This is a genomic window from Micromonospora parastrephiae, from assembly GCF_016802865.1.
Lineage (GTDB): Bacteria > Actinomycetota > Actinomycetes > Mycobacteriales > Micromonosporaceae > Micromonospora > Micromonospora parastrephiae.
On record NZ_JAEVHM010000032.1, the window covers coordinates 1 to 42,531 of the forward strand.

Below are 42,531 nucleotides of genomic sequence, written 5' to 3' on the forward strand. Positions count from 1 at the left end.
CCGGCGGATCGGCCGGGCCGGCCGCCCCGACCAGCACCGGCTCGGGTGCGGCGGCGGTCGGCTCGGCGGCCACCACGCGGCGGCGCAGCACCAGCCGGGTGACCAGCATCGGCACTTCCATCACGAGGAGCAGCACGAGCAGGTAGAACATCAGCGCGAGCCACAGGTAGCCCGGCCAGGCCAGCCAGTAGAGCCCGGCCTGCGTCCCGGCGAGGGTGACCGGCACGAGAAGCGCCAACACCAGCGCCGCGATCCCGCCGACGCGCCGCCAGCGGCCCGGCGTGGTGGTGTCCCGGACGAGCCGCTTCCACAGGTAGAGGTGGATGAGGCCGGTGACCAGCGCCAGAACGGCCACGAACCCCAGAACCGCCAACATCTGTGCGCCTCCCTCAGCCGCCCGCGAAGGGTGGCAGGACGTCGATCGTGGCCCCGCCCGGCAGGGGTGCCTCACGATCATGACAGGTGACGCCGTTCACGAGGAAACTCGCGACCCGCAGCACGGCGGCGAGACGGTCGCCGTGCCGCCGGGCCAGATCGGCGGTGAGGTCGTTGAGCGACCGCCCGGCGGGGGTGCGCTCCTCGGCGCGGCCGGCGGCGGCGCGTGCCCCGGCGAAGTAGCGGACGGTCAGCGGCGTCGGGTCCACGTCTCAGCCCCCGATCGCGGACATCGGACGGGCCGGCTGGAGGAAGGTGGGGTCGTCGATGCCGTGCCCGGCGCGTTTGCCCCACATGGCGGTGCGCCAGCGTCGGGCCAGTTCCTCGTCGTCCGCACCGCCGCGCAGCGCGGCGCGCAGGTCGGACTCCTCGGTGGCGAAGAGGCACGCCCGGACCTGGCCGTCGGCGGTCAGACGGGTGCGGTCGCAGTCACCGCAGAAGGGGCGGGTGACGCTGGCGATCACGCCGACCCGGGCCGGGCCGCCGTCGACCAGCCAGGTCTCCGCCGGGGCGGCGCCGCGTTCGGTCGGGTCGGGGCTGAGGTCGAATTGGGTACGCAGGGCCGCCAGGATCTCCTCGGCGGTGACCATCGTGCTGCGGTCCCAGCCGTGCTGGGCGTCCAGGGGCATCTGCTCGATGATCCGGAGCTGGTAGCCGTGGTCGACGGCGAAGCGCAGCAGGGCCGGCGCCTCGTCCTCGTTGACGCCGCGCATCAGCACCGAGTTGATCTTCACGGGGTTGAGGCCCGCGGCGGCGGCCCCGGCGAGCCCGGCGAGCACCGCGTCCAGCCGGGGGCGCCGGGTGAGCTGGGTGAACCGGGCCGGATCGAGCGTGTCCAGTGAGACGTTCACCCGGTCCAGACCGGCGGTACGCAGCGCCGGGGCGAGCCGGTCCAGGCCGATGCCGTTGGTGGTGAGGGAGATCCGTGGACGGGGCTCGACGGCGGCGACCGACGCCACGATGTCGACCAGGCCGGCCCGGATCAGCGGCTCGCCGCCGGTGAACCGCACCTCGGTCACCCCGAGCCGCTCGACGGCCAGCCGGACCAGCCGGACGATCTCCGCGTCGGTGAGCAGCTCGGGGCCGGCCAGCCAGGGCAGACCCTCGGCCGGCATGCAGTAGGTGCAGCGCAGGTTGCACTTGTCGGTCAGGGACACGCGCAGGTCCCGGGCGACGCGGCCGTACCGGTCGACGAGGACGCCGTCGGTACGCGGGGCGACGCTCACCTGTCGACCGTAGCGCGCTCGGCCCCGCCCAGGGCGGCGCGGGCGTTCTGGACGACCGCATCGCGGTAACCGCCGCCGAACAGCGCGGTGTGCACGAGCAGCAGGTGCAGTTGGTGCAGCGGCACCCGTTCGCGCCAGCCGGCCGACAGCGGCCAGCTCTCCCGGTAGGCCGCCAGCACCGTGTCCAGGTGCGGGACGCCGCCGAAGAGCGCCAGCTGGGCGAGGTCCGTCTCGCGGTGCCCACCGTGCGCGGCCGGATCGACCAGCCAGACCCGGTCGTCGGCGCCCCACAGCACGTTGCCGGGCCACAGGTCGCCGTGGACGCGCGCCGGCGGCTCGTCGCCGCCGAACTCGCCCAGCCGGCCCATCACCTGCTCGACCAGCGCGGCGTCCTCGCTGGTCAGCGCGCCGCGGTCGACCGAGCGCCGCAGGTAGGGGGCGAGCCTCCGGTCGGCGAACCACGTCGACCAGGGACCGTCTTGGGCGGTGTTGTCCTGCGGGAGCGCCCCGATGAAACCGGGCCAGGGCGCACCGAAGGCGGGCGCGCCGGCCCGGTGCAGATCGGCCAGCTCGCGGCCGAAACGCTCGGCCGCCTCCATCGTCGGCTCGCCGGGCTCCACCCAGTCGAGCGCCAGCAGGTCGGGCAGCGCCACGATCACCTCGGGTACGCCGATCGCGTCCGCCTCCCGCAGCCAGCGCAACCCGGCCGCCTCGGCCTCGAAGAAGCCCTCCGGCACCGGCCGGTCGGACCGCTCGGGCCAGGACTTGGCGAAGACGGAGTGGCCGTCGTCGAGGGTGAGCCGGGCGGCGGCGCAGATGTCCCCACCGGCGACCGGTGTCTCCCGGATCCGTTGGTGGGTCCGGAACGTCGGCAGGTGTGCCGGGTGCGCGCGCAGGTACGCCAGGTCCATCAGCGCACGGTAACCGCTCCCCATGACACGTCGGTGCCGTGTGGGCACATCGGAACCCGTCTACCTGGAGGAACACGCTGCGTAACTGTGGATAAGCCGCGTGTCGTCCACAGGGGCAGCGGGGGTGGACGCGCCGGTCGCAGGCTCCCGACATGACCTCGACCGAACGTCCTCAGCTCGCCGTCCGCTCACCCGCCGACCTGATCGCCGCCGTGCCGTACCTGCTCGGCTTCCATCCCGCCGACAGCGTGGTCGCGGTGGCGCTGCGCGGCCGGCAGATCATCTTCGCCGCCCGCGCCGACCTGCCCGACCCGTCCGCCGACCCGGTCGAGCGGGCCCGACACCTGGCCGGGGTGATCAGGCGGCAGGGCGCGGAGGCCGCCACCGTGGTCGGCTACGGGCCGCCCGAGCGGGTGACGCCGAGCGTGGATGCCGTACGCGTCGCCCTGGCCGGCGCCGGACTGGAGGTGCTCGACGCGCTGCGGGTGACCGACGGCCGGTGGTGGTCCTACCTCTGCACCGAGGCGGACTGCTGCCCTCCCGAGGGTCGGCGCTACGACCCCGCGGCCAGTCAGGTGACGGCCTCGGCGGTGTTCGCCGGCCAGGTCGCACTCCCCGACCGGGCGGCGCTCGTGGCGCAGGTGGCGCCGTTGGACGGCGACGTCCGGGACGCGATGCGCGCCGCCACCGCACGCGCCGAGCTGAGACTGACCGAGCTGGTCGAACAGGCACCCGCGAGTGACCTGCTCGGCGGTCGGGCACTGCGCTCCGCCGGGATGACGGCGTCCGTGAGGCGCAGCGCGCGCAGCGGCGGGGCGTACGACTCGACGACGACGGGGTGGCGTGGCTGAGCGTGCTGCTGACCCACCTGCCGGTCCGGGACCACGCCTGGGAACGCACCGACGGTCGGGACGGGGACATCGCCCTCTGGACCGAGGTGCTGCGCCGGGCCGAGCCGGAGCTGACCGCCGCGCCCGGTGCGCTGCTGGCGTTCGCGGCCTGGCGGGCGGGGCAGGGGGCGTTGGCGGCGGTCGCGTTGGAGCGCGTGCTGGCCCTGCACCCTGACTACTCGCTCGCCCTGCTCCTGGACGACCTGCTCCGGCGCGGCGTTCCCCCATCCGACTTGGACGGTTGGCCGTCGGTCGGGATGCCCGGCGTGGTCCGCCCGCGCAGGCGGAGCCGACGTGGCCGCCGCTGACCGGCGCCGCCGAATGCTCGGTAGTACCGCCGGTGCTACCGAAGTTGGTAGGCTGACGGCCATGACCGTGAAGCGCTCCGTGAGCCTCCCCGACGACGTGGCGGAGTGGCTCGACCAGCAGCCCAACGTCTCGGCAGCGATCACCTCGGCGGTGCGGGCCCAGATGGCCGGTGTGCACCTGCACGAGGTGCTGCGGCGAGCCGGCATCGAGGTGACCGAGGCGGGCCGGGCGCGGTGGCGTGAGCGGTTGGCGGCCCCCATTCCGGCGGACGCCCTGGCTGAAGGGCGCCGGATGTTGGGACGTGCCGGATGAGCGATCGGATCGCGGCGGTGTTCGACGCGTCGGCGTTGACGGCCTACATCGAGGGCAACATCTCGGTGGGGGAGTTGATGCTGGAGGTCGCCGATGAGGGCCAGCAGGTGGCCGTCCCGGCCGCCTGTCTGGCGGCCGCCATCGCGGGTGCGGGCGACGAGGTTGGCGCCGCGCTGCTGGCGCTGATGGTGAGTGCACCGGTGATCCGTGTGCTGCCGCTCGATGCCGACGGCGTGCACGACACGGGCACGTTGGCCCGCAGGGTGAATGATGACATCTCGCTCGGCCATGCCGCCCAGGCCGCACTCACCCACGAGGCGCACTATGCGACCACGCAGCCCAGGATGGCGGCGAAGGTCCTACCCACCAACTGGAGCGTCCTCGACCTGACCTGACCTGCGACAGGGAGGTGCCATCGGAGCCTAGCTGACCGGGCCGATGTCCCTCGCCAGCCCGACGAAGCTCGCCCAGGCCGCCGGCTCGAAGGTCAGGGTGCCGCCGTCGCGGTCCTTCGTGTCGCGGACGAGCACGACCCCCGGCAGGTTGTCGGCCACCTCGACGCACGCCCCACCGTTCGAGCTGCTGCGGGTGCTCTTGCGCCAACGGGCGCCGGTCAGGTCATCCATGCTCGCGCTCTCATCAGGTCGATGGTCAGGTCTCGCGGTAGCGCTAACGACCTAACGCTATCCCAGACCGCCCACAGCGGAGCAACGTCATTACTGATGCGCCCGGCGGCCTGGTCGTCGAGGTAGCCGACCTCGCCGCCGTCCGGGGTGCTGGCGATGACGAACGGTCCGGCCTGGCCGGGGTGGAAACCGGCCGTGAGGGGGAGCACGTGGACCATGACGGACGGTCGCTCGGCGAGTGCCATCAGGTGGTCGAGCTGGTCGGTCATGATGTCGGGTCGTCCCCGGCGCAGCGCGGCCTCGTCGATCACGAAGACGGTCAGCGGCGGGCGAGGCCGATCGAACACGGCGGCCTGCCGGCGAAGGCGGGTCTCCACATGTGCCTCCAGATCGTCGTCGGCCCAGAGCCCGCTGCTCAGCACCGCTCGCGCGTACGCCTCGGTCTGTAGGAGGCCGGGCAACACGGCGGACTCGTACCAGCGCAATCCGACCGCCTCGCGCTCGATGTCCGTCCAGGGCCGGAACCACGCCGGCTCTCGCCGCTTGAACAGGTCGGGCCACAGGTCGCCCTCGTCGCGGCCGAGGACCGCCGCCACCTTCGACCGGTGGCGAGTCTGCGGAATCCGTCCCGGGTTCGCCCACTTGGCCGCCGTCTTGGGGTCCACGCCGATCTGAGCCGCCAGACCGTCGGCCGTCAAGCCGGATGCCGACATCGCCTCGACAACTGCCCGGTTCATCCAAGACCCCTCCCGTACGTCCGGAACGTCCACAGGAGATATTGCTACGCAGTGTATTCGACTCGCAACCCTTGGAAGTCTGCCAACCATGCTGGACAAGCCGAAGCAGACGATGAAGGCCGGCGACCTCGTCCGCCTGACTCGCGCCGCGAGCCCGCAGTTCGTCCAACCCATCACGGTCCGGATCATCCGCGAACTCACCGACCGCCACACCTACCACGGCTGGACCTGGATCGAGGCGTACGAGCTGGGACCGGACGGCAACGCACGAGCCAAGCGGGAGTTGTTCGTACTCCGCGAAGGGGTCCACCTTCTGCCGACCGGGCAGGTCCGGCGCGTTTCCGTGCGGGTGGGCTAGATGACCGGCCGCACCGAGCACCCCGTCCTGAAGCCCGCGTGGCGCTGCCGGACCTGCGGAATCGCATGGCCCTGTTCGGCAGCGAAACTGCGCCTGCTCGGCGAGTACCGCGGTCGCCGCGACGAGCTGGTCGAGCACCTGAAGGCACTTCAGGCCGAGGCGACCGTGCAACTCACCGAGCTGAACGGCGGCGCGCCTCCGGGCTGCCTGACCGAGCGTTTCACCGGCTGGGCACAGGCGCGATAGCCGTCCGCCGACTTCGCCGGCGTCCGTCGAACGATGTACGCGTCTCTCCTGTTCACGGCCGAGGCGGCGGGGTCGCCGCTGTCGAACAATGGTTGCGTGACCGATCTACGCACGGGTACGACATGACCGCCGGGTTGCTGCTGTCGCTGGCTGGGTTGGCGCTGATCGACAGCACCAGCATCGGCACCCTCTTCATCCCGGTCTGGCTGCTGCTCGCGCCCGGGCCGGTCAGCGTCCGGCGGATCCTGAGCTACCTGGCGACGATCGCCGCGTTCTACCTCGCGGTGGGGCTGCTGCTCGTCTGGGGTGGCAGCCGCCTGGCCGACGCGCTGGGCGGTGCCCTGGACAACCGTGTGGTGCTCTGGGCGCAACTCGCCCTGGGGGTCGCGATGTTCGCGCTCAGCTTCCGCTACGACGGAAAACGACGCCCGCGCAGCGGTGGGGTGTTGCGCTGGCGGGACCGGGCCACCTCCGGCGACTCGTCGGTCCGGTGGCTGGTCGGTCTCGCGCTGCTCGCCGCGTTGGCCGAGGTGGCGACCATGTTGCCGTACCTCGGCGCGGTAGGTCTGCTGGCCACCTCGGGTGTCGGTCCGGTGGCCGTGGTGGGGCTGCTGGCCGGGTACTGCCTCGTCATGGTGGTGCCGGCGGTGCTGCTGCTGGGCGCCCGGGTGGCGCGACCGGCGTTGGTCGAGCCGGTGCTGGCCCGGCTGAACACCTGGATCAGCACGAAGGCGGGCAGCGCGTTGGGCTGGATCCTCGGCATCGCCGGTTTCCTGGTCGCCCGGGACGCCGCTGTCCGGCTGGACCTGTTCAGCCTGCTCGATCGCTGAACGTCAGGCCGTCTGCGCCACGCTGATCCGTTGCGGGCCGGCGTAGACGTTCATGGTCCGGCCACGCAGGAAGCCGACCAGCGTCATCCCCGCCTCGTCGGCCAGCTCCACGGCCAGGGTGCTCGGCGCGGACACCGCGGCGAGCAGCGGCAGGCCGGCCATCCACGCCTTCTGGGTCAGCTCGAAGCTGGCCCGGCCGGAGACCAGCAGCAGGTACCCGGCCAGCGGCAGCCGCCGTTCCCGCACCGCCCAGCCGATCACCTTGTCCACCGCGTTGTGCCGGCCCACGTCCTCCCGGAGCACCACCAACTCGCCGGCGGGAGTGAAGAGCCCCGCCGCGTGCAGCCCGCCGGTGCGGTCGAAGCCGCGCTGGGCGGCCCGCAGCCGATCGGGCAGCTCGGCGAGGAGGGTGGCCGGCACGGTGAGCGGGTCCGCCGCGACCGGAAACAGCGACCGGGTGCGGACCGCGTCGATGCTGGCCTTGCCGCAGACACCGCAGGAACTGGTCGTGTAGAAGTTCCGGGACGGGTCGGTGGTCGGCTCCGGTACGCCCGGGGCGAGCACCACGTCCACCACGTTGTACGTGTTCGGCGTCTCCGCGCCGGCGCAGAGCTGCGCCGTGTGCACGTCGTCGGTGGACCGGATCAGCCCCTCGGTGAGCAGGAACCCGATGGCCAGGTCCAGGTCGTCGCCGGGGGTGCGCATGGTGACGGCGAGCGGACGGCGGCGGCCGGGGCCGGCAGCTCCGACCCGGATCTCCAGCGGCTCCTCCACGGCGAGCGTGTCCGGCCGGCGGACGGATCCACGCCCGTCGGCCGTCGCGTCCAGGTCGATCCGGAGTACGCCCCGTCGGTCAGTCGCCCGTCCCATCCCGCCATCCTGCACCCCCCGGCGGTACGCCCGCACGGCCACCGGCCATCGCGCACCCGCCTCCGGCCACCGATGTGGTGACCGCGCGGCTACCGTGGCCGGGTGGGGTCGTACGCCGCCGTGGTGCTCGCGGGTGGGGCCGCCCGACGGATGGGTGGGGTGGACAAGCCCGCGCTTCCGGTCGGCGGCCGGTCGATGCGTGACCGGGTGCTGGCGGCCGTTGCCGATGCCGCGCCCCGGGTGCTGGTCGGCCCGGCCGAGGCCGTCCCGCCAGGTGTGCGGATCACCAGGGAGGATCCGCCCGGTGGGGGGCCGGTCGCCGCGACGGCCGCCGGGCTGGCCCTGCTCGATCCCGACACGACCCGGGTCGCGTTGCTCGCCGCCGACCTGCCGCTGCTCACCCGCGCCGCGATCGGCGAGCTGCTGGCCCACCTCGACCCGGACGGCCGTCGAGCGGCGTCGGAGGGCGCCGCGGAGCCGGGACGTGGCGCCGGCCCCGCCGGGCCACAGCGGCCGTTCGACGGGGTGTGCTTCGTCGACGCCGACGGTCGGCGGCAGTCGCTCTGCGGAGTGTGGCGGGTCGCCGCACTACGCGCCGGGCTGGACCGGCTGACCGCGGAGCGCGACGGCGACCTGGCCGGGGCATCGGTGCGGGCGCTGCTGGGCGGTCTCCTCGTCGGGGAGGTGCCCTGGGGCGGTGCCGGCCCGCCGCCCTGGTTCGACTGCGACACTGACGAGGACGTACGCCGGGCGGAGGAGTGGGTGCGATGACCGTGCTGGACGACTGGGTCACGGCGGCCTGCGCCGAGCTGGACCTGGACGCGACCCGGGTGCCCGTGTCGGCGGTGCTGGACGTGGCCCGCGACGTCGCCCACCAGGTGCTGCGACCGGGCGCGCCGGTCAGCGCGTACCTGCTCGGGTTGGCGGTGGGCCGCGGTGCCGACCCGGCGGACGCCGCGGCGCGGCTCAGCGCCCTCGCGGCCAGCTGGCCGATCGAGCTGGGCGCCGACCGCCCCGACCCCGGGCCGGTGTCCGATCCCGGTCCGGGCTGACTCGACCTCCGGACGGCGTGGGTAGGGTGACCGTGACGGACGGAGGCGATCATGACGGCTGACCACCCCTCGGCCCCGGACGGTGAGCTGCCTGGCGGCGCGGCGGAATCGATCCTGCTCGACGAGCCCAGCACCACCGACCTGCGGGCCAAGGTGACCGAGGCGTGGCAGGAGTTCGCCCGCGCGCTCGCCGTACGCCTGCGGGAGTTGCCCGCGGGCGCGCACCTTGAGCTGACCCTGGATCCGACCGCCTCCGGGACCGGGGACGCCGTCTACTCGATCAGCGTCGACGTGGACGGCGCCGGCGGGCTCTCCGCGCGGGCGGTCGGCAACGCCGCCCTGCCAACGGGCTACCGGTTGGATCGCGCCGCGGTGGCGGACATGATCGCGCTCGGCTGGTCTCCGCCCGGGGTGGTCACCGGCTCGGGCAACTCCTTCGGCCTGGACGGTACGACGGCGGAGGCGACCCGGGTCGCCGCGCTGCTCTCCCGGACGCTGCGCGACGTCTACGGCGCCCCGCACCCGGCCTTCCTCGTCTACCTGGTGCAGGACGCCGAGGGCGAGCCGCTGGCCGTTGAGCCGCTGGGTACCGCGCGCAGCGAGTTCGGCCCGGACGCCGACGTCGAGGCCGACCTGGAGGAGGCGCTGGCCGAGGCTGCCGCCGCGCAGGTGGAGCGGGACGACGTGCTCGACCTCGCCGACCGGGTGCGCACGGTGGTCTCCACCATGCTCAAGTCCGACACCGACCGGTTGCAGGTCGACTCGGACGGCGACATCACCATCCGCGCCGGTTCGGCGATGGTCTTCGTCCGGGTGCGCGACAACCCGCCCCTGGTGGACGTCTTCTCCCCGGTGCTCACCGAGGTGGAGCCGACCGAGCGGCTGTACGTCAAGCTCTCCGAGCTGACCAACCGGATGCCGATCGGCCGGCTCTACTGCGCCGACGACACGGTCTGGGCGTCCATCCCGGTGTTCGGCCGCAACTTCCAGGCCACGCACCTGATGCTGGCCGTGCAGGTGATGACCGGCCTCGCGGACGAACTGGACGACCGGCTGCACGGCGAGTTCGGTGGCAAGCGGTTCTTCGGCGAGGGTGACAAGCCGGTCCGCCGCGACGAGGCGAACCACCACACCGGCATGTACCTCTAGGAGACGTCCAACAGCGTCTTGCCGACCGTCGCGCGCGCCTCGATGGCGGTGTGCGCGTCGGCGGCGGTTGAACCAGGCTTGAGGTCAAGCCCCGGTGGACGGGCCGACGCCCGGGGATTCCACCAGCCGGGACAGGACGATGGTGCTGCGGGTGGAGGTCACGAAGGACTCGGCGCGCAGCCGCTCCAGGGCCGCCTCCAGGTGGGAGATGTCGGCGGCGCGCAGGTGCACCAGCGCGTCGGCCTCGCCGGAGACGGTGTACGCGCCGACCACCTCCGGGTGTCGGCGGGCGGCCACCCCGATCTGCGCGGGGGTGGTCCGACCGGCGCAGAACAGCTCGACGAACGCCTCGGTGGTCCAGCCGACGGCGGCCGGATCGACCACGGCCGTGAATCCCCTGATCACGCCGGTGGCCCGGAGCCGGTCGACCCGACGCTTGACCGCTGGGGCGGAGAGTGACACCCGGGTGCCGATGTCGGCGTACGACGCACGGGCGTCGGCGACGAGCAACGCAATGATCCGCTGGTCTACCGCGTCTATCTGCAACGTTCCGCCTCTGGGAAGCAACGGTTGTGGCTGTTACCAAAGTTCTACGGTACCTACTCTTGGTGACCGTGAACCAGCAGCGAGTCCCGCGAAAGCGGACATATCTCATGTGCTCGCCCGAGCACTTCGCGGTCGAGTACGCGATCAACCCGTGGATGGACATGACCACCCCGGTGGATCGGGAACTGGCCGTCAAGCAGTGGGACCGGTTGCGCGAGACGCTGGTCGGCCTCGACCACGAGGTGCACCTGCTCACCCCCGAGCCGGGCCTGCCCGACATGGTCTACGCCGCCAACGGCGCGTTCGTGGTGGACGGCAGCGTCTACGGCGCCCGCTTCAAGCACGAGCAGCGGGCCGCCGAGGCCGCCACGCACCACGCCTTCTACGAGTCGCAGGGCTGGCGGTTCATCGCGCCGAGTGAGACCAACGAGGGCGAGGGTGACTTCGCGTACGTGCCGGAGGCGCACGGCGGTCTGATCCTGGCCGGGCACGGCTTCCGTACCGAGATTCCGGCGCACGCCGAGGCGCAGGAGGCGCTGGGTCGACCGGTGGTGTCGCTGCGCCTGATCGACCCGCGGTTCTACCACCTCGATGTGGCGCTCGCCGCCATCGACGACTCGAACGTCGTCTACTTCCCCGGGGCGTTCTCGGCGGCCAGCCAGCGGGTGCTGACCCAACTCTTCCCGGATGCGGTGCTCGCGGACGACGAGGACGCCATGGCCTTCGGGCTCAACCTGGTCAGCGACGGCGCGAACGTGGTGCTCAACAGCGAGGCCACTCGTCTGGCCGGCAAGCTCAAGGCCGCCGGCTACAACCCGGTCCCGGTCGAGTTGGGCGAGCTGAAGAGGGGCGGCGGCAGCGTGAAGTGCTGCATCGCCGAACTGCGGCACTGACCCGAGCACTGCCGCGTACGTCAGGGGCCGATCTCCCGTGGGGAGGTCGGCCCCTGATTCCGCTGCGGCGGGCGGTCAGCCCAGCGTGGCCAGCTCGTTGATCAGCACGTTCGACATGACCTGACCGTCGCGCTGCACCTCCCGCAGGTACCACTTCTGCTGCGGGGTACGCGGCTGGTTGAACTGCCAGATCCCGCGCGGGCTGTCGATCTGGCCGATCTTGCCCAGCGCCAGGTTGACCTGCTGCGGCGTCGGCTTCCCACCGGTCAGCTGGATGGCCTGGTCGAGCACCTGCGCCGCGTCGTACGACGCCATGGCGTACGTGGTGGGCGTGACCTGGTACTTCTTGCGGTACGCCGAGGCGAAGACCCGGTTGGAGGTGTTGTTCAGGTCGGCCGAGTAGTTCAGCGCGGTCTGGATGCCCAGCGCGTGGTCCTTCAGGCTCTCCAGCACGGTGCCCTCGGTGAGGAAGCCGGGTGCGTAGACGGGGCCGGAGAACTTCTCGCGCAGCTGCTTGATGAACTCCACCGCGGCGGCGCCGGCGTAGAAGCAGAAGACCGCCGTCGGCTTCTTGGCCAGTGCCCTGTTGATGTCCACGGTGAACGCGGTCTTCCCCGGGTTGGGGTTGGCGCTGGTGTAGGTCACCGGGTCGGCGATCCGCGGGTCGGTGGCGCCGAACTCCTGCCGGAAGCCCCGCACCACGTCCGGGCTGCCGACGTTCTCCGGCATGATGATCGCGATACGGCCGTTGGCCGGGAGTTGATCGCGCAGGTAGCGGCCCAGCGCCCGGCCGGCCTCGTCCAGCACGTAGGACGTCCGCCAGATGTAGAAGACGCTCTGTAGGCTGCTCGGCGAGGCGTTGGAGCCGATCAGGGGGACCCGGGCCTGCTCCACGGTGTCCCGGATGCCGACCATCACCGCCGAGTTGACGACCCCGGTGAGCGCCAGCACACCCTGCTTGAGCAGTTCGTCGACGGCGGCCTTGCCGGTCTTGGCGCTGTCACCCTCGTCGGCGGTCAACAGGTTGACCGGGTGCCCGCCCAACCGCTGATCGTGCAGGTCGAGGAAGAGCTGGAAGCCGTTGGTGATGTCGTCACCGATGCTCTTCAGTCCGCCGGCCTGGGGCGTGATCAACCCGATCTTGATCGGGCCCCGGTCGGCCGCGGGCTGGGCGTCGGTGTCGGAGCCGCATCCGGCGGCGAATCCGGTGGTACCGAGCGCGGCCAACAGTTGGAGCGCCCGCCTGCGATTCATCTGCGACACCGAGTTCCTTTCCAGGAGCGTTGCAGGGCAGAACTCACCGCCCCTCCGGCGTTCTACCTGCTCCGCGACGCTGCGTCAATGGCTAGTGATCATCGTGCAGGGACCGCAACACATCGAGGACCCGGGGCCAGGCCGAGGACTGCGGGTCGATGAGCCCGAAATGCTCGTGTCCGGGCAGTTCAAGAAGGGAAATATCGGATCCTGCGGCACGAGCTGCCACGACGAAATCGCGGCTCATCGCCACCGGCACCTGCCGATCCTCCGAACCGTGTACGACTACCGTGCGTGTTCGTACGGGCACCAACATCCGTGGATCTGCCGCCGCGTACCGATCCGGGACCTCGTCCGGGCCGCCACCGAGCAGCGCCGCCACCGCGCCGGAGTCCAGATCCCGCCGGTACGCCTCGCCCAGGTCGGCCACCGGGGCCAGGGCCAGCACCCCGCCCACCGTGGTCGGCGCGGTGGCCGCCACGTACAGCGCCAGGTGGCCGCCGGCGGAGTGCCCGACCAGAAGCGGCGCACCCCGGGTGACCCGGCCGGGCAGCGCCTCGGCGGCCAACCCGGGCAGCGCGGCGACGCCGTCAGAGCGTCGGTCAGCGTGCCCGGCCAGCCACCGCCGGGCTGCCCGGTGCGCCGGTACTCCACCTGCGCCACCGGGTACCCCAGCGCGGCGAGCGCGGCGGCCAGCGGCCCGGTGTGCCGCCGGTCGTACTCGGCCCGCCAGAAGCCACCGTGCACCACGACGACCAGAGGCCGGGCCGGTCCGGTGCCCGCCGGGAAACGCAGGTCGGCAACCTGGTCCGGGTGATCGCCGTACGCCACGGTGCGGTCGGGCTCCGGGGCGGGCCGGGTCAGCACGGCACGCGGGTCGGCAGGCATGGCGCGACGGTAGCGCGCCCCGCCCGGGTGGTTCGGCCCCGGTAGTCGGTCCCGCCCGGCATGGGTTGCGTCCCCTGGGTAAAGATGGACCCCATGACCGAAGCGCGCTCCGCTGGACAGAACGACGAGCCCGGCCCCGACGAGTCCGGCCACTCCGGCACCGTTGTGGTGGTCGGCCCGGACGGCCGGCCGATCGGCACGATGCAGACCGACGAGGGCCAGGGCGAGGACCCGACCCGCCTGGTCGAACAGCCGGCCAAGGTGATGCGGATCGGCAGCATGATCAAGCAACTGCTGGAGGAGGTGAAGGCCGCACCTCTGGACGACGCCAGCCGTAACCGGATGCGGGAGATCCACGAGCGCTCGATCGTCGAGCTCAAGGAGGGCCTCGCCCCCGAGCTGCGCGACGAGCTGGAACGCATCTCGCTGCCCTTCACCGAGGACAAGGCCCCCAGCGAGGGCGAGCTGCGGATCGCCCACGCCCAGCTCGTCGGCTGGCTGGAGGGCCTGTTCCACGGCATCCAGGCGGCCCTGGTGGCCCAACAGATGGCCGCCCGGGTCCAGTTGGAGCAGATGCGCGGCGGCCGGCAGGCCCTGCCCAGCGGCCCCGGCGGGATGGTCCCCGGGATCCCGGGCATCGCCCAGCCCGGCGGTGGCGAAGGTCACAACACCGGCCAGTACCTCTGAGCGACCCGCTCAGTCCACCCCGAAGAGCTTCTCCAGATACGCCGCCACGCCGTCCTCGGTGTTCGCCGTCGTCACCTCGTCGGCGACCGCCAGGACGGCGCGGTGCGCGTTGGCCACCGCCACACCGCGCCCGGCCCAGGTGAGCATCGGCAGGTCGTTGGGCATGTCGCCGAAGGCCAGCACGTCCGCCGCGGCCACGCCGAGGCGGTCGCAGTACCAGTCGAGCCCGGCCGCCTTCGTCACCCCCGCCGCGGAGATCTCCACCAGGCCGGAGTTCGACGAGTGCGTCGCCTCGGCCAGCCCGGTCACCGCCGCGGCCACCAGCGCGGCGAAGGCGTCCGGGTCCTGCTCGCCGGCCCGGGCGAGCAGCTTCACCGCCGGGACGGACAGCAGCTCCTCCGGCGTGGCCACCGGCCGGATCGCCTCGTGGTCGGCGTCCCAGCGCAGCGGGTACTGCGTCTCGTGCCGCATTTCCCGGCTGTCCAGGATCTCCACCGCGAAGCTGATCCCGGGCACCTCCGCACGCAGCCGCTCGGCCACCTCGGCCAGGTGCTGCGGGGCGAGCGGGTCGGCGCGCAGCACCTCGTCGCGGACCGGGTCGTAGACCACGGCGCCGTTGGCGCAGACCGCCGGTAGCGGCTCGGCGAGCTGGTCGTACACCATCTTGAGCCAGCGGACCGGGCGGCCGGTGACCAGCACGACCGGCGTGCCCCGCGCGGAGATCCGCGCGAGCACGTCGGCGGTGCGCGGGCTCACGGTGTGGTCGTCGCGGATCAGTGTGCCGTCGATGTCGGTGGCGATCAGGCGGGGCGTCTCTCGCATCACCGGGACAGTAGCCGGTCCAGGTACACGGCCACTCCGTCGTCGTCGTTGCGCAGGGTCACCTCGTCGGCGGCGGCACGCACGGCGGGGTGCGCGTTGGCGACCGCCACCCGGGACCAGCCGGCCCACTCGAACATTGGCAGGTCGTTGGGCATGTCACCGAAGACCAGGACGTCGGCCGGGTCCACCCCGAGGCTCTGCGCCACCACCGTCAGCCCGGTCGCCTTGTCCACACCCGGCGGGCAGATCTCGATGAAGCCGAGCCCGGCCTGGGTGAGTGTGGCGACCTGTGGCGAGATGATCCGGCGGGCCACCGCCAGCAACTCGTCCACGTGCTGGTCGGCGGTCCGGGCGAACGCCTTGATCACATCGCAGGAGAGGCATTCGTCACGGGTACGTGCCTCGAACCGGTCCTGGTAGGGCCAGCTCTCGTGGTAGTCCCCCCAGAGCGGGGCGTCGTGCTCGTCGGACGCTTCGACCATCACCGTCAGCGGGCCGACCTCGGCCTCCAGGTCGGTGAGCAGCCGAGCCAGCACCTCGGCGGGCAGCCGCTCGTCGCGGAGCACCACCGGGCCGCTCGGGTCGCTCTGGTCGACCACCCGGCCGCCGCCCGCCATCACCAGGAAATCGGCGGCGCGGATGTCGTTGCGGGTCAGCTCGGTCAACCGCGGGCCGCGTCCGGTCGCGCCGACCACCGGAATTCCGGCGGCCCGCACCCGGTCGAGCACCCCATGGGTGTACGCGGAGACGGTGTCGTCGCTGCGCACCAGCGTCCCGTCGAGGTCGGTCGCGATCAGCTTGGGTAGTCCCGGGCGGGTCATCGTTCCTCCTTCGCCCGCCGCCGTCGCAGCCTGCCGTACCGTTCTGATGTCGAGACCCAGCGTGACGGCGGGCAGCAACCGTACCTCGGGGGCCGGGTCGCAACTATGGCTTCCAGGCGAATCGGGCACCAACGACCGGCGCCCGTCGGGTGGACCCGACCTCCGCGCGGGTCGCCGCTCAGGCGGGGTGTTCCGGGCGGGCGAACGGTGTGGCCGAGGTGACCGTCAGGTCGGCCGGCGCCGGCAGGCCATCCTCCGCCTCGACCGGGTCGCGCTGCCGGCGGCGCCAGCCCCACCCCGCCGACGCGTCCCCGGCCTCCTCGTCGTCCACCGGCGCGGACGGCGCCAACCGCAGGGCGGCCGCGAACAGGACGCAGGCGACGAACGCCATCACCAGACCGCGGCCGTACTCGGCCCGGAAACCGTCCTGCGGCGAGTAGAAGAAGTTCCGCTGGCCGGGGTCGTTGAGCGTCGCCGTGGCCGCGACCAGCAACGCCAGCAGCGCACCGGCCAGGGTGAGCCCGACCAGCCGGGCGTTCTGCCGGACCGCCGCCGTGCCCCGCAGCGCCAGTGCCACGGCGCAGACCAGGACGAGCAGCCCGACCAGGTAGCCCACGCCGAAACCGCCGATCTCGGACACGCCGGCCGGTACCTCGATCGAGCTGGTCCCCTCGGGGCCACCGTTGGGCAGGGTCATGACCAGCCACTCGCCGACCATCGACGCGACACCGGCGACCGCGCCGAGCCCGGCGGCCAGCAGCGGCAGCCGAGGATCCCGGGTGAGACCGGTCAGGGACCGGCGCAACCGCCGGGCCGGGGCCGGGGCCGGGGCCGGATCGTCGGCACCCCACTCGATCACGGCCGGGCCGTCGGATCGGTCGCCCTGCCGGGGAATCGGCAGTTCCTCGGACATCGGCCATCCCTCCGCCGGTCACGGGCCTGCGTCGAATCATGGCACAGTCGGCTGCCCGTGACGGGGATCGCAGGGCGGGCGTCGGTGCCGGTCGGTCGCCCGGCCGTCCCGTTTCCGCTAGCGTTCTGCTCATGCCAATCCGTACCGCTTCAGCACAATGGCAGGGCAACCTCACCGAGGGCTCCGGCACCGTCCGCACCGGTAAGGGCGGCCTGTCGGGCAACTACTCCTTCAAGTCGCGCTTCGAGGAGGGCGAGGGCACCAACCCCGAGGAGCTGATCGCCGCCGCGCACTCCGCCTGCTTCTCGATGGCGTTCTCCAAGGCCCTCGCCGACGCCGGCTCGACGCCCACCTCGGTCGAGACCACCGCCAAGGTCCACCTGGACAAGACCGACGCCGGGATGACCGTGACCCGGATCGAGTTGGAGACCGTCGGCCAGGTGCCGGGGATCGACGACGCGGAGTTCCAGAAGCTCGCCGAGGCCGCCAAGGCCAACTGCCCGATCTCCCGTCTGCTCTCGCCGGGCGCCGAGATCACCCTCACCGCGCGCCTGGCCTCCTGAGCCGGACGACCCCACACACCGCACGTTCACGGAAAGGAACTCCCGCCCGATCACGGGCGGCCGCTCCCTTTCCGTGAACGCGCGGATCCCGGCCACGGCCGTTCAACAGCTCCGGGCCGGGCGCCGCCGCGTCGGGCACAATGGGCGAGGTGCCGGTGGAGATGAGCCGTGAGCGCTTCGAGGAGTTGGTCGGCGAAGCCCTCGACGAGGTGCCCGAGGAACTGCTCGGCGTGATGAACAACGTGGTCATCCTGGTCGAGGACGACCCACCACCGGGCGACTCCGACCTGCTCGGCCTCTACGAGGGGCACGCGCTCACCGATCGCGGCTGGGACTACTCCGGCGTGCTACCGGACCGGATCTTCATCTACCGCCGTCCGATCCTGCGCATCTGCGACAGCGACGAGGACGTCATCGACGAGGTGGCGGTGACCGTGGTGCACGAGATCGCCCACCACTTCGGCATCGACGACGCGCGACTGCACGCGCTGGGCTGGGGCTGAACCGGCCGCCGCACCGCCGAACCCGCCGCGCCGCCGCGCCGCTCAACCGATGGTCCGTGGTTGCCGTGGTCGCCTACCGTCGGTGCAGCGAACGCGACCCTATTCAGGAGGCCCTTAGATGCGCAGCGAGCTGTTCTCCGCGGAGAATCTGGAGAAGGAGTCCGCGCAGCCCGGCATGCGGCTGCAGAACTCCAAGATGTTGAAGATCGAGCTCAACGGTGAGGCGATGGCCCGGGTCGGGTCGATGGTCGCCTACCAGGGCAACGTCCAGTTCCAGGCGCTGGGCTCGGGTGGGCTCGGCAAGTTCCTCAAGCAGAAGCTCACCGGCGAGGGCGTCCCCCTGATGAAGGTCTCCGGCCAGGGTGACGTCTTCCTCGCCGAGCTGGCCAAGGACGTGCACATCATCGACCTCGAGCCGGGCGACGCCCTCTCCATCAACGGCTCCAGCGTGCTCGCCTTCGACTCCACCCTCCAGTACGACATCAGGATGGTCGGCGGCGCCGGGATGGCGTCCTCGTCCGGTCTGTTCAACTGCGTGTTCAGCGGCCACGGCCGGATCGCCATCACCACCAGGGGCACCCCTGTGGTGCTCAACGTGGACGCGCCCACGTACGTCGACCCGCAGGCGGCGGTCTGCTGGTCGGCCAACCTCCAGACCGGCTACCACCGCCCTGAGCAGCTCGGCCTCGGCACGTTGCTCGGCCGTCGTACCGGCGAGTCGTTCACGATGAGCTTCGCCGGCCAGGGCTTCGTGGTGGTCCAGCCGTCCGAGGAGCCGCCGATCATGGGCAGCGGCCAGCAGCAGCAGGAGGGCGGTCTGCTCGGCGGTCTGCTGAGCTGACCACGCCGGTGCGGGCGTTTCCCGGCGCACCGGGACGCCCGCACCCCTGCGGTCAGCTCAACTCGCCCGTGCGCAGCCGGGCCAGCCAGGCCGCCGCGTCGGCGTAGTCGACGTCGGACAGGCCCGCCGGCGCCGGCACCGGCCGCTCAGCCGCCGCCTCGGTCCAGCGGTGCCGGGGGTACGAGCCCAGGAAGCGGACGTCGGCGCAGACCCGGCGCAGCCCCTGCAACGCCTCGCCCAGCCGTACGTCGGCCACGTGCCCGGTGCAGTCCAGGAAGAAGACGTACCGGCCCAGGGCCTCGCCGGTCGGCCGGGACTCGATCCTGGTCAGGTTGACCCCCCGGACGGCCAGCTCCATCAGCACCGACAGCAGCGCGCCGACCCGGTCGTGGGCGATGTAGACCGCGAGCGAGGTGAGATCGTCGCCGGTCGGCGGCGGGGGCGGCCCCGGGCGGGAGACCAACGCGAACCGGGTCACCGCGTCGGGATGGTCGGCGATCTTGTCGGCGAGCACGGTGAGCCGGTGCCGGGTCGCCCCGATCGGCGCGCAGATCGCGGCGTCGTACTCGCCGGACCCGGCGCCGGCGGCCGCCGCACCGTTGGAGAGCACGTCCACCACCACCGCGTCGGGCAGGTGGTCGCGCAGCCAGCCCCGGCACTGGTTGGACGCCTGCGGATGCGCCGCGACGACGCGGACCGAGGTCAGCGAGGTGCCCGGCCGGGCGCCGAGCACGAACTCCACCGGCAGGACCACCTCCCGGGTGATCACCAGTGGTTCGCCCTCGGCCATCTCGTCGAGGGTGACGCCCACCGCGCCGCCGATCGAGTTCTCCAGCGGCACCAGCGCGGCGTCCGCGTCCCCGGCCCGCACGTGGTCCAACGCCTCCCCGACGCTGCGGGCAGGCGTACGAGTGCCGCGTTCGGCGGCGGGGACGGTACGCAGGGCCTGCTCGGCGAAGGTGCCCTCCGGACCGAGGTAGACGAAGCGCGACGGTGGTGTTCCCGGCATGTCGACCAGCCTACGCACCTGGTCCGATGACCGGGCCGGCGTCGCAGGCGAGCGTCCGGATCCCGGCCGGGCCGGTGGCGCGTACCTCGATGGTGCACACGTCGGTGCCGGCGGTGACCAGCTGCGGCGCGGCCGGTCGACCCCGGGTGACGACCTGGAGCTCCTCGTGCCCGGTCACCTCAAGGACCGTGTACTGCCATCCGGCGGCGCAGAGCGGCCCGGTGCGGACCTGGACCCGCACGTTGGGTGGAAGCACATGGGCCTGGCCGCGCAGCAGTTGCACCACCCGCTGTCCGGTCGGCCCGTTCCGGCAGGCCGTCGCGACCAGCCCGGCGTCCGGGGTGGCCGACGGCGTGTGGAACGGCGGGACGGACGGCGGCGCGGTGGTGGGCGTGGCGCCGGGAGTGCGCGTCGGGGCTGCCGTCGGGGCTCCGGTGCCGGTCGGCAGCGCGTCCGGGTCCCGTAGTTCGGGTGGGGCGCCGCAGCCGGTCAACGCGCCGATCGTGAGCAGCGCGAGCGCCGCCGGCAGCGCGGTGCGTGACATCGCCCGCGACGGGGTGGACGCGCGGCGGAGGGGGGTGAACGGCACGGGCCGATCCTCGGGACATCGGAGAATTTCTTCGCGGCCGGGGTGGCCGAGCCCATCGTAGGGGGAGCGGCCGTCCGGGTGAAGCTCAGCCGAGGATGCGGTGCCCGGCGCGCTCCAGCGCGGCCGTGCCCTCGGCCAGCCGGACGGCCGGCACCAGCACGTAGTCGGTGTCGAACGTGGAGAAGGTGACCACGCTGACCCGCGCCTCGGCGAGCGGGTCGACCAGCGCGGACAGGGTGCCGGTGCCGGCCAGGTCCGCCGGGCCGACGACCCGTAGGCAGCGCCACACGGTCTCCACCACGGCCTGCGCGGGCACCCGGTCGGTCGGGCAGATCACCGAGATCCCGTCGGCGGTCCAGCTCACGGTGACCACGTCGGCGCGGTCCAGCCCGTTCGACAGCTCGTCCGGCAGGGCGGCGTCGGCGGCCAACCGGCACACGGCGTACTCCCCCGGCAGCAGAGCGATATCGAGCATGAGGGCACCCTACGGTCTCGGTACCGACCGGCCCCAGCATTGCCGCGTGCGGCGAACGACACACTCCGCCGCAGGTCAGACCTCGGAGAAGAAGGTGAGGGAGCCGGCCACCGCGCCGTCCGCGTGCACCGGCGTGGAGATCGCGTCGACGGTCGCGTCGGAGCTGTCCGCCGAGGCGGCCTGCACCCGGAGCAGCCCGCGGGCGAGCCGACCGGAGGAGAGCGCCAGCAGGGGCGGGATCTTGTCGATCTCGGCCTCGGTCAGCTCGCCCCGGTTGGCGGTGAAGTCGAGCAGGCGCAGCCCGCCGTCGAGCAGCGGCCGCCCGATCAGGCCGTCCGGCTCGCCCAGGCAGAGCAGCTCGCAGCCGGCCGTGGAGATCGCCACCACCCGGGTGTCGGCGTCGATCAGCAGGCAGGGCTCGTCTGCGCGGCACACCGTCGAGGACCACTGGCCGAAGTTGTCGAGCTCCGGCTCTGTCGAGGCCCGCGCCGATGGCACGAACACTTCCGAGAGCGAAAGTTCGACGTGGGCCACCGAGCCTCCTATGTACACCGACGGACTGTCCACGCTAGCGGGTCGCCGACAGAACCACCGAGCGCACCGGGTCGCCGACCGCTCCGACTCAACGAAGGCGACCGGTGACGGGCGCGGGAGCCGGTGGGGTGAACGGGGGGACCGGAGCCGCGTGGCGTCGCCGGTGACGTTACCGGCGGTGGGCCGGCTTGTCAGCGGCCGTTCGGCCCTCCTCGTACCACCGGTAGTCGGCCGTTGGACGGTACGTGCCGTTCAGCCAGGTCCCGGGGTGCTGTGCGACCCGGGACAACTTCTCGGCGGTGGCCGGGCTGATCCGGCTGCCGCCGGCCACGAGGAGCCGGTCCAACTCCCGGTGGGTGGCCATCAGACAGTCCTTCGGCAGGCCGTAGACGCTGATCACGCCGGAGCCGACGAACGTCAGCACCGGGGTGACCGGGACGGGCAGCCCCACGGCGTCGGACAGGGCCTTGCTGGCACGCTTGGCGTCCCGGCGGGCCTCGGCCACGTACGGCGGCCGCTTGCCGTTGATCTGTACGACGTCCCCGGCGACGAGCACGCGGGCCCGGCCGTGGTCGGCGATGGTCACCGCGAACAGGCCACTCGGACCGATGGCGAGGAACCCGGCCCGCTCGTCCTGGGTGCGGTCGAGCAGGACGTCCGTCACGTCGGTGCGGGGCCACTCGATGACGTGCCAGGCTGGCCCGAGATGGTCGAGTTGGCCCAGCGCCCGAGCCCCGGCCGCCTCCAGCCGACGGGCACCCCGCTCGGCCCGACGACGGCGGGCCCATTCGAGCGGTGTCGGACGGACCGGTGCGAGAGCCCCGGGCGACTCGACGCGGGGGTGGGGCACCGCGACGGGCGGCAGTGCCCGAGCGGACGGTACGGCTCGTCGTGCGGGAAAGACAGTCATCGCGACCTCCGGCAAAAGGTCCCTCGAAGTTATGTCCTCACTACCCTACGTTGCCACTCCCGGTGTTCGGCAAGCCGGAGCGCCGGAGTGACTGTGGATGAATGCCATATTCATCCACAGTTCTTTTCTCGGATGCCGCCAAACCCTGCCCTACGCTGCGGGAGTGACCAACTACGTCGACAGTGAGGTCGGCCGGCTCGGTACCGTCCTGCTGCACCGGCCCGGCCCGGAACTGGCCCGGCTCACCCCCCGCAACAACGACTCGCTCCTGTTCGACGCGATCCCCTGGGTGGGACGCGCCCAGGAGGAGCACGACGCGTTCGCCGCCGCGCTGCGCGAACGCGGCGTCGAGGTGCTCTACCTGGCGACCCTGCTGACCGAGACGCTGGCCGTCGCGGACGCCCGAGCCGAACTCACCGAGCAGGTGCTGCGTTCCCGGCGGCTCGGCGACACCCTGCGCGCCCGCGTCGCCGACCACCTCTCCTACCTCGACCCGGCCGCCCTGGCCGACGTGCTCACCGCCGGGCTGGCCCACGAGGAACTGCGGATCAGCTCGGAACGGCCGGGCGGGTTGGTCTACACCCTGATGGACAGGCACGAATTCGTCATCGACCCCCTGCCCAACCTGCTGTTCACCCGGGACTCGTCGCTGTGGATCGGCGACCGGGTCGGGGTCACCAGCCTCGCCATGCCGGCCCGCCGCCGCGAGACGACCCTCACCGACGCCATCTACCGCCACCACCCGCGCTTCGCCGGCACCGAGTTCGTCTACCGGCCACACCTGGAGCACCTGGAGGGCGGGGACGTCCTGCTGCTCGCCCCCGGGGTGCTGGCCATCGGCGTCGGCGAGCGAACCACCCCGGCCGGAGCGGAACGCCTCGGTCGGCAGGTCTTCGCCGCCGGGCTGGCCCACACCATCCTGGTGGTGCCGATCGCCCAGCAACGCGCCACCATGCACCTGGACACCGTCTGCACGATGGTCGACGCCGACGCCGTGCTGATGTATCCCAACATCGCCAGCACGCTCTCCGCGTACACCGTGATCGCCGGCACGGACGGCGAGGACCCGCGGGTGGGCGGCCCGGCGCCGTTCCTGCGGGCCGCCGCCGACGCGATGGACCTGGACCAGCTCCGGGTCATCGACACCGGGCTGGACCCGGTCACCGCCGAACGCGAACAGTGGGACGACGGCAACAACACCCTCGCCCTGGCGCCCCGGCTCTGCGTCGGCTACGAACGCAACACCGAGACCAACGCCCAGCTGGAGCGGGCCGGCATCGAGGTGATCCCGATCGCCGGATCGGAGCTGGGCTCCGGCCGGGGCGGCCCCCGCTGCATGTCCTGCCCGATCACCCGCGACCCGCTGCCCGTCGCCGGGTGAGCGGGATGGCCGCGCTCAGCGCAGGGTGAGCTGGCGGCCGAGCAGCCCCTGCCGGGCGCGCCGGGCGGCGGCGTCCAGCGGGTCGGTGGCGGCGAGCGCCTCGGCGTACCGCTTCGCGAACTGCGCGACCGGGTCCTCCCAGTCGGTCGCCGGAGTCTCCTCCGGCAGATCCCAGACCGGCACCAGACGACCGTGCGCGCGGAACATGCCGGCGAACTTCGTCTGCTCGCCGAGCGTCAGCGAGCCGGCCGCGCCGAGGCGGGCCAGCGCGTCCAGGGCGGCGTCCTCGTCCTCCGGCAGCACCCAGCGCACGTGCGCCTTCTCCGGGACCTGACACCAGTAGGCGGCCTTCGCCGCGGTCAGCCGCACCGTCGGGTAGATGGCCGCGTTGGCCCGCTCCAGCGACGCCTGGACGGTCGGGTCGTCCGCCGCACCGGGGTCGAGCCAGAACTCGAACCCGTCGTGCATGCTGATCTCCAGCGGCCCGTCCACGAGGATGTCCTGCAGGCGGGGGCCGGGGCCGGGCAGCGGAGGAACGGACACCTGACCGCCCGGCTCGGTCCGCAGCGCGCACAGCAGCGCCTCGGCCAGGTCCCGCGACACGTCGCCGGACTGCTGGTGACGTTGCAGACCGATCAGCACCCGACCGTCCGGCTTGGTCACCGCAGGGGCGGCCATCGGCAGCACGGTGGCCAACGTGGCGGGCCGGTCCCCGAATTCCTCGACCAGGGCGGGCGCCAGTCGCAGCGGCGCGGAGGCGGCGGGCACCAGCTCGCGCAGCGCGATCCACTCGGGCTCGTCGACCAGCCCCTCGAACGGTCGGGGCACGAAGATGTCCCGCACCTTGTCCCGACGGGGGGCGGTGTCGGCGGCGGCGCGCTGGCTCTTTCGACGCTTGCTCACGGCGTCACAGCCTAGAGGCCCGGCCGGCTCGTCGTGGGCCGGACCCGCCCCGACGCGTCGCTCAGCCCGCCGCCACCAGGTCCGACCGGGTCGAGGGCGTCGGGTCGAACTCCGCCCAGACGCGCTGGCCCATGCCGTCGCGCTCCACGCCCCAGCGGGTGGCCAGGCCGGCCACGATGTGCAGGCCCCGCCCGTCCGCCGCGTCGGGGCTGGCCGTGCGCAGCCGTGGGCCGCCGCCCGCGCCCCCGTCGGTCACCCGCAACTGGATCCGCGGACCCTCCGCCGAGGGTCGCAACCGCCAGGCCACCCGGACCACGCCGCCCGGCAGCGGCCGGGCGTGCCGCACCGCGTTGCCCACCAACTCGGCGAGGACCGCGATCAGATCCGCGAGGAGAGCCGGGGGTACGACCTCGCCCAGCTCGTCGGCGAGACGGTGCCGGGCCAGCCGTGCCCCGGCTGGGTGGTGGGGGACCACCACGCACCACGCCCGTTCCCTCGCTGCCGCTGCCACCGTCGCCTCCACGTCGCGCCACCGCCGGTCAACCGCGCGGTAGCCGCACCTCTGCGACCGTACCGCCGCCGGTCCTCGGACGTAGGGATACCCATCCATTCTGCTGTTCAACGATCCGGCGGACGAGATAGAGCCCGAGACCCGCACCGGGATAGCCGCGCCGGTCGCCGGACTCGCCCTGCCAGAACCGGTCGAAGGCCCGCTCCACGTGCTCGGGGCGGATGCCGATCCCCTGGTCGCTCACCCGGAACGCCACCAGCTGACCGTCGACCCCCGCGGTGATCTCGATCGGTGCTTCCGGGGGCGAGTACTTGCCGGCGTTCGTCGCCAGCTCGGTCAGCACGGTGGCCAGGCTGGGCCGGTGGCCGAGCGCCTTGGGCAGGCCGGACGGCAGGCGGAGCACCAGCCGCCGGCGCAGCTCCGCCGGCAGGTCGACGACCGCGGCGCGCAGCGCCTCCCCGAGGTCGAACGGGGTGGGCGGGTCGTCCCCCGGCCCCGCCTCGGCGGCCGACGAGAGCAGCCGGTCGACAAGCCGGGCCAGCTCGTTGGCGCGCTGCCCGATCACCCGGGCGGCCTGTCGCCGGTCGACCTCGGTCAGCGACTCCCAGTGGTCGGTGAGGGTGTCCGCGTACCCCTTGATCACGGTGACCGGCGTCCGGAGCTCGTGGCTGGTCACCGCGACGAACAGGTCGCGGTCGTGGTCCCGACGCTGCTGGTCGGTGATGTCGCGGAAGGTCACCACCCGCAGGGCGCCGGGGCCGGGCAGCTCGCCGGACGTGATCCGCAGCCAACGCCCGTCCGGCATCCGGTGGTCCCGGACCTGGCCGGAGGGGGGCAGCGGGAACGGCAGCGGACGGCTCAGCGCCTGCTCGGCGGTCCGGCCGATGACCTGTGCGGCGGCCGGGTTCCAGAGGCGGACGTGACCGTCCCGGTCGACCACGGCCAGCCCGTCGGCGAGCGCCGCGACGACCGGTCCGTCGCCGTGCACCGGCAGCCCGGTCTGATCGCCGTACATGTGCCCGACGCAGGACGCAAGGTAGGCGACGACCCCCTGCCGCTCGGCCCCCGGCTCGTCGTCGGTCGGGTAGAGCGCGTGCAGGCTGCCAACGGTGTGCCCGCCGATCTCCACCCGGGACACCACCATCCGGCGCAGGCCGCTGCCGGCCAGCTCACCGGCCAGTTTGCCGCTGAGATGGGCCACCGGGACCTGGCGTACCCGCGGGCCGGAGAGCAGGCAGACGGTGTCCGGGTCGTCGACCGCCAGCGGACGGCCGAGAGCCCACTCCGCGGCGCCGGTCGCGGCGATCACCCGACCGCCGGTCGGGCCGAACTCGACGAAGGCCATTCCGGTGGCGCCGAGCGCCGGTTGGGCCACCCGGAGCAGTTGGGTGAGAACGGGCAGGCCGGCGTCACCAGAGTTGATCATCTCGATGACGACGGTGTGGCCGGCGATGAGAGCGGGGAAATCGATACGCTCCGGCATGTGCCGAGTCTGCCCCGTCGACCCGGATTTGGGCACCCCCGCCGGTCGCTGCCGGTCACCGGTCCAACCGGGCCAGGGCGTGCGCCGGCCGGTCGGTGATGATCCCATCCACACCGGCGGCCAGCACCAACTCCAGGTCGGCCGGCTCGTTGACCGTCCAGACGTACACCTCGTTGCCGGCCGCGCGCAGCGCGGGCAGCAGGTGCGGACGGGCCCGGACCAGACCGATGCCCGGCCCGGCGATGCGGGTGCCGAACGGCAGCCGACCCAGCCGCAGCAGGCGCGGCAGCACCTCCAGCAACAGCACCGTGGGCAGCGTCGGGGCCAGCTCGCGGACCCGTCGGATCGCCAGCGGGGAGAACGACATCACGGTCACCTGGACCGGGTCGTCCGGCGCCGGATCGGCCAACCCGTAGCGGCGCAGCAGATCGACCAGACGCCGCTCCACCGCCGAGCCGTAGCGGGACGGATGCTTCGTCTCCACCAGCAGCCGAACCGGCCGACCGGCGGCCAGCACCGCGTCCAGCAGCCGGGCCAGGGTCAGCAGCCGGGTGTGCGACTCGTCCGGCGGCAGGTCACCGCCCGCCGCGCTGCCCGGGTGCCAGGAACCGAAGTCCAGCGCCTCCAACTCGGCGAGGGTACGTGCGCTGACCAGACCACGACCGTTGCTGGTGCGATCCAGCCGCCGGTCGTGTACGCAGACCAGGTGCCCGTCCCGGGTCAGCCGGACGTCGCACTCCAGGCCGTCCGCGCCCTCGTCCAGGGCGCGCAGGTACGCGGCGAGGGTGTGCTCCGGAAGGTCGTACGAGGCGCCGCGGTGCGCGAAGACCAGAGGCCCGCCCATCCCGGCCGCCTCAGATGACCTGGCCGGGCTGCCCGTTCGCGTCGACCACCGGCCGGCCGACGGCGGCCCACTGGCGCATCCCGCCGTCGGCGTTACGCACCTGCTCCCAGCCGTTGTTGACCAGGTAGGCGACGACCTGGGCGGAACGTCCGCCGGAGCGGCAGATGACAGCCACGTCCCGGTCGGTGGGCACCTCGGCCAGCCGAGCCGGCAGCTCCATCATCGGCAGGTGGTGGGCGGTGGGGGCGTGGCCCGCCGCCCATTCGTCGTCCTCCCGCACGTCCAGCAGGTAGGTGTCGTCGGCGATCTCGGTCACGGGCACGGTGGGAACCTGGGGTCCGAACACAGGAAGCAACACTAGATCCTTGGCGGCCGGATCCGCACCGACCGGGCCGTCGGCACCGTCACAACCGGGACACCCATCGAGGGTTGGCCTGCGCCCAGGCGGGCACGCGTGTACCGCGTACGGCCTCGAAGAGCCCGTTGCCTCCGTTGTCCAGCACCACGTACGACACCTCGTCGATGATCTGCGGGGACGAGGGCACCTGGACCCCGCGCAGTCCGTCGGGCGGCAGCGCGCGCAGCGCGAGGAGCAGATCCTCCAGGGGTACGCCGTTGGTGTCGACGGTCAACGAAGCGCCAACGGCGCGGAGCACCTGGTCGAGTTTGATCGGGTTGTTGCGCAGGTCGGCCTTGCCGGCGCTGTCCAGCATCGCCCGGAGCAGTTGCTGCTGGTGGTGCTGCCGGTCGTAGTCGCCGCCGGGCAGATCGTAGCGCTGCCGTACGTAGTCCAGCGCCTGCGCGCCGTTCATCTGCTGGCAGCCGGTGGGGAAGACCCGGTTGGTGTGGATCGAGCGAACCTCGGTGTCCACGCACATCCGCACCCCGCCGAGCAGGTCGATCACCTTCCGGAAGCCGGAGAAGTCGATCAGCGCGGCGCCGTCGAACCGGATACCGGTGAGCCGGTTCAGCGTGGTGGACAGCAGCCGGGTGCCGGCCTGTCCACCGCCGCCGTGCTCGTACGCGGCATTGATCTTGTCCGGGCCGCCCTTGAAGCCGTTGGCGGGCGGGATGGCGACCAGCAGGTCGCGCGGGATGGAGACGAGGTACGCCTCCCGCTGCCCGGGGGGCACGTGCACGATGAGGATGGTGTCGGAGCGCTGGTCCGGCCCGCTGTCACCCGGGCGGCGGTCGGAGCCGACCAGCAGGTAGTTGAGCGGCCCGTCCAGGTCGGTCCGGCTGGTGCGGGCACCGGGGTCGAGCAGTTGCTCCTTGGTCACCGTGCGGTCGTACCGGTGGCTGAGTGACTTGAGGCCGACCGCGGCGAGCCCGGCCAGCAGGACGAGGGCAAGGCCGATGCCGAGCAGGATCCGCGACCCGCGGGCGCGACGGGACCGGGCGGACGGGGCCGAATCGGCCCGACCCGTCGTTCTGCGTTCGGACCTGGACGTGACCGCCTCCCCGCAGCCGATACGCGAAACCTGCTCACGTCAGACTACGGACGGTGACGGGTTCATCGCGGCGTTTCCGCGACCTCAGGCCGCCACCGTGGCCGTCACTTGCGGGTGGAGATCACCTCGGGGTGGTTGAAGATGAACTCGGCCAGCTTGTCCTGCTTGAGCGCCCCGAACATGGCCATGGTCTCCTCGTTCAACGCCTCGCTGCCCTGGCCGTTGCCGTTGAAGGTGCCGTTGTTGGTCTTGAGCATGGTCAGCTCGTTGGCGGTCACCCCGCGCATGGTGAAGATGAGATCCTCGATCTTGGCGCCGCCGGTGTCCAACACGAACGCCTTGCCGGCCGCCTTGATGAGCTGGTTCAGCTTCGTCGGGCTGGTGAGCGTCCCGCCGTCGGTGGCCTTGCGCGCCATCGCCTTGATCAGCTGCTGCTGGTTCTGCTGGCGGTCGTAGTCACCACCGGGCAGTCCGTAGCGCTGCCGGGCGTAGTCCAGCGCCGCCCAGCCCTCCATCTCCTGGCAGCCCTTCTTGTGCACCACCGGCGTCATCTTCTTGCCGGTCTTCTTGGCGTCCGCGTTCCACATCGGCTTGCCGTCGACGAACGACATGTGCTTCGACTTGACCTCGTGGCTCACGCAGATCTTCACCGTGCCGAGGGTGTCGATGACGTTCTTGAAGCCGCCGAAGTTGATGATCGCCGCGCCGTCGAAGCTGACCCCGGTGAGCCGCTTGATGGTCTGCGCCATCAGCTGGGCGCCGCCCTCCCAGCCGCCGCCGTTGCGGGCGCCGGCCTGGAACGCAGCGTTGATCTTGTCCGTGCCGCCGGCGTAACCGCTCGCCTTGAACGGCGGGATCTGGACCTGGGTGTCACGCGGAATGGAGATCAGGTACGCCTGGTCGTGCGAGGCCGGAATGTGCAGGATGATGATGCTGTCCGAGCGGACGTCGTCGGCGGCCCAGCGCTCCCGTGCGTCCACGCCGAGCAGCAGCATGTCGATCGGGCCGTCCAGGCTCGCCCCGCCCTCGGCGTCGGACTTGCCGGCCTCACCCAGCAGGTTGCGCTGGGCGATGTCGCCGGTCGCCTGCCCGATCAGCACCTTGCCGCCGACGATGGCCACCCCGCTGCTGAGCATGAGCACGGCACCGAAGATCACGGTCAGCCGGGCCCAGAGGGGATCCTTACGTCGGGTCCGCTTCTTCGCCGGCCCACCTGCCCGACCGCCGCCACCTGCCCGACCGCCACCACCTGCCCGACCGCCACCACCGTCACCGGGCGGCCGCCCACCCGGCCCGCCGGTCGAACGGCCCGGCTGCACGGGGATGGACGCGGCGATCCGGCCGCTGGGGGCGGCGGACCCGGTGGATGAAGGGCGACGACTGGCCTGAACCGGCATTCGTGCTCCAGCTCGTGATCAGGAGGGGGCGGCACCACTGTACGTACATCGATTCGACTTGGCGAGTTCATCCCCGGGCCATCCGGACGGCATTTTCCGCGATTCGGTCGATCGTCGCCATTCGATCGCTGAACCGGTGGGCACCCGGTTACCCGCCGTCGCTGCCCTTCGGCGGGTTGGCCTTCACCCAGTCCGCCATGGTGTCGGCCGACATGGCGCGGTACATGGCCAACGCCTTCTCCCGGTCGGATACCACCACCGACTCGCCGTTGATCGTGTCGCTGCCCGAGTTCGGGCTGGTCACGAAGGTGAGGTTCTGGCCGCGCAGGTTGCGGAACTGCAGCGCCATGTCTGTAACCGAGAAACCCTGGTCCACGGTTACGGCCGCGGTCACCGACTGGAGGAAGTCGTTGAGCTTCTTCGGGTTCGCCAGCGTGCCGGTGCTCGCCGCCTTGTCCATCAGAGCCCGGAGGAACTCCTGCTGGTGCCGCATGCGGGCGAAGTCCCCGTCCGGGAACTGCTTGCGCTGCCGGATCCAGTCCAGCGCCTCCGCGCCGTCCATGTGGTTGGTGCCCTTGGTGAACGTCCGGTACGGCTTGTGGATCGAGGTGATGGTCCGCTCCACCTTCAGGTCCACCCCGCCGAGGGCGTCGGTGACCTCCTTGAAGCCACCGAAATCGATCGCCATCACGTGGTCGATCCGAACGTCGGTGAAACACTCAACGGTGCGTACCGCCAGCGGCAGCCCACCGAACGCGAACGCGGCGTTGATCTTCGCGCGTTGACCGGACCCGCAGTCCGCGCCGGCGCTCTCCGGAATAGGCACGTAGAGGTCACGCGGGATGGAGACCAGGTAGGCCTCCTGGTGGTCGGCCGGAATGTGCATCACGATGATCGTGTCGGCCCGCCACTGACTCTTGCTGTCGACCGGTGCGTCCGGGTCCCGCGAATCGCTGCCCACCAGCAGGATGTTCAGCGCGCCCTCGACGGCCTTGGTCGGGCGGCCCCCGGTGATCTCCGCGAACGGGTCGGTGCGGGCCAGGTCACCGTCGAGGTTGCGGGCGTACAGCCACGCGCCGACACCACCGAGCAACGCCAGCACCAGCACCGCCACCCCGGCCACCAGGCTGATCCGACCCCAGCGTGGCCGAGGGCCGCGTCGACCCGACCCGCCGGTGCCACCCGGCCCGCCGGGCCCCTTCGGCCCACCGGGGCCGCCCGGGCGGGGCTGCTCCTCTTCGGGCGACGGGTACCAGCGTGCCTCGGTGGGGCGGGCACGCCCGGAGGCGCTCCGGTCGGGGCCGGGCACCGAGGCGCGCCCGGCGCTGCGGTGCAGGTACGGGTGCGGGACGCCGGCAGACGAGGTCGCTGACATGTAACTCAGGGTACGTAGCGGGAGCCACTACCGCCTTCAGGCGACACCCAGCGATCGACCGTCCGGGGCCGGCCGGTCATCCCAGCCGCGCCCGGAAGTACTCGATCGTGCGTCGCAGGCCGTCTTCGGGCGCCACGGTCGGCTCGTATCCGAGCAGTTCCCGGGCGAGAGTCAGGTCCGGGCGACGCATCTCCGGGTCGTCCGCGCTGCGGGTGATGTAGCTCACCTGCGAGCTGCTGCCGGAGAGCGACACGATCAACTCGGCGAGTTGCCGCATGGACAGCTCGTGTTCCGTGCCGCAGTTGACCGGGCCGGTCTCGGTCGAGTCGAGCAGCAGCAGGATGCCGCGCACCAGATCCTCGACGAAGCAGATGGACCGGGTCTGGTTGCCGGTGCCGTGCACGGTGATCGGCTCGCCGCGCAGCGCCTGGGAGATGAAGGTGGGGATCGCCCGGCCGTCGTCCGGGCGCATCCGCGGGCCGTACGTGTTGAAGATCCGGACGATGGCCGCGTCGAGCCCGCGGTAGCGGTGGTACGCCATGGTGGCCGCCTCGGAGAAGCGCTTCGCCTCGTCGTAGACGCTGCGCACCCCGATCGGGTTGACGTTGCCCCAGTAGGTCTCGCGCTGCGGGTGCTCCTTCGGGTCCCCGTACGCCTCGGAGGTGGAGGCCATCAGGAACCGGGCGCCGTCGGCGACCGCGCGCTCCAGCAGGTGCAGGGTGCCCACCGAGCCGACCCGCAGGATCTCCACCGGCAGGTGGGCGAAGTCGGTGGGGCTGGCCGGCGAGGCCATGTGCAGGATCGCGTCGAACCGCTCCGCCAGCGCCGGGTGGTGGGTCGGCAGGCCGTCGGAGATGTCCGCCTCGACCAGGGTGAAGGTTGGCCGGTCCAGCAGGTGGGCGACGTTCTCCTTGGAGCCGGTGACGAAGTTGTCCAGTGCCACCACCGTGCAACCGCGGGCGATCAGGGCGTCCACCAGGTGCGACGGGACGAAGCCGGCGCCGCCGGTGACGAGGACGCGGTGACCGGGACCGAAGCGCTCAGCAACCTTCATGCCGGTCAGCCTACCGACCCCCGGATACGGGAACGGGCCCCCGCTGACGCGTGGCGTCGGCGAGGGCCCGTGCTGAACGTCAGTGAGCGCCCGAACCGGTGAGGGCGCGCACCTCCAGCTCCGCGTACTTCTCCTCGTCGTGCTCCTTGGAGACGATCGTGCCGAGCCATCCGCACAGGAAACCGAACGGGATGGAGAGGATGCCCGGGTTCGACAGCGGGAACCACTGCCAGTCGTGGTCCGGGAACATCGACGTCGCCGCCCCGGAGACCACCGGCGAGAAGAACACCAGCAGCACGGCCGAGAGCAGACCGCCGTAGATCGCCCACACCGCGCCGGAGGTGTTGAACCGCCGCCAGAACAGGCTGTAGAGGATTGCCGGCAGGTTGCCCGAGGCGGCGACCGCGAAGGCCAACGCCACGAGGAACGCCACGTTCAGGTTCTGTGCGTAGATCGACAACAGGATGGAGATCGCGCCGATCACCAGGGCGGAGATCCGAGCGACCCGTACCTCCTGGCGCTCCGACGTCTCGCCCTTCTTCAGGACGTTCGCGTAGAAGTCGTGCGCCAGGCTGGACGAGGAGGCCAGGGTCAACCCGGCGACCACGGCCAGGATGGTGGCGAAGGCGACCGCCGCGATGATCGCCAGCAGGGCCGCGCCACCCAGTTCGCCGCCGAAGAACTCCAGACCGAGCGCCTCGGCCAACTGTGGTGCGGCCGTGTTGCCGGCCTTGTCCTGTGCGGTGATCGCCTCGCCACCCACCAGCGCCGCCGCGCCGAAGCCGAGGGCCAGGGTGAGCAGGTAGAAGGTGCCGATGATGCCGATCGCCCAGAGCACGCTCTTGCGGGCCGCCTTGGCGGTCGGCACGGTGTAGAAGCGGATCAGAATGTGCGGCAGGCCCGCCGTGCCGAGCACCAGGGCGATGCCGAGCGAGAGCAGGTCCATCTTGTTGTAGAACGTCTGCGTCGCGTTCCCGGCGACCTCCACGCCGTAGCGCAGGCCCGGTTCCAGGAGGCGGTCGCCCTTGCCGGAGGACGCGGCGGCGGCGCCGAGCAGCTCCGACAGGTTGAAGTTGTACTTGGCCAGCACCAGCACGGTCATCAGCAGCGCGCCGCTCATCAGCAGGAACGCCTTGACGATCTGGACGTAGGTGGTGCCCTTCATGCCACCCACGGTGACGTAGATGATCATTAGGGCGCCGACCATGATGATGGTGGCCACCTTGGCGGTGGCCGCGTCCATGCCGAGGAAGGTCGTTCCCGGCTTGATGCCGAGCAGCAGCGCGACAAGCGCGCCGGCACCCACCATCTGGGCCAGCAGGTAGAAGATCGACACCGTGATGGTGGAGACCGCCGCCGCCGTACGCACCGGACGCTGGCGCATCCGGAAGGCCAGCACGTCGGCCATCGTGTACCGGCCCGAGTTGCGCAGCAGCTCCGCCACCAGCAGCAGGGCCACCAGCCAGGCGACCAGGAAGCCGATCGAGTAGAGGAAGCCGTCGTAGCCGTAGAGCGCGATGATGCCGGCGATGCCGAGGAACGAGGCGGCCGACATGTAGTCGCCGCCGATCGCCATGCCGTTCTGGAAGCCGGAGAACGACCGGCCGCCCGCGTAGAAGTCGGTTGCCGTCTTCGTCTGCCGGCTGGCCCAGATGGTGATGGCCAGGGTCACTGCCACGAACACCAGGAACAGCGTGATGGTCAGGTTGCGGGCGGTGTGGTTGCCCGCCTCGGCAGCGAGGAGCATGTCAGCCGCGTGGACCGTTCTCATGGGTCACCTCCCCGATCTCGGCACGGATCCGGTCGGCAACCGGATCGATCTTCCGGTCCGCGTACCGCGAGTAGAGCCAGGCGATCAGGAACGTGGAGACGAACTGGAGCAGGCCGAAGACCAGCGCGACGTTGATGTTGCTGCCGAACAGCTTCGTGCCCATGAAGTCCCGGGCGTACGCGGAGAGAATGACGTAGAGCGCGTACCACAGGAAGAACGCGACGGTCATCGGGAAGACGAAGCCGCGCAGCGCACGCCGCAGCCCGGCGAACTCGTCCGACCGTTGTACGGCCAGGTACTTGTCCGACTGGGAAGCGGCCGGAGCGGGTGTGTCCGTGGACATCTGTGGATCACCACCTTCACAGGCGTCAGAGGAGTTTCGCGCACCGTAAAGAGCGCACTCCGCGCCGGGGAAGGCTGAGATCGACACCGGTCGGCGAGTGCGCCGAACGGTTGGCTCGCTGCGCCAGGTGACCCAGATCACCCCGGTGACCGGTCGACCTGGTCGGGCCCCCTCAGCCCGGCAGCTCGTGGTAGCGACCCCGGTAGTGCAGCAGCGGAGACGCGTCGTCGGCCAGGTCGACCGCCTCGATGGTGGCCTCCACCAGCAGGGCCCAGCCGTACTCCCGGGCGGTGTCCAACCGGCAGCCCACCCACCCCCCGGCGTCCGCCGGCACCGGCCCGTACGGGGTGTCGGTCCACGTGCCGGTGGCGAAGAGCCCGCCCGGGGCGGGAAAGAGGCCGGCGAACCGGTCGGCGAGCTGCCGGTGTGGCGGGCCGAGCGGCGCGACCGCGAACCGACCCGCGTCCTCGACGGCCGCCCACAGGTCCGACTCCGGGTCGATCAGCCCGAGCAGCCGGTCCGGTTCCCCCTCGGCGACCAGGGTGGACGAGACGGTCAGCCCCGCCGGACCCGGCGCCGTCCAGAGCGTGACCGGCGCGGCGAGACGACCGCGTAGCCGGCGGACCGGTGACCGCTGCCCGGTCGGCACCGCGAACGGGTCGGTGTGGTGGATCTCGGCACCCGGCTCATGATTCACGTGAAACATTGTGACCCGACCGCTTCGCCTCCAGGATCCGACCGGCGAACGTCCGGACCAGGGCGGCCACCTCGTCCGCCCGCGTGTCGAGCACGAAGTGCCCGCCGTCGAGCAGGTGCACCTCCGCCTCCGGGACGTCGGTCCGGTACGCCGCCGGCTCGGAGATCTCGAACGACGTGTCGTGCCGGCCCCAGACGACCAGCAGCGGCGGCCGGGTCCGGCGGAGCCACTCCTGCCAGACCGGGTACGAGGCCACGTTGGTCCGGTAGTCGTACATCAGGTCAAGCTGGACCTCGATCTGCCCGGGACGGCTGAGGAAAGCGTGCTCGTCGACCCACAGGTCGGGGTCGTACCGCTCGGTCGCGGGGTCGTTGCCGACGTGCCGGGTGCGGGTGGCCGCCAACGAGAGGATGTTCTCCCGGATCGCCGTCTCGTGCCCGGCACGGTCCTCCCAGAAGGCCCGGCGGGTCGCCCAGAGAGGGCCCAGCCCGGTGTCGTGCGCGACCGCGTTCTGCACCACGATGCCGCGCAGCCGGCCCGGATCGGCGAGGGCCATCCGGAACCCCACCGGGCCGCCGTAGTCCTGCACGTAGAGCAGATAGTCGTCGGCGCCGACGGCGGCGGCGAAGCTCGACATCGTCGCGGCGATCCGGTCGAAGGTGTACGGGAACGCCTGTGGGTCCGGTGTGTCGCTGTGCCCGAACCCCGGGTAGTCCGGCGCGATCAGCCGGAACCGGTCGGCGAGCCGGTCCAGCAGCGGTTCGAACATCCGCGACGAGGACGGAAAGCCGTGCAGGAGCAGCAGCACCGGGGCATCCGCTGCACCCGCCTCCCGGTAAAAGATCGAAAGCCCGTCGACCACCGTGCTGCGGTAGCGGGTGTGCACGCTCATGCCGACCGCCCTCTGTCCGATTGATCGCACCATAACGGCCGGAGGGCGCGGCCGATCGACGTTCGGCCGGACGTCCTCCGCCGACGCGACTCAGCGGCGCGGAGTGACGGTGGCCAGCAGTTCCGGCTGACGTCGATCCAGCACGTCGCCGGCCAGGTACGCGCCCAGCAGCGCCGCGCCCAGCCCGTACGCGACGCCGACCGGCAGGGCCAACCAGAGCCAGGCGTCGCCGAGCAGCGCCGCGGCCACCACCATCGGCACCGCCACGACCGCAGAAGTGATCATGGACAGCAGGGTGAGCAGGCCCTTCGCGATCCCAGCGCCGCTGTTCATGGCGAACGGGTTGCTCGTCTCCGGCAGCGAGTACGCCCCGAGCACCGAGACGAAGCTGTTCACCGCCAGTCCCGCGCCGTAGGTGGCGGCCAGGCTGCCCGCCGTCAACCCGATCCACCCCGGTCGGCCGAGCACCACCGACAGCACCACCGCGACGATCGCCAGCATCGGCAGCACGTACAGGGAGAAGGCCGTCATCCGCGCGCGCAGCTCCACCCGGCCGGGCACGCCGGCCACCACGTTCGCGGCGTACGCGCTGCCGTCGAAACCGAACTGGTTGGCCAGGGTGACCGAGGCGAGCACGCCGACGAAGAGCATCGAGAGGGTGACCAGCACCGGCGAGCTGTCGCCGGCACCCGTAGTGAGGCCCCGCTCGTCCTCGACCGCGAAACCCGCGCCACCAAGATTGATCATCACGGGGACGAAGATGCCGACCACCGCGATCGTGATCAGGTTCGCCCGGCGGCGGGCATCCCGCCACCAGTAGCGTGCCTCCCGGGCGACCAGCGCGCCGAACCGGTCCCGACGGGCCCAGCCGGCGAGCCGGGGAAACAGTTGACCGACCGCGCCACCGGTGACGCCGCGTCGCGCCGGCGCCCTGCCGGCGCTCACCGCGCCGACCATCGCCGACTCCAGCGACCGCGACCACCAGACCAGCAGGGCGCCGATCGCCGCCGCCGTGATCAGCAGCTTGACCGGGGCGGTCCAGACCCGCCCCTGCGCCACGTCGATGCCGGCGGTCCACGGTGCCCCGAACGGCGTCCAGCCGATGACGGTCGCCACCCCGGTCAGCCGGGTCCAGTCCGCCTCGCGCAGCGCCGCGAGACCGAACACCTGCAACGGCCCGAGCAGCGCCGCGGTCACCGCCAACAGCACGGCCGCCAGGTCACGCACCCGACGCGAGCGCAGCATGGTGGCGAAGGCGCTGGTCACCGCCCGGCTCGCGGCAACGCAGAGCAGCAACCCACCCGCCACCCCGACGACGGCCACCAGGCCCGCGGACCAGCCGCCCAACCCCCAGGCGGTGAGCACCAGCCCGAACGACGCGACAAGCACCGCCAGCACCGGCACGCTGACCAGGGCCGCGGCGAACAGACCGGTGACCAGCGTGCGGCGCGACAGCGGCAACAGCGCGAACCGGGCCGGATCCAATGTCTCGTCGACCCCGAAGAAGACCAGCGGCAGCAGCAGCCAACCGAGCACCAGCAGCCCACCGCCGGCCGCGGCGACCAGCACCGCGTACCGACCGTCGCCCGTCAGGCCGGGCGCGGCGAAGAGGAAGAAGCCGCTGGCGGCGAACCAGAGCCCCACCAACGCGCCGCCGATGAACAGGGCGATCCGCCAGCCCTGACCCCGGAAGTTGTTGCCCATCACCCGCAGCTTGAGCCGCACGAAGTGCCGGGCGGAGACGGGCCGCTGCGGCGCGGCGGGCGCGGCGGCGCTCACCGGGAGAGCCACGACAGCTCCTCACCCGTCGCGGTGCGCCCGCCGACCACCTCGACGAAGACCTGCTCCAGCGAGCGCTCCCCGCGAACCTCGGAAAGGGTGCCGACCCGCTTGATGGTGCCGCCCGCGAGGATCGCCACATGCGAGCAGAGTCGCTCCACGACCTCCATCACGTGACTGGAGAAGACCACCGTGCCGCCGCCGGCCGCGTACCGGGTGAGGATGTCCCGGATCAGCGCGGCGGAGACCGGGTCGACCGCCTCGAACGGCTCGTCCAACACCAGCAGCCGGGGACCGTGCAGCAGCGCGCAGGCCAGGCCGATCTTCTTCTTCATACCCGCCGAGTAGTCCACCACCAGCGTGCGGCCGGCGTCGCCGAGCGCCAGCACGTCCAGCAACTCCGCGGCCCGCTGGTCGACCACCGCCGGGTCCATCCCCCGCAACAACCCGTGGTACGCCAGCAGCTCCGCCCCGGTCAGCCGGTCGAACAGGCGTACCCCGTCGGGCATCACGCCGAGCAGCCGTTTGGCGGTCAGCGGGTCCTGCCACACGTCGTGTCCGAGCACCCAGGCCGAGCCGGCGTCCGGCCGCAGCAACCCGACCGCCATCGACAGGGTGGTCGTCTTGCCGGCGCCGTTCGGGCCGAGCAGGCCGTAGAAGGAACCGGCGGGGACGTCCAGGTCGACGCCAGCCACCGCGATCGTGCCGTCGAACCGCTTGGCCAGGCCACGCAGTGCGAGCGCGGGGTGCTCAACAGTCATGAGCCGACGTTATCCGTCGATCGCCAATCGTGCGCTCCGGCGGCGGGTGGACCCGTCGTCATCCTGGAGGGGGACGGGTCTTCTCACAGGCGGACGGTTTCGGGTGTGTGCAGGCGCAGCATGGTGGCGGCGACGTCGGCCGGCGCCCGCCGACGGGTCGCCATCGACACCGCCACCATCACGGTGAAGGCGAGTGGCACCGTCCAGGCGGCCGGTTGCGCGGTCAGCGTCGCCGGCCAGCCGGACAGCGGCGGGCCGACCACGGTGACCAGCACCGCCCCGATCGCCGCACCACCGCCGACCATCACGCCGGCGGTCGCACCCACGTCGGTCAAGCCACGCCACCAGATGCCGAGCACCAGCAGCGGGCAGAAGCTCGACGCGGCGACCGCGAAGGCCAGACCGACCACCTGCGACACGTCCAGCCCGGAGACGTGCAGCGCCAGCACCGTCGGCACCCCGCCGGCGATCACCGTCGCCAGCCGGAAACCGCGTACCGAGCCCCGGCCCAGCACGTCCGTCGAGATCACCCCGGCGACGCTGGTCAGCAGCCCGGACGAGGTGGAGAGGAAGGCCGCGAACGCGCCCGCCGCGACCAGCGCGGCGAGCAGCCGGCCGACCAGCCCTTCGCCGAGGGCCGCGCCGGGCAGCAACACCACCACCGCGTCGGTCTGCCCACTGAGCAGCAGTTGCGGCGTGTAGATCCGGCCGAGCACCCCGTACAGGGTGGGCAGCAGATAGAAGACGCCGACCAGCGCCAGCACGACCAGGGTCGTCCGGCGGGCCGCCGCGCCGTCCGGGTTGGTGTAGAAGCGCACCAGCACGTGCGGCAGCCCCATGGTGCCCAGGAAGGTGGCCAGGATCAGCGAGTACGTGGCGAACAGGCCCCGGTCGTCGTCACCGGCGGCGCTGGGCAGCAGCCAGTCGCCGGCGTCGGTGGCCACCCCGGACACGTCCGGCACCGGGTCACCGGCGGCGAAGGTCAACTCGTCGCCGGGGCGTACCTCCCGGACGTCGCCGTCGGGCAGCGTGAGGGTCGCGCGGTGCTCGACCACGACGGTGGTCGCCACCCGGAACGTCGGGCCGTCGGGCGGGGTCACCGCCGGGCGACCGTCGGCCTGCCACTGCAACGCCAGGAAGATCACCGGTACGGCGAGAGCCGTCAGCTTCAGCCAGTACTGGAACGCCTGGACGAAGGTGATCGCCCGCATCCCGCCCAGCGCCACGTTCGCGGTGACCACGGCGGCCACCAGCAGGGCGCCGACCGGGTACGGGGAGCCGGCCACCGTGGCCAGGGTGAGCCCGGCGCCCTGCAACTGCGGCACCAGGTAGAGCCACCCGATGAAGATCACGAAGGCGGTGGCGAGGATGCGCAGCCGGCGGGACCCCAGCCGCAGCTCGCAGAAGTCGGGCAGGGTGAACGCGCCGGAGCGCCGCAGCGGCGCCGCCACGAACAGCAGCAGGGCCAGGTAACCGGCGGCGAACCCGACCGGATACCAAAGCACGTCCACGCCGTACTTGAGGACCAGGCCGGCGATGCCGAGGAAGCTCGCCGCCGACAGGTACTCCCCGCCGATGGCGGCGGCGTTCCACGTCGGACTGATCGCCCGCGACGCCACCAGGAAATCGGAGGTGGTGCGGGCCAGGCGCAGCCCGTAGAAGCCGATCCCGACGGTGACCAGGGTGACCGCGACGATGGCCGGGACCACGAACTCGTTGGCCACCTCAGCGCTCCGGCCGCTGCACCAGGTCGGTGAAGTCCTGCTCGTTGCGCTCGGCCAGCCGCACGTACGCCCAGCCCACCCCGATCAAAAACGGGAAGGACGCCACACCGAGCAGCAGCCAGGGCAGGTTGACGCCGGCGACGGTGGTCCGGCCGAGCGACGGCGCGATGGCGAACAGCCAGGGCAGCCCGCCCAGCCCGATGGCCACCACCAGGGACAGCCGCAGCGCCAATGCGAGCTGGGCCCGGACCAGACCGCGGACCAGCGCCTCGCCGACCTGGGTCTGCTGCGCCAACTCGGCGCGGGTCCGCTCGGCGCGGCTGTCCTGCCGGGTGATGTCGGCCAACACGATCCGGGCCCGCCGGGGTGGCGGGACCGCACCGCCCGACCCCACGTCAGGGAGTTGCTTGGCCACCCCGGCAGTCTTGCCCGCCCTGCGTGATTGTCAAGCGTTCGCGCTCACCAGCGCTGCAGACCGAGACAGTACGTCAGGGTGCCGGCCACCGGGACCGAGTGGAGTTCCGGTCGGGCCCGCTCCCGGCCGAGGTTCGTCGCCCAGAGACCATCCCGGGGCAGCTCGGCGGCGATCTGCCTCAGCGCGCAGACGCGCATCGGCTCGGGCAGCCGGGCCAGCGCCGGTACCGCGTCGGCCGACAGCCCGGACACGTAGTCGACGTCCAACCGGCCGGTCTCCAGGTACCGGTCGACGTTCCGGTCCGCGATCAGCCGGTCGGGGTTGACAAGCGCCAACCCGAGCAGGGCCAGCACCGCAGTGCCGATCACCAACCGGGGCAGCCAGTCGGCCCGCAGCCGCACCACGGCGACCCCGACCAGGACGAAGAGCAGCCCCAGCCACAGCTCGGTGGTCGCCACGACGAGCCGCAGCCGGGTGGCGCCGTACGCGTCGGCGTAGACCTGCATCCGGTAGAGCGCCGACGCGACGATCACCAGACTGAGCCCGGTGAGCGTGCCGAGCAGTACGCGGACCAGCAGCCGGTCCCCCCGGCTGGCCTTCGGCGCCCGACGTGCGGCGATGGCGATCACCAGCAGGGTCAGCGCGGTGACGGCGAGCAGTTGCCAGAACCCGCTGCGGGCGTACTCGGCGTAGGTGAGCCCGGCCGTGCGCAGCACGTGCCCCGCCCCGCCGAACAACACCGTCAACTGGACGAGCACGAACGCGGCGAACAGGGCGTCGAGCAGCACCAGCGGGAGGGTCCACTCCAGTCGGTGCGCCGGTCGGGCCGGCCGCGGGCTCAGGCCGTCCAGGTCAGGCGGGCGGCTGACCAGGTACGCGGCACCGAGCAGAGCACCGCCGATCAGCACCAGGCGCACCGACCAACCGATCACACCGGGCACCGAGATGTCGGGCAGCAGGCCGGTGACCAGGTCGGCGAAGACCGCGTCGGCCGAGGAGAAGAGCAGCCCGAACAGCATCAGCAGGCCAGCGGAGATCACCAGGCTGGTGATGACGCGCCCCACCTCGATCCCCGACCCGGCCGCACGGCCGCTGCGCAGCCCGCGTGCCGCCCACGGGAGCGCCCGTACCGTCGCGGCCGGCGGCAGCGTCGCGGCGACCAGCATCCCGAGCGGACTCCGGCCGCCGGTCACCGCGAGTGTCCCGGTCACCGCGGCGGCGAGCAGGCAGAGGGCGAAGAGCCAGCCGGCAGCCCGAACCGTGCCGACGGCGACCAACGCGACCGTCGCGGCGGCCCAGACGGCCTGCGCCGCCCGCCCCGGTGCCCCCGTGGCACCGGGACGGGGCGGTGGCCGCCGTGGCCGGCGCAGGCGGCGTGGCGGTCGGCGTCGGCGCGACCGTCGAAGGCACCGACGGCGTCGGAGTTCCCGTCGTCGTCGAAGGTCCCGGTCGTCGTCGAAGGTTCCGTCGTCGTCGGAGTTTCCGTCGTCGTCGAAGGTCCCGGCGGCGGAGCCGTGGCGGCGGTGCCGGTCGGAGTCGCGGCGGCCGGCG

General features: G+C 72.2%; 47 protein-coding genes and 4 pseudogenes. 15 read left to right on the forward strand and 36 right to left on the reverse strand.

Features of this window, described 5'->3' with window-relative positions; all coding sequences use genetic code 11:
- From JNW91_RS09660 to JNW91_RS09675, 4 genes and pseudogenes are all read right to left on the reverse strand, one after another.
- Positions 1-376: pseudogene (locus tag JNW91_RS09660) on the reverse strand (metallophosphoesterase); the annotation flags it as partial.
- Positions 377-389: 13 nt separating this feature from the next.
- A complete protein-coding gene (locus JNW91_RS09665; RefSeq protein WP_203174543.1) occupies positions 390-644 on the reverse strand; it encodes a MoaD/ThiS family protein in 255 nt (84 codons plus the stop codon).
- Positions 645-647: 3 nt separating this feature from the next.
- Entirely contained in the window at positions 648-1,661 is a 1,014-nt protein-coding gene (gene moaA, locus JNW91_RS09670; RefSeq protein WP_203174544.1) for a GTP 3',8-cyclase MoaA, read from the reverse strand.
- A complete protein-coding gene (locus JNW91_RS09675) occupies positions 1,658-2,572 on the reverse strand; it encodes a fructosamine kinase family protein (protein WP_203174545.1) in 915 nt (304 codons plus the stop codon). The genes moaA and JNW91_RS09675 overlap by 4 nt, the downstream gene beginning before the upstream one ends.
- Positions 2,573-2,724: 152 nt before the next feature.
- On the opposite strand from JNW91_RS09675, the pseudogene JNW91_RS09680 reads away from it, so the two are divergent.
- The 3 genes and pseudogenes from JNW91_RS09680 (at position 2,725) to JNW91_RS09690 (ending at position 4,478) form a co-directional block, all read left to right on the forward strand.
- A pseudogene (locus JNW91_RS09680) lies at positions 2,725-3,770 on the forward strand (DUF4192 domain-containing protein).
- Positions 3,771-3,831: 61 nt separating this feature from the next.
- On the forward strand, positions 3,832-4,083 hold the full coding sequence (locus JNW91_RS09685; RefSeq protein WP_203174546.1) for a hypothetical protein: 252 nt from the start codon (positions 3,832-3,834) through the stop codon (positions 4,081-4,083).
- 17 nt (positions 4,084-4,100) lie between these two features.
- Complete coding sequence (locus JNW91_RS09690) at positions 4,101-4,478, forward strand: hypothetical protein (RefSeq protein ID WP_309244302.1); 378 nt, start codon at positions 4,101-4,103, stop codon at positions 4,476-4,478.
- A 27-nt stretch (positions 4,479-4,505) separates the two neighbouring features.
- Here JNW91_RS09690 and JNW91_RS09695 read toward each other — a convergent pair whose 3' ends face one another.
- On the reverse strand, positions 4,506-4,709 hold the full coding sequence (locus JNW91_RS09695; RefSeq protein ID WP_203174548.1) for a DUF397 domain-containing protein: 204 nt from the start codon (positions 4,707-4,709) through the stop codon (positions 4,506-4,508).
- Positions 4,697-5,446 carry a DUF5753 domain-containing protein gene (locus JNW91_RS09700; RefSeq protein WP_203174549.1) on the reverse strand — a complete coding sequence of 250 codons (750 nt, stop codon included), beginning with the start codon at positions 5,444-5,446 and terminating at the stop codon, positions 4,697-4,699. The genes JNW91_RS09695 and JNW91_RS09700 overlap by 13 nt, the downstream gene beginning before the upstream one ends.
- An 88-nt stretch (positions 5,447-5,534) precedes the next feature.
- Between JNW91_RS09700 and JNW91_RS09705 the strand changes: the two genes are divergently transcribed.
- From JNW91_RS09705 to JNW91_RS09715, 3 genes are all read left to right on the forward strand, one after another.
- The gene (locus JNW91_RS09705) at positions 5,535-5,804 is read left to right on the forward strand and encodes a hypothetical protein (protein WP_203174550.1); all 270 of its coding nucleotides are present in this window, start codon (positions 5,535-5,537) and stop codon (positions 5,802-5,804) included.
- Positions 5,805-6,050, forward strand: a complete 246-nt coding sequence (locus JNW91_RS09710; RefSeq protein WP_203174551.1) for a flavin reductase — start codon at positions 5,805-5,807, stop codon at positions 6,048-6,050.
- 122 nt (positions 6,051-6,172) lie between these two features.
- A complete protein-coding gene (locus JNW91_RS09715) occupies positions 6,173-6,880 on the forward strand; it encodes a GAP family protein (RefSeq protein WP_203174552.1) in 708 nt (235 codons plus the stop codon).
- Positions 6,881-6,883: 3 nt separating this feature from the next.
- On the opposite strand, the gene fdhD is transcribed toward JNW91_RS09715, so the two are convergent.
- On the reverse strand, positions 6,884-7,750 hold the full coding sequence (gene fdhD, locus JNW91_RS09720) for a formate dehydrogenase accessory sulfurtransferase FdhD (RefSeq protein WP_203174553.1): 867 nt from the start codon (positions 7,748-7,750) through the stop codon (positions 6,884-6,886).
- 102 nt (positions 7,751-7,852) lie between these two features.
- Here fdhD and mobA point away from each other — a divergent pair, with 102 nt between their 5' ends.
- From mobA to JNW91_RS09735, 3 genes are read left to right on the forward strand one after another with little or no spacing between them, the layout of a single operon-like run.
- Entirely contained in the window at positions 7,853-8,521 is a 669-nt protein-coding gene (gene mobA, locus JNW91_RS09725; RefSeq protein WP_203174554.1) for a molybdenum cofactor guanylyltransferase, read from the forward strand.
- Positions 8,518-8,802, forward strand: a complete 285-nt coding sequence (locus JNW91_RS09730) for a DUF6457 domain-containing protein (protein WP_203174555.1) — start codon at positions 8,518-8,520, stop codon at positions 8,800-8,802. The genes mobA and JNW91_RS09730 overlap by 4 nt, the downstream gene beginning before the upstream one ends.
- 51 nt (positions 8,803-8,853) lie before the next feature.
- Positions 8,854-9,951, forward strand: coding sequence for a T3SS (YopN, CesT) and YbjN peptide-binding chaperone 1 (locus JNW91_RS09735; protein WP_203174556.1), 1,098 nt, complete (start codon positions 8,854-8,856; stop codon positions 9,949-9,951).
- 84 nt (positions 9,952-10,035) lie between these two features.
- Here the strand turns inward: JNW91_RS09735 and JNW91_RS09740 are convergent, their stop codons facing one another.
- The gene (locus JNW91_RS09740) at positions 10,036-10,497 is read right to left on the reverse strand and encodes an Lrp/AsnC family transcriptional regulator (RefSeq protein WP_203174557.1); all 462 of its coding nucleotides are present in this window, start codon (positions 10,495-10,497) and stop codon (positions 10,036-10,038) included.
- 59 nt (positions 10,498-10,556) lie between these two features.
- On the opposite strand from JNW91_RS09740, the gene ddaH reads away from it, so the two are divergent.
- Positions 10,557-11,390, forward strand: a complete 834-nt coding sequence (gene ddaH, locus JNW91_RS09745; RefSeq protein ID WP_407664297.1) for a dimethylargininase — start codon at positions 10,557-10,559, stop codon at positions 11,388-11,390.
- Positions 11,391-11,465: 75 nt separating this feature from the next.
- Here ddaH and JNW91_RS09750 read toward each other — a convergent pair whose 3' ends face one another.
- Together JNW91_RS09750 and JNW91_RS09755 are read right to left on the reverse strand one after the other, a co-directional pair.
- Entirely contained in the window at positions 11,466-12,653 is a 1,188-nt protein-coding gene (locus JNW91_RS09750) for an ABC transporter substrate-binding protein (protein WP_203174559.1), read from the reverse strand.
- 53 nt (positions 12,654-12,706) lie between these two features.
- Positions 12,707-13,532 (reverse strand): annotated as a pseudogene (locus JNW91_RS09755) (alpha/beta hydrolase family protein).
- 84 nt (positions 13,533-13,616) lie between these two features.
- Here JNW91_RS09755 and JNW91_RS09760 point away from each other — a divergent pair.
- Positions 13,617-14,219: a bacterial proteasome activator family protein gene (locus JNW91_RS09760; protein ID WP_203174560.1), complete on the forward strand. Its 603-nt coding sequence runs from the start codon at positions 13,617-13,619 to the stop codon at positions 14,217-14,219.
- A 9-nt stretch (positions 14,220-14,228) separates the two neighbouring features.
- Here the strand turns inward: JNW91_RS09760 and JNW91_RS09765 are convergent, their stop codons facing one another.
- The 3 genes from JNW91_RS09765 to JNW91_RS09775 all read right to left on the reverse strand — a co-directional run bounded on the left by JNW91_RS09765 (position 14,229) and on the right by JNW91_RS09775 (position 16,775).
- Positions 14,229-15,041 (reverse strand): HAD family hydrolase, encoded by an 813-nt coding sequence (locus JNW91_RS09765; RefSeq protein WP_203174561.1) that lies wholly within the window; start codon positions 15,039-15,041, stop codon positions 14,229-14,231.
- A complete protein-coding gene (locus tag JNW91_RS09770) occupies positions 15,041-15,862 on the reverse strand; it encodes an HAD family hydrolase (RefSeq protein WP_203174562.1) in 822 nt (273 codons plus the stop codon). The genes JNW91_RS09765 and JNW91_RS09770 overlap by 1 nt, the downstream gene beginning before the upstream one ends.
- Positions 15,863-16,040: 178 nt before the next feature.
- Positions 16,041-16,775, reverse strand: coding sequence for a hypothetical protein (locus JNW91_RS09775; RefSeq protein ID WP_203174563.1), 735 nt, complete (start codon positions 16,773-16,775; stop codon positions 16,041-16,043).
- 131 nt (positions 16,776-16,906) lie between these two features.
- Between JNW91_RS09775 and JNW91_RS09780 the strand changes: the two genes are divergently transcribed.
- The 3 genes from JNW91_RS09780 to JNW91_RS09790 all read left to right on the forward strand — a co-directional run bounded on the left by JNW91_RS09780 (position 16,907) and on the right by JNW91_RS09790 (position 18,682).
- Positions 16,907-17,338, forward strand: coding sequence for an OsmC family protein (locus JNW91_RS09780; protein ID WP_203174564.1), 432 nt, complete (start codon positions 16,907-16,909; stop codon positions 17,336-17,338).
- A gap of 155 nt (positions 17,339-17,493) precedes the next feature.
- Entirely contained in the window at positions 17,494-17,841 is a 348-nt protein-coding gene (locus JNW91_RS09785) for a metallopeptidase family protein (protein ID WP_203174585.1), read from the forward strand.
- Between the two features lie 118 nt (positions 17,842-17,959).
- Positions 17,960-18,682, forward strand: a complete 723-nt coding sequence (locus JNW91_RS09790) for an AIM24 family protein (protein WP_203174565.1) — start codon at positions 17,960-17,962, stop codon at positions 18,680-18,682.
- 52 nt (positions 18,683-18,734) lie between these two features.
- Here the strand turns inward: JNW91_RS09790 and pheA are convergent, their stop codons facing one another.
- From pheA to JNW91_RS09815, 5 genes are all read right to left on the reverse strand, one after another.
- A complete protein-coding gene (gene pheA / locus JNW91_RS09795; RefSeq protein WP_203174566.1) occupies positions 18,735-19,691 on the reverse strand; it encodes a prephenate dehydratase in 957 nt (318 codons plus the stop codon).
- 10 nt (positions 19,692-19,701) lie between these two features.
- Positions 19,702-20,220 carry a hypothetical protein gene (locus JNW91_RS09800; RefSeq protein ID WP_407664298.1) on the reverse strand — a complete coding sequence of 173 codons (519 nt, stop codon included), beginning with the start codon at positions 20,218-20,220 and terminating at the stop codon, positions 19,702-19,704.
- Positions 20,221-20,365: 145 nt separating this feature from the next.
- Entirely contained in the window at positions 20,366-20,755 is a 390-nt protein-coding gene (locus JNW91_RS09805) for an ACT domain-containing protein (RefSeq protein ID WP_203174567.1), read from the reverse strand.
- Between the two features lie 75 nt (positions 20,756-20,830).
- Positions 20,831-21,289, reverse strand: a complete 459-nt coding sequence (locus tag JNW91_RS09810) for a hypothetical protein (RefSeq protein ID WP_203174568.1) — start codon at positions 21,287-21,289, stop codon at positions 20,831-20,833.
- Positions 21,290-21,458: 169 nt separating this feature from the next.
- Complete coding sequence (locus tag JNW91_RS09815; RefSeq protein ID WP_203174569.1) at positions 21,459-22,199, reverse strand: hypothetical protein; 741 nt, start codon at positions 22,197-22,199, stop codon at positions 21,459-21,461.
- A gap of 163 nt (positions 22,200-22,362) precedes the next feature.
- Here JNW91_RS09815 and JNW91_RS09820 point away from each other — a divergent pair, with 163 nt between their 5' ends.
- Entirely contained in the window at positions 22,363-23,580 is a 1,218-nt protein-coding gene (locus JNW91_RS09820) for an arginine deiminase (protein WP_203174570.1), read from the forward strand.
- A gap of 15 nt (positions 23,581-23,595) precedes the next feature.
- On the opposite strand, the gene JNW91_RS09825 is transcribed toward JNW91_RS09820, so the two are convergent.
- From JNW91_RS09825 to JNW91_RS09910, 18 genes and pseudogenes are all read right to left on the reverse strand, one after another.
- Positions 23,596-24,483: a DUF5926 family protein gene (locus JNW91_RS09825; RefSeq protein ID WP_203174571.1), complete on the reverse strand. Its 888-nt coding sequence runs from the start codon at positions 24,481-24,483 to the stop codon at positions 23,596-23,598.
- Positions 24,484-24,544: 61 nt separating this feature from the next.
- Positions 24,545-24,961: an ATP-binding protein gene (locus JNW91_RS09830; protein ID WP_309244303.1), complete on the reverse strand. Its 417-nt coding sequence runs from the start codon at positions 24,959-24,961 to the stop codon at positions 24,545-24,547.
- 61 nt (positions 24,962-25,022) lie between these two features.
- A complete protein-coding gene (locus tag JNW91_RS09835; protein ID WP_203174573.1) occupies positions 25,023-26,477 on the reverse strand; it encodes a sensor histidine kinase in 1,455 nt (484 codons plus the stop codon).
- Positions 26,478-26,532: 55 nt separating this feature from the next.
- Entirely contained in the window at positions 26,533-27,321 is a 789-nt protein-coding gene (locus JNW91_RS09840) for a glycerophosphodiester phosphodiesterase (RefSeq protein WP_203174574.1), read from the reverse strand.
- 10 nt (positions 27,322-27,331) lie between these two features.
- Positions 27,332-27,667 carry a rhodanese-like domain-containing protein gene (locus tag JNW91_RS09845; protein ID WP_203174575.1) on the reverse strand — a complete coding sequence of 112 codons (336 nt, stop codon included), beginning with the start codon at positions 27,665-27,667 and terminating at the stop codon, positions 27,332-27,334.
- Positions 27,668-27,725: 58 nt separating this feature from the next.
- A complete protein-coding gene (locus JNW91_RS09850) occupies positions 27,726-28,601 on the reverse strand; it encodes an LCP family protein (RefSeq protein ID WP_456085407.1) in 876 nt (291 codons plus the stop codon).
- A gap of 275 nt (positions 28,602-28,876) precedes the next feature.
- Positions 28,877-30,169 carry an LCP family protein gene (locus tag JNW91_RS09855; RefSeq protein WP_203174576.1) on the reverse strand — a complete coding sequence of 431 codons (1,293 nt, stop codon included), beginning with the start codon at positions 30,167-30,169 and terminating at the stop codon, positions 28,877-28,879.
- A 148-nt stretch (positions 30,170-30,317) separates the two neighbouring features.
- Positions 30,318-31,544 carry an LCP family protein gene (locus tag JNW91_RS09860; protein WP_203174577.1) on the reverse strand — a complete coding sequence of 409 codons (1,227 nt, stop codon included), beginning with the start codon at positions 31,542-31,544 and terminating at the stop codon, positions 30,318-30,320.
- 76 nt (positions 31,545-31,620) lie between these two features.
- On the reverse strand, positions 31,621-32,598 hold the full coding sequence (locus JNW91_RS09865) for an NAD-dependent epimerase/dehydratase family protein (protein ID WP_203174578.1): 978 nt from the start codon (positions 32,596-32,598) through the stop codon (positions 31,621-31,623).
- A gap of 79 nt (positions 32,599-32,677) precedes the next feature.
- A complete protein-coding gene (locus JNW91_RS09870) occupies positions 32,678-34,345 on the reverse strand; it encodes a solute symporter family protein (protein WP_203174588.1) in 1,668 nt (555 codons plus the stop codon).
- Position 34,346: 1 nt separating this feature from the next.
- Positions 34,347-34,712 carry a DUF485 domain-containing protein gene (locus tag JNW91_RS09875; protein WP_203174579.1) on the reverse strand — a complete coding sequence of 122 codons (366 nt, stop codon included), beginning with the start codon at positions 34,710-34,712 and terminating at the stop codon, positions 34,347-34,349.
- 172 nt (positions 34,713-34,884) lie between these two features.
- Positions 34,885-35,427: pseudogene (locus tag JNW91_RS09880) on the reverse strand (flavin reductase family protein); the annotation flags it as partial.
- Positions 35,399-36,301: an alpha/beta fold hydrolase gene (locus JNW91_RS09885; protein WP_203174580.1), complete on the reverse strand. Its 903-nt coding sequence runs from the start codon at positions 36,299-36,301 to the stop codon at positions 35,399-35,401. The pseudogene JNW91_RS09880 and the gene JNW91_RS09885, both read right to left, overlap by 29 nt.
- A gap of 90 nt (positions 36,302-36,391) precedes the next feature.
- Entirely contained in the window at positions 36,392-38,092 is a 1,701-nt protein-coding gene (locus JNW91_RS09890) for an ABC transporter permease (RefSeq protein WP_203174581.1), read from the reverse strand.
- Positions 38,077-38,841, reverse strand: a complete 765-nt coding sequence (locus JNW91_RS09895) for an ABC transporter ATP-binding protein (RefSeq protein ID WP_203174582.1) — start codon at positions 38,839-38,841, stop codon at positions 38,077-38,079. The genes JNW91_RS09890 and JNW91_RS09895 overlap by 16 nt, the downstream gene beginning before the upstream one ends.
- An 83-nt stretch (positions 38,842-38,924) precedes the next feature.
- Complete coding sequence (locus tag JNW91_RS09900; protein ID WP_203174583.1) at positions 38,925-40,565, reverse strand: sodium/solute symporter; 1,641 nt, start codon at positions 40,563-40,565, stop codon at positions 38,925-38,927.
- A gap of 1 nt (position 40,566) precedes the next feature.
- On the reverse strand, positions 40,567-40,980 hold the full coding sequence (locus JNW91_RS09905) for a DUF485 domain-containing protein (protein ID WP_225854217.1): 414 nt from the start codon (positions 40,978-40,980) through the stop codon (positions 40,567-40,569).
- A 44-nt stretch (positions 40,981-41,024) separates the two neighbouring features.
- Positions 41,025-42,531, reverse strand: a 1,507-nt coding sequence (locus JNW91_RS09910; protein WP_203174584.1) for a DUF4153 domain-containing protein, incomplete at its 5' end; no start/stop codon positions are given.

Coding starts and splice junctions, on each gene's coding strand:
- JNW91_RS09675 (WP_203174545.1), bottom strand. CDS start 2,572: ATGGACCTGGCGTACCTGCGCGCGCACCCGGCACACCTGCCGACGTTC.
- JNW91_RS09685 (WP_203174546.1), top strand. CDS start 3,832: ATGACCGTGAAGCGCTCCGTGAGCCTCCCCGACGACGTGGCGGAGTGG.
- JNW91_RS09695 (WP_203174548.1), bottom strand. CDS start 4,709: ATGGATGACCTGACCGGCGCCCGTTGGCGCAAGAGCACCCGCAGCAGC.
- JNW91_RS09700 (WP_203174549.1), bottom strand. CDS start 5,446: ATGAACCGGGCAGTTGTCGAGGCGATGTCGGCATCCGGCTTGACGGCC.
- JNW91_RS09705 (WP_203174550.1), top strand. CDS start 5,535: ATGCTGGACAAGCCGAAGCAGACGATGAAGGCCGGCGACCTCGTCCGC.
- JNW91_RS09710 (WP_203174551.1), top strand. CDS start 5,805: ATGACCGGCCGCACCGAGCACCCCGTCCTGAAGCCCGCGTGGCGCTGC.
- JNW91_RS09715 (WP_203174552.1), top strand. CDS start 6,173: ATGACCGCCGGGTTGCTGCTGTCGCTGGCTGGGTTGGCGCTGATCGAC.
- fdhD (WP_203174553.1), bottom strand. CDS start 7,750: ATGGGACGGGCGACTGACCGACGGGGCGTACTCCGGATCGACCTGGAC.
- JNW91_RS09730 (WP_203174555.1), top strand. CDS start 8,518: ATGACCGTGCTGGACGACTGGGTCACGGCGGCCTGCGCCGAGCTGGAC.
- JNW91_RS09735 (WP_203174556.1), top strand. CDS start 8,854: ATGACGGCTGACCACCCCTCGGCCCCGGACGGTGAGCTGCCTGGCGGC.
- JNW91_RS09760 (WP_203174560.1), top strand. CDS start 13,617: ATGGACCCCATGACCGAAGCGCGCTCCGCTGGACAGAACGACGAGCCC.
- JNW91_RS09765 (WP_203174561.1), bottom strand. CDS start 15,041: ATGCGAGAGACGCCCCGCCTGATCGCCACCGACATCGACGGCACACTG.
- JNW91_RS09770 (WP_203174562.1), bottom strand. CDS start 15,862: ATGACCCGCCCGGGACTACCCAAGCTGATCGCGACCGACCTCGACGGG.
- JNW91_RS09775 (WP_203174563.1), bottom strand. CDS start 16,775: ATGTCCGAGGAACTGCCGATTCCCCGGCAGGGCGACCGATCCGACGGC.
- JNW91_RS09780 (WP_203174564.1), top strand. CDS start 16,907: ATGCCAATCCGTACCGCTTCAGCACAATGGCAGGGCAACCTCACCGAG.
- JNW91_RS09790 (WP_203174565.1), top strand. CDS start 17,960: ATGCGCAGCGAGCTGTTCTCCGCGGAGAATCTGGAGAAGGAGTCCGCG.
- pheA (WP_203174566.1), bottom strand. CDS start 19,691: ATGCCGGGAACACCACCGTCGCGCTTCGTCTACCTCGGTCCGGAGGGC.
- JNW91_RS09805 (WP_203174567.1), bottom strand. CDS start 20,755: ATGCTCGATATCGCTCTGCTGCCGGGGGAGTACGCCGTGTGCCGGTTG.
- JNW91_RS09815 (WP_203174569.1), bottom strand. CDS start 22,199: ATGACTGTCTTTCCCGCACGACGAGCCGTACCGTCCGCTCGGGCACTG.
- JNW91_RS09835 (WP_203174573.1), bottom strand. CDS start 26,477: ATGCCGGAGCGTATCGATTTCCCCGCTCTCATCGCCGGCCACACCGTC.
- JNW91_RS09840 (WP_203174574.1), bottom strand. CDS start 27,321: ATGGGCGGGCCTCTGGTCTTCGCGCACCGCGGCGCCTCGTACGACCTT.
- JNW91_RS09855 (WP_203174576.1), bottom strand. CDS start 30,169: ATGCCGGTTCAGGCCAGTCGTCGCCCTTCATCCACCGGGTCCGCCGCC.
- JNW91_RS09860 (WP_203174577.1), bottom strand. CDS start 31,544: ATGTCAGCGACCTCGTCTGCCGGCGTCCCGCACCCGTACCTGCACCGC.
- JNW91_RS09865 (WP_203174578.1), bottom strand. CDS start 32,598: ATGAAGGTTGCTGAGCGCTTCGGTCCCGGTCACCGCGTCCTCGTCACC.
- JNW91_RS09870 (WP_203174588.1), bottom strand. CDS start 34,345: ATGCTCCTCGCTGCCGAGGCGGGCAACCACACCGCCCGCAACCTGACC.
- JNW91_RS09875 (WP_203174579.1), bottom strand. CDS start 34,712: ATGTCCACGGACACACCCGCTCCGGCCGCTTCCCAGTCGGACAAGTAC.
- JNW91_RS09885 (WP_203174580.1), bottom strand. CDS start 36,301: ATGAGCGTGCACACCCGCTACCGCAGCACGGTGGTCGACGGGCTTTCG.
- JNW91_RS09895 (WP_203174582.1), bottom strand. CDS start 38,841: ATGACTGTTGAGCACCCCGCGCTCGCACTGCGTGGCCTGGCCAAGCGG.